Raw genomic sequence first — 55,631 nt, forward strand, 5'->3', positions numbered from 1 at the left:
GTGGTTCTGGCCAGTTTCGGCGCGCTCGGCGTCTTGTGGGCGGCCGATGAGATGGCGTCGGGGAGCGCGCCGGTCGAGATCGCCGTCCAGCCGGTGCCGCTCGACCCGCGCGCGCCCCAGGTCCACCGGGTCGGGCGGCTGGCCTATGCCGGGGGGCTGGCGCTGACCGCGCGGGCCGAGGGCTTCGGCGGCTTCTCCGCGCTGGCCCACGACCCCGCCACGGGCGACCTGATCGCGCTCAGCGATCGCGGGCGCTGGCTGGCCATGACGCCCCGGTGGCGCGACGGCCGGCTTGTGGGAGCGAAGGCGGCCGGGGCGTTGCGGCCGCTGATCGGCGCCGACGGCAAGGCGCTGTCCGGGCGCGCGGCGGACGCGGAATCGCTGGCGGTCACCGACACAGCGCTCGTGGTGGCGTTCGAACAGGATCACCGGTTGCTCGCCTATCCGCGCCGGCCGGGGGCGCCGCTGGCCGACGCCTTGGCGCACCGGCCCGAGCCCTGGCCGCTGCCCGACGCGGTCGGCGACCTTGCCGCCAATGCCGGGCTCGAAGCGGTCAGCGGGCTCGGTGACGGGCGCGTCGTGGCGCTCGCCGAGGGCCGGCGCGACGACACCGGCGCCTATGGCGGCTGGCTGGTGGATCGCGACGGGAGCGCTCGGGCGGTGGCGGTCGCGCGCCAGGGCCAGCACCGGCCCACCGGGCTCGACCGGCTGCCGGGCGGCGATCTGGTGATGAGCTTGCGCCATTTCTCGCCGCTCAGCGGGGTATCGATCCAGGTCGCCCGGCTGTCGGCCGGGGCGCTCGCGTCGGCGGCCATCGTCGCGCCCGAGCCCCTGGCAACGCTCGGGCCGCGCATGACCGTGGACAATATCGAAGGCATCGCCGTGGCGCCGCATGGGGATGGCGTGCGGCTCTATCTGATCGCCGACGACAATTTCAACGCCCTGCAACGCACGCTGTTGCTGGCCTTCACGCTGGATGATGCCGGTGCGGCGCCAGCCGACGGCGGCTGAGCATCAGGCCTTGCGGACACACAAAAACCGGCCGCGCGAGGACCGCGCGGCCGGTTCTTAAGGTCGGTCACCGACGGGTGGGCGGCGATCAGGCCGCCGCGGTGTCGGCGTGCTTGGCTTCGATCTGCTTCTTCAGCTTGGCCGCCTTGGGCGCCAGTTTGGTCGCCGGGGTGGTCAGCAGGAAGTTGTCGAGCCCGTCATTGTGGTCGACGGTGCGCAGCGCTGCGGTCGAGACCTTCAAGGTCACCGAGCGGCCGAGCACATCGCTCCAGAACGAGACATTTTGCAGGTTCGGCAGATAGCGCCGCTTGGTGCGGATGTGTGAGTGGCTCACATTCATCCCCACCAGGGGCTTCTTGCCGGTCAGTTCGCACATACGCGCCATGGTTCGCTTCCCGATTCTCTCAGTCTCAAAGGGTCGGACAGTCTCAACGGGCCGGACAGTCTCAAAGAAACAGTGCCCGGCGCAGGCCGCGCCCAAGGCGCCCAGAGACCGGATTGAAATCAAGGCGAGGTCCATACAGCGCCGCCGCCCCGGCGTCAAGCCTGCCCCGGCCATGGCGCGGGTCCTGCCGTGGTCCAAGGCTCCGGGTCTCTGGGGTCTCTGGGGTCTCGGGCGGGGAGCTCGGGGATGCGCGCCGCGATGGCCTGGCCCGGCGTGAGTTGACCCCGGCGCGTGCCCCGTCCGGCCGGCGCGGTCGCCCGGCCACCGGGTCCGCCGCTTTGCCCGGCTGCCTTCACCGGTCGCCTTGGGCGGCCACCTTGACCCGTCTGGGGGCGCGTTCCCATATGATCGGTGGTATGATATATCGTTCTGTCAGTTGAGTCTCGTCACACGGAAGTTCGCCATGAAAGTTGCCGTTACGTCGCAAAATTTCCGCACCGTCACCGGCCATGCCGGCAAGACCCGCCGGTTCTTGATGTTCGAGGTGGGCGAGGATGGCGCGCTCGCGCCGCTCGACCGCATCGACCTGCCCAAAGAGATGGCGCTCGGCGCGATCAAGGACCAGGAGGCAGCCCCCCATCCCATCGACGCCGCCGACGTGGTGCTGTCGGGCTCGTTCGGTGCCGGCTTCGCCCGGCGCATGGCGCGGCGCGGCATCACCGTGTCGTTGAGCAGTGAAACCGATCCTGAGGCGGCGGTGCGCGCCTATCTGGCCCATGGGCCGGTGTTGCCCGCCGACGCCCGCGACCCCGCCGCGCCGGGCCATGGTCATGACCATGATCACGACCATGGCGGCTGCAATTGCGGCTGCGGCGGCCACTGAGGGCCAAGCCGATGCGCCCAGCACGGGCTGGGCTGTGCGCGTCCAAAGCGGTCAGCGGTCGGTCGCCGCCAGCGCGGCGTCGAAGCCGGCCCTGACCGCCTTGTCGGCGCAGACGAACACCACCCGCTGCACCGACGCGGTCGCGCCCGGTCCGGCAAGCCAGGCGCGCACCGCGCCGACCGCCACGGCGGTGCCGCGCGTCACCGGATAGCCGAAGACCCCGCACGAGATCGCCGGGAAGGCGATGGTGGCCAGTCCGCGGTCGGCGGCGAGGCCCAGGCTGGCGGCATAGGCGCGCGCCAGCAGGCGGTCTTCGTCCGCCGTGCCGCCTTGCCAGACCGGCCCCACCGCATGGATTACGAACGCCGCCGGCAGGTCGAAGCCCGGCGTCAGCCGCGCTGCGCCGGTGTCGATGGCGCCGAGCGGTTCGGCGGCGCGCGCCAGTTCGGGCCCGGCGGCGCGGTGGATGGCGCCGCACACGCCGCCGCCGGGCGCCAGGTCGCGGTTGGCGGCGTTGACGATGGCGTCGGTGGCATAGTGCGTGATGTCGCCGCATTCGGCGCGCAGGTCGACCATGGGAGCGCCTCCTTGTCGTCGTAACGAGGCCGGGCCGCGTGCCCGGCGGGACGGTCGCTGCCCCACAGATCGACATTGCGGGGCGGTTTGCCAACCCGGGTCACCCCAAGGCGCGACCGGCCGGGCGGGAGCCATGGCCCTGGCCACGGTGCGCCTGCTTGGGGTAGGGATCGCGGACGGCCCCTTTCACGGCTGGGCATGACGATCATGATGGCAGAAACCGGGCGGCTCGCCGCCGTCCTCGGCCCTACCAACACCGGCAAGACCCACTATGCGGTGGAGCGCATGCTTGGCTACGAGTCGGGCATGATCGGCTTTCCGCTGCGGCTTTTGGCGCGCGAGATCTATGACAAGGTGGTGGCGTTGCGCGGCCCGACGCGGGTGGCGCTGATCACCGGCGAGGAGAAGATCGTCCCCGACCGGCCCGCCTATTGGATCTGCACGGTCGAATCCATGCCGGTGGAAAAGGACGTGGCGTTCCTGGCCGTCGATGAGGTGCAACTGGCCGCCGACGACCAGCGCGGCCACATCTTCACCGACCGTCTTTTGCGCGCGCGCGGCCGCGACGAGACGCTGTTCCTGGGCTCGGAGAGCATGCGCGGCGTGTTGAAGGCGCTGTTGCCGAGCATCGAATTCGTCTCGCGCCAGCGCCTGTCAAGCCTGATCTACGTCAAGCCGCGCAAGCTGCACCGGCTGCCCCGGCGCACCGCCGTGGTCGGCTTCTCGGCCGAGACGGTCTATGGGCTCGGCGAATTGGTCCGGCGCGGGCGCGGCGGCGCGGCGGTGGTCATGGGCGCCTTGAGCCCGCGCACCCGCAACGCCCAGGTGGAAATGTACCAGTCGGGCGAGGTGGACTATCTGGTCGCCACCGATGCCATCGGCATGGGCCTCAACATGGACATCGACCATGTGGCCTTCGCCCGTACCACCAAGTTCGACGGCCGCCAGATGCGCGACCTGACGGCGGCCGAGATCGGCCAGATCGCCGGGCGCGCCGGGCGCTATGTGCGCGACGGCAGCTTCACCACGGTGGCCGGCAGCGACGACGGCGAGATCGAGCCCACCGTGGTCGCCCAGGTGGAAGAGCACAGCTTCCCGCCGATCAAGCGGTTGAGCTGGCGCAACGCCCAATTGGACTTCAAGACCCCGCAGCGCCTGATCGCCACCCTGGAGGCCAAGTCCGACATCCAGATCCTGCGCCGCGCGCCCGAGGCCATGGACCTGACCGCGCTCAAGGCGTTGGCCGGCGACGACTCGGTGGCGGCGCGGGCGACCACGCCGGCGGCGGTGCGTCTGCTGTGGGAGGTCTGCCAACTGCCCGATTTCCGAAAGTGGTCGCCGGGCGAACACATCAACCTGGTCAAGCGGCTTTTTCTCGATTTGACGTCCGATCGGGGGGTGATTCCGCACGACTGGTTCGCGGCCCAGGTCGCCCGCCTTGACAATGTTCAAGGCGATCTCGATACGTTGGCCGCTCGAATTGCCTGCATACGCACATGGACCTATGTGGCGCACCGGCGCGGCTGGCTGAGCGAAGCGGGACATTGGGCGCATGTGACGCGCGGTATCGAGGACAAATTGTCCGATGCCCTGCATCACCGGCTGACCCAGCGTTTCGTCGACCGGCGCACCTCTGTCCTGATGCGGGAAATGCGCCAGAAAGGGGAGTTGTCGGTGTCGATCGACGATCATAACGACGTCGTCGTGGAGGGTCATAAGATCGGGCGTTTGGAGGGCTTTACCTTCCACCCCGACCCCAGCGCGGCGGGCGCCGACTTCAAGACCTTGCAGTCGGCGGCCGAAAAGACCGTTAAGGCGGAACTGACCCGCCGGGCCAAGCTGTTCACCAATATCGGCTACAAGACCGTCACGCTCGACGTGTCGGGCGGCTTCGACGCGCCGGTGATCCGCTGGCAGGGGGCGGCCATCGCCCGGGTCGAGAAGGGCGGTACGCGACTTGGGCCGCAGGTGGCGCTGGTCGACGACGCGCTGTTGTCGGGTGGCGAAGCGCAGATGGTCCTGGCCCGCCTGCAAGGCTGGCTCGACGACCGGATTCGCGAAAAGCTCGAACCGCTGGTCAAGGTGGACGAGGAACTGGCGCTGTCCGAGCCGAGCGAGGCCAATGGCGTCAAGCTTGAAGGGCTGGCGCGCGGCGTCGCCTTCAAGCTGCTGGAAAGCTTCGGCGTGCTGACCCGCGAGGATGTGGCCGGCGATCTGCGCCAGATCGACCAGGAACACCGGCGCGGCCTGCGCCGCTTCGCGATCCGCATCGGCGCCACCAGCCTCTACCAGACCGCGACGCTGAAACCCCATGCGGTCGAGTTGCGGCTGATGTTGTGGGCGCTGTGGGAAGGCAAGCAGAGCCTGCCCGCCCAGCCGACGCCGGGGCTGGTGACGATCCCGATCGACCCGCAGGCGCCGCGTGCCTTCTATCGCATCGCCGGCTTCCGGGTCGCCGGCGACCATGCGGTGCGCATCGACATGCTCGAACGCCTGGCCGACGCGGTCCGGCCGTTGGGGCAGAAAAGCCAGCAGTTCGAGGTCAGCCCCGAGATCATGGGCCTGGTCGGCTGCTCGGGCGACGACTTCGCCGAGGTGATGCGGGTTCTGGGCTACGGCCACGAGAAAAAGATCCTGACGCCTGAAGAAGTGGCCGCCGAACGCGAGGCCGCCGAGGCAGCGGAGGCTGCGGCCCAGGCTGCAGCCCGGGCGACGGCACCGACTGGGGCGCCCGAGGCCGCCACGGCCGCGCCGGACACCCCGGCGGATCAGGCCAACGCGGCACCGGCCGACGGGGCCGCACAGGCGATGCCGGAGGTGACCCCTGACGTGACCGCCGACGCGGTCTCCGACGCCAGGACGCACCCGGCGCCCGAAACGCGGGCGGCGCCCACCGAGACGGCGGAGGCCGCCGAAGCCCCCGAAGCCGCAGACGCCCCCGAAGCCCCAGAGGCTAACGACAATTCGCCCGCCGCGCCCGATGGCACGGCCGACGTGGTCGCCGATACGGCGACCGACGCCGCCGCCCAGGCGCCCGGTGCGACCGCTGAGCCCACGGCCCCCGATACGGTGGCCGATGCCCCGGCGACCGACGAACCGGCCTCGGCCGACGGCGCGACGCCCAGCGCGGCCAAGCCGGCGGCGCCGGTCGAGCGCTATCTGTTCAAGTGGGAACCCCGCCGCCGGCGCGCCGAGCGCGGTCGTGGCGCCGGCGATGACGGTCCCCGCCGGAGCGGCGGCGCGGCGCGGGGCGATGGCGCCGCTGCGGGCGCCGAGGCGCCGGCCGGTGGCCGGGGACGCGCGCAAGGCCCGGGCCGCGGCCGCGATGGCGATCGGGGCGACCGGGGCGGGCGTCCGCGCGGGGGCGACAAGGGCGGTCCGCCGCGCAAGGGCAAGGGCGGCAGGCCGCGCGACGGCGAGCGCAAGGGCGCCAACGCGCCGCGCGTGTTCAGCGCCGGCGGCCAGAAGAAAGCCGATACGGTGGATGCGGATTCGCCGTTCGCCAAGCTCCAGGAGTTGAAGGACCGCATGGAGGGCAAGTCCTGACCGACCCGGAGATCCAGCCGCCGAAGGGTGCCGGGCAGATCGCCGTCGACAGCGATCCCGGCGCCCTGCAGCGGCTCGACCTGTGGCTGGTCCATGCGCGCTTCTTCAAGACCCGGTCGCAGGCGGCCTCGTTGTGCCGGGGCGGCCGGGTACGCATCGACGGCCGGCGGGTGACCAAGTCGGCGGCGACCGTGCGCCCCGGCGCGGTGCTGACCTTTCCCTGGCACGACCGGGTGGTGGTCGCGCGGGTGCTGGCCCTGGCGGCGCGGCGGGGGCCGGCGGATCTGGCGCGCACGCTTTATGAGGATCTGTCGCCGCCGGCACCGCCGAAGGCCGCGTTTCAACCGGCCCCCGACGGTCTGCGGCCCAAGGGCACCGGCGCGCCGACCAAGAAGCAACGCCGCCAGATCGCCCGCCTGAAGGGGTTGTAACCCCGCCCCGCCGGTTCGGCCGTGCGGGATCGGCGGGCAGGCGGCTCGGACAAGGACGCACAACGCCATGCTCAGCAAGCTCAAGACATTGTTGGACCGGGTCGACAAGGCCGGCGACGCCCAGCCGGCGTTCGACGATCTGCAACTGGCCGCCGCGGCCCTGCTGGTGGAGGCGGCGGTCGCCGACGGCCAGTTCGACGCCGCCGAGCGCGCCGCGCTGACCCGGCGGCTGCGCAGCCGATTCTCGCTCGACGCCGCCGAGGCCGAAGCGCTGGTCGACGCGGCCCGCCAGCGTCAAGCCGACAGCAACCACCTGCTGCGCTTCACCAAGGCGATCAAGGACGGCTTCGACGAGGCCGGCCGGATTCAATTGATGGAAATGCTGTGGGAAGTGGTGTTGGCCGACGGCGTGGTCGACACCTTCGAAGACCATTTGTTGCGCCGGCTCGGTGGGCTCTTGTATGTCACCGATCAGGATCGCGGCTCGGCGCGCAAGCGGGTCGAGGCGCGGCTGGCCGCAGAGCGGCGCGACTGATCCGGGCCGGCGGGCCGGTTCGGTCCTTCTCGTTCGTCTCCTCCCATGCCGGGGCTTTCGTCCATGACCTCATCTTCCGTTGCCGCCGTGATCCTAGCCGCGGGCAAGGGCACGCGCATGAAATCCGACCGCCACAAGGTGCTGCACGCCGTCGGCGGCCGGGCCATGGTCGGCCATGTGGTCGCCGCCGTGGCGCCGCTGGCGCCGGCGCGGCGGGTGCTGGTGGTCGGCGACAAGCGCGAGCAGTTGGAGGGCCTGTTGCCCGATTGGCAGGTGGCCGTACAGGACCCGCCGCAGGGCACCGGCCACGCGGTGATGGCCGCGGCCCCCATGCTCGACGGGTTCGCCGGCGACGTGCTGGTGCTGTTCGGCGACACGCCGCTGATCCCCACCCAGACCCTTGAGGCGATGGTGGCGGCGCGGCGCACCGGCGACCATGCGGTGGTGGTGCTGGGCTTCCGGCCCGACGATCCCGGCGGCTATGGCCGGCTGGTGCTGGCCCCGGACGGCAGCCTCGACCGCATCGTCGAGATGAAGGACGCCACCGCCGACGAACGCGCCATCGGCCTGTGCAATTCGGGCGCCATGGTGTTCGACGGCGCCCGCCTCGGCGCCCTGCTCGACGCTCTCGACCGGAACAATGCGGCGGGTGAATACTATCTGACCGACACGGTGGCGGCGGCGCGGGCCAGGGGCTGGACCGCCGGGGTCGCCGAGGCGGCCAGCGACGATGTCCTGGGCGTCAACAGCCGCGCCGACCTGGCGCTGGTCGAGCGGGTGTTCCAGGCCCGTGCGCGCGCCCGCGCCATGGCCGAGGGTGCCACCCTGATCGCGCCCGAGACGGTCTATTTCGCCCATGACACCGAGCTTGGCCGCGACGTCACCGTGGGCCCCCAGGTGGTCTTCGGCCCCGGCGTGCGGATCGCCGACGGTGTCACGGTGGAGGCGTTCTGTCACCTGGAAGGCGTGACGGTCGAGCGCGGCGCCACGGTGGGGCCGTTCGCGCGGTTGCGCCCTGGCAGCCATCTGGGCGAAGGCGCGCGGGTCGGCAATTTCGTCGAACTCAAGAAAGCGATGCTCGGGCCCGGCGCCAAGGCCAACCATCTGAGCTATATCGGCGACGCCGAGGTGGGCGCGGGCGCCAATATCGGTGCGGGCACGATCACCTGCAATTATGACGGCATTGCCAAACACGCCACGGTGATCGGCGCCGATGCCTTCATCGGCTCGAACAGCGCGCTGGTCGCACCGGTGCAGGTGGGCGCCGGCGCCATCGTCGGCGCGGGCAGCGTCATCACTCGCGATGTGGGCGCGGGCGACCTGGCCGTGGCGCGCGGGCAACAGACCAACCACGAAGGGCGCGCGGCCCGCTTGCGGCGGCGCAAACAGGGCGATAAGAAACAGCGGGCATGATCGAACCCGGACCTGCCGGGCTGCCAAAACAGGATTGATTTTGTCCGGTTTATTCGGCATAACCGGGGTCGGACGGGCTGACCGCCGCGACTGCCGGACCAGCACAAAGCGCGGAGTAAAGCTGCAATGACCTACGTCGTTACCGAAGCCTGTATCAAGTGTAAGTACATGGATTGCGTTGAGGTGTGCCCCGTGGATTGTTTCTACGAGGGTGACAACATGCTCGTGATCAATCCTGACGAATGCATCGATTGTGGCGTCTGCGAGCCCGAATGCCCGGCCGAGGCGATTCTGCCCGATACCGAGGACGGTCTGGCCAAGTGGCTTGAGGTCAACGCGAAGTATGCCGAGGTCTGGCCCAACATCACCGAAAAGGGCGAGCCGCCGGCCGATGCCGACGACTTCAAGGACGTGGAAAACAAGTTCGAGAAGTTCTTCTCGCCCGAGCCGCCGAAGAGCGCCTGAGCCCCGGCGCTCCCGCCCTCTCTCGTCCCCGCTCTCCAAAGCCACCGGCCGGAAGCCCCACAAAGGGCGCTCGGTCGGTGGTTTTTTGCCGCCTTTTGCGGGCTCAGCCGTGGTCGGCCAGGAACGCGCGATAGGTGCGTGCCAGACCGTCGTCCAGGGTTACGCCCGGCCGCCAGCCCAAGGCGTTGAGCCGCCTTGTGTCCAACAGCTTGCGCGGCGTGCCGTCGGGCTTGGTGGTGTCATAGTCGAACCGGCCGGTGAAGCCGACGGCGGCGGCGATGCGCTCGGCCACCTCGGCGATGGTCACGTCCTCGCCCCAGCCCACATTGACGTGCTCGGGCGCCTCGTAATGGCGCATCAGAAACACCAGCGCGTCGGCCAGGTCGTCAACGTAAAGGAACTCGCGGCGCGGCCGGCCGCTGCCCCACAGCGTGACGGTTTGGGCGCCGGCGCTGCGCGCCTCGTGCATCTTGCGGATCAGCGCCGGGATCACGTGGCTGGTCTGCAGGTCGTAAGTGTCGCCCGGGCCATAGAGGTTGGTCGGCATGGCAGAGATGAACCGGCGCCCGTGCTGGCGGGCATAGGCCTGGCACAGCTTGATGCCGGCGATCTTGGCGATGGCGTACCATTCATTGGTGGGCTCCAGCGGCCCGGTCAGCAACTGCGCCTCGTCCATGGGCTGGGTCGCGTGCTTGGGGTAGATGCACGACGAGCCCAGGAACAAAAGCTTCGCCACCCCGGTCTGGTGGGCGGCGTGGATCAGGTTCGCCTCGATCATCAGATTGTCGTAGAGGAAATCGGCCGGGCTGCGGTCGTTGGCCAGGATGCCGCCCACCTTGGCGGCGGCCAGAAACACCGCATCGGGCCGCGCCTCGGCGAACCAGGCTGTGACGGCGGCCTGGTCGCGCAGGTCGACGGTGTCGCGCGCTGCCGTCAGCACGGTGACCGGCTCGCGGGCCAGGCGCCGGCACAGCGCGCTGCCGACCATGCCGCGATGGCCGGCGACGAACACCCGGGCGCCGGTCAGGTCGTAGGTGACCGGGGCGCTGGCGGCGGCTTTTGGGGCAGCGGCGTGCGCGGCGGCGTCAGTCATTGTGGTGGAACCCGTTGGCGGAGAGCACCCGGCGGTCGTGGGCGACCATGTCGCGGACCATGTCTTCAAAGCCGATCTCGGCGCGCCAGCCCAACCGCTCGCGCGCCTTGGACGGGTCGCCCAACAGCAGGTCCACCTCGGTGGGGCGGAAGTAGCGCGGGTCGATGCGCACCAGCACCTCGCCGGTGTCGGCGTCGCGGCCCACTTCGTCGACGCCCGCACCGTGCCAGACCAGGCGCCGGTCGGCGGCGGCGAAGGCCAGTTCGACCAGGTCCCGTACCGAGTGGCATTCGCCGGTGGCCAGGACGAAGTCTTCCGGGCGGTGGTGTTGCAGCATCAGCCACATGCCGCGCACATAGTCCTTGGCGTGGCCCCAGTCGCGCTTGGCGTCCAGATTGCCCAGATAGAGCGTCGATTGCAGGCCGAGGGTGATGGCGGCGACCGCGCGGGTGATCTTGCGGGTGACGAAGGTCTCGCCGCGGATCGGGCTTTCGTGGTTGAACAGGATGCCGTTGACCGCGAACAGGTCATAGGCTTCGCGGTAATTGACCGTGATCCAATAGGCGTAGAGCTTGGCGGCGGCGTAGGGGCTGCGCGGGTAGAAGGGCGTGGTCTCGCGCTGGGGGGTCTCCTGCACCTTGCCGTAAAGCTCCGAGGTGGACGCCTGATAGAAGCGCACCGTGTCGGCCAGCCCCAGGATCCGGATCGCTTCGAGCAGCCGCAGCGTGCCGAGCGCGTCGGCGTTGGCGGTGTATTCCGGGGTGTCGAAGCTCACCTGCACATGGCTTTGGGCGGCCAGATTGTAGATCTCGTCGGGCTGCACCTGTTGGACCAGGCGGATCAGGTTGGTGGCGTCGGTCAGGTCGCCATAGTGCAGGAAGAAGCGCGTGTCGGCCTCGTGCGGGTCGCGATAGAGATGGTCGACGCGTTCGGTGTTGAACGACGACGACCGGCGCTTGACGCCATGCACCTCATAGCCCTTGTCGAGCAGGAATTCGCACAAATAGGCGCCATCCTGTCCGGTGGCGCCGGTGACGAGCGCGCGTTTGGTCATGATCTTTCTCCCGGGCCTTGGCGCGTGCAAAACGGCTGGCGGCGTATGGCATCTGCCACCATCATGCGATAGGCCCTTGAGCCTTACTTCTTGGTTAGGAAATTATCGGGTCTCGGCCAAGGCCGTCCTTGGCCGGGGCGGCGCCGACGGGGCGGCGTGGACAAAGGAGCGACAGCTTGCGAGGCGTGGGGGCAGGACGAGGGCGTCCGACCGGAACGGCCCGGGGCGCGCGTCGTGGGTGCGGGCACGATCGCCAGCAGCCATGGTCGCGGCGGGCCGCGTCTGGCGGGTTTTCGCTGATCGAAGTGATCGTGACGCTGGCCATCGTGTCGTTGGTCAGCACCATTTTGTTTCAGTCGGTGACCACCCATTGGGGCAATATGCAGCGCATCGACGCCGCCTTCGACCGGGCGCGGGAAGGCGGCGTGCGGGCGCAGGTGTTTCGCCAGGTGGTCGTGCACCTGCTGCCGGCCTGGCCTGAACAGGAGGAAGCGCGGTTTCGCGGCGGCCCGAGCGGGTTTTCCGGTTTGACCGGGCAGGCGGCGTCGGCGTCCGAGGCGGCGTTGACGCCGTTTTCGATCGAGGCAGTGGCCGGGCGCGGCGTCGGGCCTTTGCGCCTGCGCTTGGTCGATCGCGACGTGGTGTTGGCCGACCCGGTGCGCGACGTGCGGGTCGAGTATCTGGCCCTGAACGGGCGCTGGCTCGACCGCTGGCCGCCGGAGGAAAACCCCGGCAATGGCTTCTTTTCCGACGGCCAGTATTTCGACACCCCGCCGCTGCCCGAGGCCATTCGCATTCGCTTCGTCGACGCGCGCGGACCACAGGCCTGGATCGCCACGGTCGGCACCAGCACCGGCCTGCCGTTCCGGATTCAAGATGTTCAGTAGGGCCCATAGATCGGCCGGGCGCCGGGCGGCGGGGTTTGCGCTGCCCTTGGTGCTGGTGTTCGTGCTGGTCTACGCCACCATCACCCTGATCGGGGTCGAGGCGGCGCAACGCGGTCAATCCCTGGCGCAAAGCTTGAGCGATCGGGTCGAGGCGGAGAAGCGGCTGGCCAGCACCGAGGCGCGGGCGCTTTATCAACTGCTGACCGCCCAGCCGGCGGCCGGCGGCGTCGACACCGATGCGCCAGAGACGACCGGGGCAGGCTTCGACCGGGCGCTGGCCACGGCCGCCAACGCGGGTAGTTACTGGGCCGGCAATGGCGGGATGCGGCGCGACGCCAACGGCGTGCTGGTCGCCTATCAGGACGCCGCCGGGCTGGTCTCGGTCAATACCGGGTCGGCGGCCGAGATCGTCGCCTTGCTAGGGCTCTTCGACATCCGGGGCGACGAGGCCCGGCGCCTGGCCGCCCGGCTTCTGGATTATCGCGACGAGGACAATCGCCGGCGCTTCCTGGGCGCCGAGCGGCCCGCCTACCGGCTGGTGCAGCGTTCCGTGCCGACCAATTCGCCGTTTCGCACCGTCGGCGAAGTGCGCCGGGTTCTCGGCTGGGACGAGCAGGACGCCTTGTGGGCCGGGGGGGCGCTGTCTCGCTTTACAACAACCGCACAACGGTCTATCCCGATCAGCACGGCATTTATGCCGAAAAGATTGGCAGAAGCATTCGATGACGACGTGATCGATGCGGCTCTTCGAGAATTGGGCAGCCCGGTCAATACCGTCTCGAAGGCGCCGTCCGACACGGTTCACTTGACTCTTTATGCCGATTATTTGAGCCCGGTCGGGCCCCGGACCCTGGCGCGGACGATCCTGGTCGAGCGCACGCCCAACGCCGCCGACCGGCCTTTCAAACGACGGCTGCTGCGCGACGACACAACCGATAAGGCCGCTGGCAATGACGCTGACCGCACATTTCCGCCGCTTCTTCCGCCCGAGCGTGAGCGCGCTGATCGGTGACGGGCGGCTGGATCTGGTCGAGGCCGGCGGCTGGTTCGGTCGCCGGCTGGTGGTGTTGCCCCGGGCGCGGTGTCAGTTTCAGTTCATCCCCGGCGATCATCGCAGCGCCCGGGCGCGCCAAGCCCTGCGCCTCAAGCTGCACTATCGCGCGCCGTTCGAGACCTTGGGGCTTCACATGGCCCCCGACGCCTCGGGCACGGCGGTGTGGACCTGGGACCAAGCCGCCGTTGACGCCGCCTTGGGCCGCGCGGGTGAGGGTGAGGGCGATGCAACCGGCGCCGACCTGATCCCCGAAAGCGCCTTGATGGCCTCGGGCCGGGATGCCACCGGCGCCCGGCTGGTCCGCTGTCTCGATGGCGTCGAGGGCCAGGTGTGGCGCGACGGCGCGCTGCGGGTGTCGCGCTGGTGGCGCGCCCTGCCCACGCCCGGCGACTGGCAGGCGTTTCTCAAGGCCGCCGGCGTCGGGTTCGAGGCCGGGCAGCCGGTGCCGCCGCCCGAGACGCCGGCGTGGCGCGCGCAGCCGATCGTCGACGGGCCGGTGCGCGACTGGGCCCCGGCGCTGGTGCGGGCGCGCGCGCTGAGCTTGGCCGCCATCGTCCTGGCGGCGCCGGTGACCTATCAGTCGGTCCAGTGGGGCCATGCCGCGTGGCGCGCCGCCGAGGCCGAGCGCGCGCTGGCCGCCCGGCGCGAGGCGGCGCGACCGCTGCTCGCCGCCCGGCGCGACAGCCTCGCCGCCCTGCGCGCCATCGAGACGCAAGCGGCGCTCGGCGACGAGGCGTTGCTGGTGCGCAGTCTGCTCGAAGCGGTCCAGGCGCTCGACGCGTTCCGCTTTCATATCCAGCGGGTCGCCTATGCCGATGGCCGGGTGACCCTGTGGATCGAGGATTTCGGCCGCCAGGACGGCGCCGCCCTGGTGCAGACGCTCGAAGAACTGGACGGCTGGTCGGGCGTCAGCCTGCTGCCCGGCGCGCGCTCGGTGATGAAGGTGGAGGCCGATCTCGGCCGCTTCGCCACCGAGTTCGCCACGCTCGCCGAGGCCGGGCGATGACCCTGCTGACCTCGGCCCGCGCCTGGCTCGCCGCCCAGACCACCGAGCGCACGGTGCTCGGGCTCAAGCTGCTGGCGGTTCTGCTCGCGGTCTGGCTGGTGATGCTGCTCGGCGACCGGGCGCACGCGGCCAGGCAGGCGGCGCGCGTTGCCGAGGCGCGGCTCGCCGCCATCGTCGACACCGCCGATATGGACACCTGGGCCGCCCGCGCGGCCGAGGCGCGCCGGGTCCGCGCCGCCTGGACTGAGGCCGGTTGGTCGGCCACCACGCCCGGCGTCGCCGCGGCGCGCATCCAAACCGAGTTGGAAGCCATGGCGCGCACCGCCGGCGTGGAAAGCTTGAACGCCACCGTGTCGCCCGACCCGCTGGCGGTCGACGGCCGCGAGGTGCTGGAATTCGACTTCTCGATTCGCGGCGACGAGGTGGCGGTGCTGCAACTCTTGTCGGCGCTCAGCCTGCACGAGCCGCGGCTGATCCCGGCCTCGGTCAACGCCCGGCTCGACGGCCGGCGCACCGCGCTGCGGGTCGCGGGCTTCGCCCCCTACCGCAAAGCCGCCGCCAAAACCGATACCGCCGATGCCACCGATTAGCCGTCTCCCGTCCACGCCGGTCCGGATTTCGCCGAGCCTGGCGCTGGTGGCCGCCCTCGGCGTCCTGGGCGCGGTCGCCGGGCTCGTCGCCGGATCGCTCGACCGCTCGGGCGAGGCGCGCGGCGACCGCCTGGGCCGCGACTGGGCCGATCTGCCGCGCCCGGCGGCGCGTGCCGCGGCTGCCGCCGGTCTCGACCCGGTGACGCTGACCGGGCGGCTGATCGCCAGCGACAAGTTCGGCGATGCCGAGGCGCTGGCCGCCACGCTCGCCGACCGCGCCGGCATCGAGGACGACGCCCGAGCGGCCGCAGCGGCGGCAGCGGGTGCGGCCGAGCGGCCGACCTTCCCGCCGGTGGTCGCCGCCGCCCTGGTGGACGACCGCCCGACGGTCTATCTGGCCCACCCGGACGGCCGCATCCTCGGCTGGTGGCAGGGCCAGGAGCCGGTGCCCGGCTGGCACATCCTCCACATCACCCTTGACGCCATCCGCGTGCGCTACCAACAAGGCGAGCCCGAGACCCGCCCGGTGTTCCGCCGGGCCGTGCCGCCCGGCGCGCGCGCCGCCGCCCCCACTGGCCAAAACGCCGGGAACGCCCCGGACAATGACGGATAGGTCCCTGCCTTGATCCCGCTTTTCGCTCGTCATGGCACCGCGCCATCGCTCCGCCCGCCCCGCTTGCCCCACCGGTTCCGCCGGTTCCGCCCGTGTCGGTCCGGGCGTGCCATCGGGCGCGCCGCCTGGGCGCTGCCGCTCCTGCTGCTCGGCGCCTGCGTCACCAGCGAGGCGCCGCGCATCGACCAGAACACCCTTGCCGGCAAGGTGGCGCGCGCCGACCGCGACGGCCCGCAAGCGGCCCGCATCGGTGACGGCGACGCGGGCGACGAGCCAGACGCCGCCCCCGACCGGCCGTTCAAGCGCCCGTTCGACGCCCGCCTGAGCCTCGACCGGGTGCCGTCCCTGCGCGACGGGACCGCCGCGGGCCAGGCCGCCGCCGCTAAGGCGCCCGAACCGGCGGTCGACACGGTCGACGCCGCGGTGCCGGCGCTCAAGCTGCCCGACTTTATCGACGTGGTGTTCGGCGAGATGCTGAAGCTGCCCTACGCCACCGGGCCGAAGGTGGCCAAGCGCGCCGACGTGATCCAACTGCGCTCGTCGGGCCGGCTGGCGGCGGCGGATTTCCTGTCCATGGTGTCCACCGCCCTCAAGGAATATGGCGTGCGCGTGGCACCGGCCGACGGGCTCTACCAGATCATCGAGGAGGAAAGCGCCCGCGCCCGCCGCCCGCGCTTCATCCGCAGCCGCGCCCACGCCTCGACGCCCGCCGACCTGCGCCCGGTGGTGCAGTTCGTGCAATTGGACGCGATTCGGGCTTTGGATATGCAGCAATTGCTTCAACAGGCATTTCCTGACCGCGATACGTTGGCAGTGCGAACAGATCCACGCTCCGGCTCAATTGTTCTCAATGGATTGCCTGAAGATGTAGCTGCTGCAGTCCAAATCATCAATAGTATGGATCGTCTTCAATTTTCAGAATCTATGCTTGTCGCATTCGCCCCTACGTTCTGGGAGGCCGAAGACCTGGGTCGACAGCTAAAAGATGTTCTTGAGTCGGAAGGGTGGCAAGTATCCTTTGGCCAAAATTCTTTCTACCCTATACATATCGTGCCGATTTCTTTTTCTAACGAAATTTTGGTTTTTGCGAAAAAAGAAAAAGCAATTGAACGAATATCGTACTGGTTATCGTATCTAGATAAGCCGAAACAAGAAGGCGATGTGCAACAAATCTTTGTCTATGACGTTGAGAACACCGACGCTGCAATCCTCGCTGACACCGCCAATGCTGTGCTGTCGGGTGGACGCAGCGCGGGCGGCGCGGCCGACCGCACCAGCCAGAGCGGCACCAACACCGCCTCACGCACCGACAATGGCGGCGCTATAGTGGTGGATAAACAGGGCAACCGGCTGATCTTTTCCGGCTCGCCGAGCGATTATCAGCGCGTCCTGCCACTGCTACGACGTTTGGATACCCCGATTCCCGAGGTGCTGATCGAGGTCACGGTGGCCGAGATCACGCTGACCGACCAGACCGAATTCGGCGTCGACTGGCTGGCCGAAAACATCGGCGGCAACGATGTGGACTTCAACATCGGCACGGCGGAGGGGCTGGAACTGCCGGGCGGTGGGCTGTCGGCGGCCCTGGTCACCGGCGACGTGCGCGCGGCCCTGGGCGCCTTCGCCAGCAACGAACAGATCAATGTGCTGTCGACGCCGCGGCTGGTGGCGCGCTCGGGCGGTTCGGCCAGCATCCAGGTGGGCTCCGACATCCCGGTCATCACCTCGCAGCAGGCGTCCGACGTGCAGGGCGAAGGCGGTCAGACCGACATCCTCCAGCAGGTCAATTTCCGCTCCACCGGCGTGCTGCTGGACATCGAACCCATCGTCTACGGCCGCAACCGGGTCGATCTGACAGTGACCCAGGAGGTGTCCAGTTCGCTCGGCGCCAGCGGCGCGATCGCCAGCCCGACCATCTCCAACCGCAACCTGACCACGCAACTGACCCTGGAAGACGGCGGCACCGCGGTGCTCGGCGGGCTGATCCAGGACGACATTACGGTCAACAACAGCGGCGTGCCGTTCCTCAAGGACATCCCCGGGCTCGGCAAACTGTTCAGCGTCGAAACGCTCGAATCCAACAAGACCGAACTGCTGGTCATCATCACCGCCTACATCATCCGCAACGCCGAGGACAAACAGCGTTTCGTCGACTATCTGACCGAGGACATCAACCGCGCGCTCGCCAACCCGTTCAAGCTCAAGACGCGGCTCTCCGATGACCCGCTGTGACGCCGCCGGCGGCTTCTCTCTGCTTGAAGCGTTGTTGGCGCTGACGATCCTGGCGGCCGCCCTGCTGCCCTTGTTCGCGGTCCAGCAGGGCGCGACCCGCGCCGCCGCGGCGGTCGAGCGTGCCCAGACCCGCGCCGAGCTGGACCGGGCGGTGCTGGCGCGTCTGCGCACGCTCAACCCGCTGCCCGCCGGGGCCGCCATGGCGCCGGACCTGGCCGCGGCGGTCGATGGCTCCCGCCGCGGCGCCTTCGACGCCGCCGGCGCCCGCGTGCGCTGGGTCGCCACGCCCACCGCCCCGGCGCGCCGGGCGGTCAATGCGGGCACCGGCACAGCGGCCCGGTTTCTCGTCCAGCCCTTCCACATCGCCGCGCGGATCGAGCGCCCGGGCCACCCGCCGCGCACCTGGACCGTCGCCCAATTGGGCTGGCGTCCGTTAACATCCGTTAACATGTCGTTTTGATTTCGGGCGCTCGCCACGCTCTCTATTGGCGACAATTGTTGCGATCCCGCAATCTTGTCACCCCGGCGCGAGGAAACCGCCGCGCCCCGTCTTGACAGCGCTTTCGGGCTTCTTCTAAATGCACAGGTCGCCATGGGGGAGTGGCTGGCCGGTCGATGTACGCCATGCGGCGCGACCATGGTCAATCCCTTGAGCCGTAGACTCATCTTGGAAAAGGACGATCCGACAATGAAAATTTGGCAAAAGCTTCTGCTTGGCAGCGCTGCGGCCATTGCCCTTACCGGGGCGGCAAATGCCCAAACGGCGCTCACTGTGGGTACCGATACTCAAGAAATTGACGCGGGGAATGATTTCGGGACTAATGATCTCGTCGGTGATGGCGGCACGACGCTCATCACGTCCGATGCAGAACCCGGTGCGACGCAAGCGGCGACGCTGATTCTGCGTGTCACAGATGCGACAAACGCCTTCGGCGTTGGGGCCAGCCCGGCCAATGTCCGTGTGGATCTGTCGGGCACGGGTTTCGTGCTGAACGGGACGCCCGTAATCGGTTCTAGCGTTGCGGATACTGGTGGGGGAGCCCCGGTTGATGAATGCGCTGAGGTGACCTTCGGTGGCGTGGACTCTGGGGGGTGCGCCCGGTCAGACGTTTTTTGTGTTCGAAGATGTTTCGGACCTGAATTTGTGTGATGGTACGACTGGTAGCCAAAATGGGATCCTCACGTTTGAGATCCCGGTTATCCTGACGACCGGCGGTACGGCCGTCGGCAATCAGGGGAATGCGTCGGTGCAATTCGCCCTGACCGCCAGCCCGACGACGGTTGCGTCCACCGATGCCCTTGACGACCCCATCTTCGAGGTTGTGGCCCCGTTCGCTACGGCCTTTGTCGCTGACAGTGATGCGCCGCTCCTTGACCTGTCGGCCGATCCGATCTTTTCGGGCTTTGCTGGTGGTAGCAACGGCGACCTGGGTGTTCTGTCGCTGGATTTCACCGGGACTACCACCCCTGTTACCACGCTTGGCGGTGGTACGACTGTGAGCGAACCGGATACGGTCGAACTCACGGTCACGCTTGAAGATGCGACGGGCGTTTCCGGTATTACGATCGGAAGCGGCGGTGATGCGACGGCTTTGACCCAGAACGGGAATGTGTTCAGTGTGACGCTGGATGCCGGGACCAATCTCACGGTTGCGGAATTGGTTGCCAACAGTGACGATCAAGCCGGTCCTTCTGTAACGGGTGAAACGATTACGCTGGCGTTGGCCGGTGACGCCTCGGCGCTGGAGCAATCGATCACGGCCAGCGTTACCTCGCAGAATGCTTCGGACGAGACGATTGCGAGCGCGACGCTCGCGGCGACCGCCTTGGCTGGCCTGGAGCGTGAGGGCGCAAGTAAAGGTCCGTTCGAGTGGGTTGATCTTGCCGGTGCTGGTGCGAACAGCGCCTTCCGTTTCACGGGCCTGGAAGCTGAAAATCCTGTGTTCGTGACCGTCACCAACACGCAGGATGGTCAAACGGGGCCGACGGATTTCGACATCACCTCGGCGCTGTCGAATTCTGGTGGGCAAGAATACATTCTGACCGGGGCCGCGCTTGGCGCTTTCCTCGCTGACGCGGGCGAGATCACCTTGCCGGAGTCGGGTGCCCTGCGGGCCGACGTTGAGTTCACTATTCAACAAGCGTCGGGTGCGGAAGTTCGCCGCCTGTTGTTCCAGCCGCAAGGTGGCTTCACCGACCTCGGTGACGAGAACAATTGAAAGAAAATGGTCAAATAGCCTCGACGCTATTTTGACTAATGGAGAGGGTGGCCGAACCGGCCGCCCTCTTTTTTGTGCGGTCAGCGGCGCTTGAGCGCGCGTTTGAGGCCGTCGGGCAGGCGCCGGGCGGCCCAGGGGCGCAGGCGCGCCAGCGCGCGCGCCAGCGGGCGGTGGCTGAGGCTGAGCGTCGGGTCGCCCAGCACCGCGCCGCTCAGATGGCGCCGATCGCGCCAGCTTAAGCGCCGCCCCTCGGGCCCGGTCAGCCGGTACCAGGTCTGGCGCGGGTGGAACCAGGCCAGGCGTTCGCAGCCCAGCCCCGCATCCGCCGCCAGCCGGCGCAGCGTCGCCGGGCGCACGGTCACGCAGCCGGGATAGACCCAATGGTCGCCGGGATGGTCGCGGCCGCCCTCGATGATCGTCACCAGCGCCTGGCCGCCCGGCGCCAGCGCGCCGGCGATGGCGGTCAGGCTTCGCGCCAGCAGCGCGGTGCCGGTGTGGCTGTAGATCGACTGCGCGACGATCATGTCGAAACGGCCGTCGAAGGGGATCGAGAAATCGTCCACATGGGCGAAGCGCGGCGCCTTGATCCGGCGGATGTCGTGGCCCAGCTCGTGGTCGAACGCGGCGTCGATCAGATGGGCGTTGGGCTCGATGCCGTGATAGCGTCCCGGGTCCAGATAGGGGATCAACAGCCGTCCGGCGCGCAGCGACCCGCAGCCGATGTCCAGCACCCGATGGCCCCGGCGCAGGCCCAGGCTGCACAACAGCCGGAATTGCGTGGCGCCCATGAAGTCGTACTGCTCGGGCGGGCCCACATAGGCGGTGTAATGCGCGTCGCCGGCCTTGAGCCCAGGCTCGGCAGCGGGGACGATGTCTTGCTCGGGTCGGCTGGCCATACTAAACACTCCGCAAGAGGGCTGGCGGTGACGGTCGGCGGCGGGGCGCACACCGGCGGGCGCGCGCAGCATAGCCGCGGCCGCGCCGGCTGTCAGCGCCGCCCGGTTGCCGCGCGGTGCCGCCGGTCGCCGCCCGGTGTCGGCGGACCGCCCGACCGCCACCGGTCACCGCCACCCGCCACCGGTCAAGAGGTCCGGCCATGGACGCACGACGCATCGGCGATATCCTGCTCGACGCCGGGGTGATCACCCCGCGCGACCAGATCGAGGCGGCCAATTTCCAGGCCGAGGTGGGCGGGCTGTTCGGCCAGGCGCTGCTGCGCCTCGGCGCGTTGAGCGAACCCGACCTGTTGGCCCATCTGGCCGCGCAACTGGGCTTGGGCGTGCTGACGCCCGAGACCGCCCCCGGCGCCGAGGCCGCGCACGCCGCGCGCACGGCGCTCGCCCTGCCGCCCGGCTGGTACCAGGGCGAGGAGGTGCCGGTGTGGCTCGACGACGCCGGCGCTCTGAACGCCGCGCCGCGCCGCACCCTCGACCCCGCCGTGCGCGAGACGCTGGAAAGCCGGGCGGCCGCCCGGGCCATCGGCGACGGGCGCGTGGTCTATCACCTGGCCCCCAACGCGCTGATCGACGCGTGTCTGGCGCTGATGAGCCCCGCCGGCGGCGACGATGCTATGGGCGACGACGACCTGACCGACGCCCAGCGGCTGCGCGAGATGGCCGAGGAAGCGCCGGTGATCGATTTCGTCAACGGCGTGTTCGCCCAGGCGCTGACCGACCGCGCGTCGGACATCCATATCGAGCCGTCGGAACACGCCTTCCAGGTGCGCAGCCGCATCGACGGCGTGCTGCACACCAAGACCACCCAGCCCAAGCGCCGCTTCGACGCCGTGGTGTCGCGGGTCAAGCTGTTGTCGGGCATGGACATCGCCGAACGCCGGCTGCCCCAGGACGGCCGCCAGACCATCCGCGTCGGCGGCGAGGAGATCGACCTGCGGGTGTCGAGCCTGCCCACATCGTGGGGCGAGAGCCTGGTGCTGCGTCTGCTGCGCAAGCAGCGCACGCTGCTCGACCTCGAAAGCCTCGGCCTCGAAGGGCGGGCGCGCCAGCAACTCGACCTGCTGCTGGGCGAAAACAACGGCATCATCCTGGTCACCGGGCCCACCGGCTCGGGCAAGTCGACGACGCTCTACCGGGCGCTGCAACAGGTCAATGACGGCATCCGAAAGATCATCACCATCGAAGACCCGGTCGAATACGACATGGACGGGGTCAGCCAGATTCCGGTCAAGGCCGACATCGGCTACACCTTCGCGCGCGGCCTGCGCGCCATCCTGCGCCAGGACCCCGACGTGATCATGGTCGGCGAGATCCGCGACGGCGAAACCGCCGCCATCGCCGCCCAGGCGGCGCTCACCGGCCATTTGGTGTTCTCGACCCTGCACACCAACTCGTCGCTGGCGGCGATCCCGCGGCTGACCGATTTGGGGCTGGAGCCGTTCCTGGTCGCCTCGGCGCTGCGCGGGACCGCGGCCCAGCGGCTGGTGCGCCGGCTGTGCCCCGAGTGCAGCGAGCCGGTCACCGACCCGGCCGCGATCCGGGCTGACGAGGCGTTCCTGGCGCGCCTGTCCGGCGACAATGCGGTGATGGCCGAGGCGCTGGCGGCGACGCCGGCGGCCTGGCGCCGGGCGGTCGGCTGCCGGGCGTGCAGCGGCACCGGCTATCAGGGTCGCCAGGCGCTGTTCGAGATCGCCGCCATCGACGACGCGTTGCAGGAGGCGATCATGGCCCGCGCGCCGCTGCGCGAGCTGGCGCGGCTGGCCCGCGGCCAGGGGTTCATGACCCTGCTCGAAGACGGCGCGGTCAAGGCGCGCGCCGGCAGCACCACGCTGGCAGAGGTGATGCGCGTGCTCGGCACCGGCGGCGCGGCGACCGTCGACGCGCCCGGCACCGGGGCCGGCGATGCCGGTGAGGGCGCGGCGCGCGCGGCCCTGGTCGGGTCCGGCTGACCATGGCCGAGTTTCGCCACAAGTCGTTGAAGGCCGACGGCGGCGTGATGGCCGGGCGGATCGAGGCCGCGTCCGACCGCGACGCCTTCGCCCGGTTGCAGGAAAAGGGCCTCGACCCGTTCGAGATCAAGCCGGTGGCCGGGGCGGGCCGCGGCGGCCTGGCGGCCAGGCTGCGGCGCGGGCCGAGCGCCAAGGAACGCGCGCGCTGGGTGCGCCAGTTGGCGACCCTGTTGGCGGCCGGGCTGCCGCTGATGGAGGCCATGGACAGCATGGGCCGCGGCGGCCACCCGCAGTTGCGCGACCAGAGCCGGGCGCTGCGCCAGTCGCTGCGCGCCGGCGAGCGGCTGTCCACCGCGCTTGCCCAGCATATGCCCGATCTGCCCGACTATGTGGCGCGGCTGGCCGAACTGGGCGAGGGCACCGGTGCGCTCGCCGGCGCGCTCGGCGACGCCGCCACGCGCATGGAGCAGCAGAACGCCCTGCGCGGCGAGATCCGCTCGGCGCTCACCTATCCCGCCTTCCTGGCCGGCACCGGGGTGCTGATCACCCTGTTCATGTTCACCGTGGTGGTGCCGCGCTTCGAGAAGCTGATCGGCGACAACACCGACAATCTGCCGTTTCTGTCCCGGCTGGTGCTGTCCAGTTCGGCGCTGTTTCGCGACCATGTCTGGGTGGTGGGCCTGGCGCTTGCGGCCGCGCTGGTCGGCGGCGTCGGTGCCGTGCGCTCGCCCCGGGTGCGCCGCCAGACCCGCGAGTTGCTCGACAAGACGCCGCTCATCGGGCCGTTTCTGGCCCGCGCCGACCTGGCCAATTGGGCGCGCACCATGGGCGTCGCCATGACCAACGGCGCCGACCTGTTGACCGCCTTCGACCTGGCGTCGCGCGCGGTCTCCAGCCCCGCCTTCGCCCAAGGGCTGCGCGAGGCGCGCCGGGCGGTGCGCGCCGGCCAGCCGCTCGACGAGGCGCTGGCCGAGGGCGTTGCGCTCGACGCCACCTTCACCGACCTGGTGCGCACCGGGCGCCAGGCCGCCGCCATGGATCGGATGTTGCTGTTCATCAGCGACATTCTGGACGACGAGGCCCGCGAACGCGCCAAGCGGCTGACCACGCTGGCCGAACCGGTGGCGATCCTGCTGATCGCCCTGGTGGTCGGCACGCTGGTGCTCGGCATCGTGCTGGCGATGACCAGCCTCTATGATTTCAATATGTAGACGAGGAGCGAGAGCGTTGATGCGCCGTCTGTTATCCTTCCTTCTTCCCGCGCCGCGCCCGACCGGCCCGCGCCGCCCGGCCGAGGCCGGCTACAGCCTGTTGGAGCTGTTGGTGGTCATGGCGATCCTGGCGGTGATCGCCACCCTGGTGGGCCCGCGCCTGTTCAGCCAGCTGGACCGGTCCAAGGTGACCACCGCCGAGACCCAGGTGCGCATGTTGCGCACCTCGCTCGACACCATGCGCCTCGACCTCGGCCGCTATCCAAGCGAGCAGGAGGGCCTTGAGCTGCTGGTCAACCCGCCCGAGGATCAGGCGCTGGCCAGCCAGTGGTACGGTCCCTATCTCGACGGCGGCGTGCCGGTCGACCCGTGGGGCAATCCCTATCGCTACAGCCCGCCCGATGGACCGCGTGACGTGGCCGAGGTTTACAGCTACGGCGCCGACAACCGCGAGGGCGGCGAAGGCCTGGATGCCGATATCTCGTCCGACCGCTAAGCCGGCCCAGGCGGGCTTCACCCTGTTCGAGGTGATGCTGGTGATCGCCATCGTGGGCGTCATGCTGACGCTCACGGTGCCGCGCCTGAACGCCCGGATCGAGGCGGCGCAGATGACCGAGGCGGCCGAGCGGGTCGCCGGGCGCATCCGCGCCGCGCCGCTGCGCGCCCAATTGCTGGGCCAGCCGCTGACCTTCGACCCCGGCCAGGCCGGGGCCGGGGCCGGGCTGGTGCTGGTGCCGCTCGACGACGGGTTGGCGGGCTGGACATGGGCGTATCAGGGCGCGCTCAGCGTCTCGGCCTTGGGTCTGTGCGAGCCCGGCGCGGTGACCTTGCGGGGCGCGGCCGGGCGCGCGCGCACCATCCGCGTCTCGCCGCCCTTCTGCGCGACCGAGATCGTGCCCGGCGGCGCGGCCGGCTGAGGCTCAGCGGGGGCGCGCCTCGCCGAGCGCCTCGTCGAGCGCCCGGGCGACGGCGGCGGCGACTTGGCCGATCGTCTCGGGCTCCAGGTCGATCGAGAACGGCAGGCCCAATGTGGTCGCCGCCAGCGCCTCGGTGTTCGGCAGGGGGCCACGCGGCTGCGCGGCATAGGCCGGCTGGCGGTGGCAGCCCTGGCGCCACCAGGGCCGGGTTTCGATGCCCTGGTCGGCCAGCCGCCGGGCCAGCGCCGCGGCGTCGTCCACCCGCACACAGCAATAGGACGAGACCCAGCCGTCGCCATAGCCCGGCGCCAGGGTCACGCCGTCGAGCGGTGCCAGCGCGTCGATGTACCAGGCGGTGCGCCGGGCCCAGGCGGCGCGGCGCGCCGGCCACGCGTCGAGGGTCGCCAGCAGCACAGCGCAGGCATATTCGCTGAGCTTGGCGTTCCAGCCCATGACCTCGGCCACGGGCTGGTCGCGAAAGCCGAAATTGGCCACCGCTCGGACCCGGTCCATCAAGGCGGTGTCGGTGGACAGCACCAGGCCGCCCTCGCCGATGCCGAACGCCTTGGTGGCGTGCAGGCTGATCACCTGCGGCGTCGGGCCGGGGCGGAAACCGTCCACCTCGGTCGTGGCGTCGAAGGCGGCGGCGGCGTCGATCACCACCGGCGTACCGGTGCGGGCGGTAAAGGCGTCCCACGCCGCCCGGTCGAGCGGCGCGCCGAACGGGGCCACCGGCATGACGGCGGCGGGCGGCTGTGCCAGCGTCGCCATGGCCTCGGCGGCGATGTCCGGGGTCAACGCCCACAGCGCCCGGTCCACGTCCCAAAAATGCGGCACCAGCCCGGCGGTGGCGGCGGCGGCGGGGGAGCCCGCGAAGGTCCAGGACGGCATCAGGCACGCGCCGCCCGACCGGGCGCCGAGCGCGCTCAACGCCACGGTCAGCCCCATGGTGCCATTGGCCACCAGCACGATATGCGCGGGGTCGAGCCCGAAATGGGCGGCCAGCCGGGCCTCGGCTTCGACCATCAGCGGGCCGCGGTTGGAATACCAGCGCGCGCTGTCGATGCGGTCGAGATAGGGGGCGAGCGCCGCCCGCTCGGGCAATTGGGGGCGCAATACCGGCACCCGTGGCGGGATGGTGGGCGGCGTGCCGGCGGTCATGCGCTGAAGCCCCCGTCGACGCGGATCACCTCGCCGGTCAGATAGGGGTTGGTGAGCGCGAACAGCACCGCCTCGACCACCGCATCGGGGCTGCCCAGGCGCTTGAGCGGCAGGGCGCGCTTGAGGTGGCGGATGGTCGCCTCCGACAGCGCAGCAGCGGTCGAGGCGGTGTCGATGAAGCCCGGCGCGATGGCCACACAGCGAATGCCGAGCGGCCCCAGTTCGCGCGCCCAGGTGCGGGTCAGCGCCTCGACCCCCGCCTTGGCGGCGGCATAGGCGCTTTGCCCGGCATTGCCCGCGGCGGCCACCGAGGACAGGCTGACGATGACCCCGCGGGTCCGGCTGGCGGTCATCAGGTCGGCGGCGTGGACGCTGGCGTTGAAGGTGCTGGTCAGGTTGGCGTCGAGCACCCGGCGCCAGTCGTCGGCGCCGTGGCGGCGCGCGTCGCCCTTGGCCAACACATTGATCAGCGGCTGGCTGTGGATCAGCCCGGCGGCGTTGACCAGCCCGTCGAGGCCGCCGAGCCGGTCGCACGCGGCGCCGAGCGCCCGGCCGGCGGCGTCATAATCGCTCAGGTCGGCGACGATGGTGCCGGCGGTTTCGGCCTCGCCCGTGCCCGCGCCTTCGCCTTCGGGCCCGTCGGCGGCCAGCCGGTCGATCCCGGCCACCGTCGCGCCGTGGGCGGTCAGCCCGGCCACGATGGCGCGGCCCAGGTGGCCGCCGGCTCCGGTGACCGCCAGGCGCCGCCCGGCCAGACCGCCGGCGCCGGTCATGATCCGGCCACGCCGTGCTGGGCGAGCACCGACCGGATCGCCGCCACCGAGGTCATCTCCACCATGTCGTCGGCCGAGAGGGTGATCTCATAGGTCTCTTCGAGCGCCCCCATCAGGTCCATATGGGCGAGCGAGTCCCAACTGTCGGTGTCGGCCATGGTCGTCGCGTCGGAGATCTGGCTCGCGGGCAGGCGCAGGATGTCGCCGAGCAGGTCGGTCAGGTCGGTCATCGGGTCTCGGTCTCCAGAAGGGCGCGGCGGTCGATCTTGCCGTTGGGGGATTTGGGCAGGCTCGCCAGCACGCGGATGCGGTTGGGGATCATGTAATCGGGCAGGGCGCGGCGCAGGTCGTCGCGCACCCGGGCCTCGTCGACGCTCGCCTCGGCGCTGGCGACGAAGCCCAGGATGCGGCCATAGTCGGCGCCCGGCCGGTCGCGGTGGTAGACCGCCGCCGCCTCGCCCACATAACCGAGCGCGTTCATCGCCGCCTCGATCTCGTCGAGTTCGATGCGATAGCCCATATGCTTGATCTGGTGGTCCTTGCGGCCGACGAAGTGCAGCCAGCCGCGGGCGTCGCGGCGCACCAGGTCGCCGGTGCGGTACATCCAGCGCCGGTAGTGGGGCGTCAGCGGGTCGGGCGTGAACGCAGCCGCCGTGCGCTCGGGCGCGTTGACATAGCCAAGCCCCACCTGCGGACCGAGCAGGCACAACTCGCCCGGCTCGTCGATGGCCACCGGCCGGTCGCCATCGAGCACCCGGCCGGCGAAATTGGCCGCCAGGGGGCCGAGCGGTGCCAGCCCTGCGTCGCCGTCCAGATGCTCGGGCGCCAATTCGAGGGCCGAGCAGATACAGGTGCACTCGGTCGGGCCATAGACATTGTGCAGCGCCAGGCGGTGGCCGTAGAGGGCGTGGAGCGCGCGCAGCTTGGGCTTGGGGAAGCCCTCGCCGCCGAACGCGATGACCCGCAGGCCGGCGAAACGCTCGGGCGTCAGCGCCTTCATGCGCAGGGCGTAGACCAGCAGCGACGGCACCGAGAACCACAGCGTCGCCCCGCACGCGTCCACATGGGCGACCATCGCCTGGGCGTTGCGCACCGTGTCGCCGTCGACCGGGATCATCGCCGCCCCGTTGAACAGCGAGGCGTAGACGTCGAACACCGAATTGTCGAAATAGATCGGGTTGACGTTGGTCAGCCGGTCGGCCGGCGTCAGGGCGAAGTGCTGGCGCGCCCAGGCGATCAGGTTGAGCACGTTCTGATGGCTGATCAACACGCCCTTGGGCGTACCGGTGGAGCCCGAGGTGAACATCACATAGGCCGGCGCGTCGCCCGGCGTCAGCGCCGCCTCTGGCCGGTTCTCGGCGTCTTGGGTTGCCAGCGCGTCGCCGGCCCCGGCGAGGTCGACGAGCGCCACACCGGCGTCGGCGAACACCTGGCTCGCGGCCTCGCCCGGCGTCTCGTCGGCCAGCGCCAGCACGGGGGCGGCCGAGGCGACCATATGGGCGAGCCGGGCGCGCGGGTTCTGGTCGTCGAGATTGGTATAGGCCGCGCCCACCTTGAGGCAGGCGAGCATGGCGGCGAAGCCGTCGACGCGCTTGTGGTTGAGCAGCGCGACCACCTGGCCCTGGCCGACGCCCCGGTCGCGCAGCAGGCCGGCGATCCGGTTGGCGCGGGCGTTGAGGGTGGCGAAGGTCACCGCGTCCGCGGCCCCAGGGCCGTAGACCAGCGCCCGGGCTTGGGGGCTGCGTGCTGCGACGCGTTCGAAGGCCAGGGCCAGATTGTGGCAATAGGCGCGGGTCACGGCGTGGCTCCAGGGCTCGGGACGGGCCGACGCTCCAGGCTAGGCCGGAGCGGTTCGCACACGGTTAAGCGGCGGTGCTTATGGCGGCCTGCGGCGGTCAATAGATGCCCACCTTGGCCTGGGCCAGGCGGTGGCGGACCGGCCGCCATTGGCTCATCAGCTGGACGATGTGCTGGACCGCGGCGTTGGCGACGCCGTTGAGCGGCGCCTGGTTGCCGGTCGCCTGGGCGAGGCGCTGGGCGTCTTCGATGGCGCCGTGCCAATTGGCCATTTTGTTGAGCAGGTTGCGTTCGCGCACCTGAAGCTTGTCAAGCTCGTTGTCGGCGTCGTCCTGCTGGAACACCAGGGTCATGTTGCCGCCGTGGCGCCGCCAGTCGAGCAGCGGTTCGTTGCAGAACGCCGCGCCGGTCAGCATCAGCCCGCGCAAGGGATAGAGAAAGTCCATGTTGCGCGAGCCGGGCGGCAGCCGGCCGAAGGTGTCGGTCAGGCGCCGGTGCCAGGCCATGCCGGCGCCGAAGCAGGTGGGGTTGTCGCCGGTCTTGAGGAAGCCTTCGAGGGTCAGGACCGGCGGCTTGTCGCACAGCCGGTGGTGGCCGGTGACGGCGCCCTGGGCGTCGATGGTGCGCGCCGCGCTGGCCAGGACGGTGGCGTTGGTCTGCCGCCACAGCGCCACCAGCCGGCTGACCCGCTGCGGGTACTGCACGTCGTCGCCGCACGCGATCACCACCAACTCGCCCGACAACCGCCCGGCGATGGCCGGCAGGTGGTCGAGAAACAGGTTCTGCTCATTGCGGTTGAGGCTGATCGTGTGCGGGCCGCGATAGTCCGCGACCGCCGCCTCGACCCGCGCCCAGGTGTCATCGGTCGACGCGTCGTCGGAGATGAACACTTCCATGTTGGGATAGTCCTGCGCCAGACAACTGGCGACCGCCTCGGCCACGAACGGGCCGTGATTATAGGTGGTCAACAACAGGGTGACCCGGGGGGCGCGCGTTGGCGTGCTGGGCGGCAGGGTCATCGGCTCATCCAATCAGCGGTCGGCGAGGCGGACGAACAGCGCGCCGCCGGCATAGAAGCTGCGGGCCAGGCGAGCGCCGAGGGCTGCGCAGAATTCGTCGGCCGCGCGGCCGGGGCCGCCGCCGTGCGACCAGGCATAATCGTCGAACACCACCCAGGCGCCGGGCACCAGCCGGCTGGTCCACAGGTCCCGGTCCTGGGCCACGGCGTCATAGTCATGGTTGGCGTCGATGTGCAGGAAGGCGATGCGGCCGCTATAGGCGGTGGTGCCGAACAGGTCGGAGGTCACCCTGCGGTCGCGGGCATAGCGCGCGAACGCCTCGGCCGAGGGCAGGCGCAGGCGGTTGAACCGACCCGGCCTGGCCAGCGGCACCATGTTGACGTCGAAGGAGTCGGCGACCAGCGACCAGTCCATGTCGATCGCCGCGGCCGCCAGGGCCGGCGGCAGCGATGTCTGCACCGCGGTTTGGCCGTGCCAGGCGTCGACCACCAGCACCGGGTTGGCCCGGTCGGTCAGATTGAGCGCCTGGAGCAGCACCGCGGTCGAACGGCCGAACAGGGCGCCGATCTCCACCGCGTCGCCCGCCGGCACGCTTTGCAGCACGCCGATCAAGGCGGTCAGCTTGTCGGTGTAGGACTCGCCGAAGACGCCGAAGGCGTGGCGCAGGATGCCGGCGATATGGGCCGGTTGCAGATGGTCGGCGGTGCCCGGTTCGGCAACGCGGCGCGCAAAGGCGGTCAGCGCCGGGGCGTCGCGGGCCTCGACCGCCTGGGCCTCGATCGCCTCGTAGAACGGCGCGCGGCGCACGAACGCCAGATCCCGCCGGCCGGTGCGCGCCAGATAGTCGCGCAGATAGGCATAGACCAGGGTCACCGGCGCATAAAGCCGGGTGACCCCGTGCGCGGCGATCAGCGCGTCGAGCGCGGCGTCGAAGCCGTCGTCGTGGATGCTCGGCAGGCGGTGCCAGTCGGCCTCGGCCGCGATGGCGTCGTGGGCGAGCGACGAGGCGGCGAGCACCGGTTCGCCCCGACGCAGGGCGTCGCGGATATAGTCCCGGCCGGCGGGCGTGGACGAGGGGAACACAAGCGTGGTCATGAGGTCACATAGCGCTCGCGATAGGGGGTGAAGGCGGGGTGGTCGGCCAGGCGGGTCATGCGCGCCTTCATGGCGTCGACCAGGTCGGCGGGCATGGTGTAGGCGGCCGTGTCGCCGCTCAGCCGGGCGTTGGCGCGCGCGACCCGGTCGGGCACGTTCAACACCGACTGGTGCAGGAACCGCCAGGTGCTGCGTTTGTACTGCACCGCCGGGTCGGACCAGTCGGGCGCTGGCGGCACCAGCTCGTCCAGGACCGACCAGGCGGCCCGGACCCGTTCGGTGGCGGCATCGTCGAGCCCCACATTGCGCGCCGGCCGGTCCTCGACCACCGTGGCGCCGACGAGTTCGTTGATCCGACCGGCGAAGTCCGCCGGGCGGTCGCGCAGCATCTCGAACGGCAGCACGGTGACCGCTGCGGGCGAAAACAGCACCTCATAGAGGCCGATCAGCCGGTCGATATCGAGCCATTCGGTGAACACGTCGGCGAAGTGGCCGAGGAAGGCGTCCGGCGTGTCGGGCACACCCATGAGCACCATGTTCTTGTAGACGCTGCGCAACCAGTCCTCGGGCGCGCGCGTGATCAGCAGCACCCGCACGTCATAGGCGGCAAGGTGGCGCTCGGCCACCGCCTTGAGTTGCCGGGCCACCTGGTCTTGCAGGCGGGCCATGTGGGTGCCGGTGAAATGGCGGCTGCCGGTCAGGCGCAGCGGTTCTGGAAAGGTGCCGGTGAGGCATTCGTTGGTCGCCATCAGCGGCAGATGGGCCGGCCACGCTTGCTGTGGATTCCGGGCGGCGGGAAACGCGGTCACCGGGATGCCGACCGCCTCGGCGGCCTGGTTGATCAGCGTGTCCCAGGGATACCAGACGCTGGCGGCGATCCGGCCGGCGGTGGCGGCCTCCTGCGCCTGGTGTTGCAGATAGGTGGACGCGCACTTGGCCATGCCCACGTGCAGGACCGCGCGCGGGCGGTGGTCGTTGGGGCTTGGCGCTGGTGCCATGGCGGTCAGCCCCGCTTCTGCGCAACGCCGAAGTGGAAGGCGACGCGGATACCGTAGAAGTCGTCGTCCTGGAAACCGAGCCGCACATTGGCGAAGTGGTGGTAGAGCGCCAGTTCCAGGTCGCCCCGGTCGGCGAAGCCGGCGAGCCGGGTGCCATCGCGTTTGGCACAAGGATCGGCGGTGATTTCGAAGATGTGCCGGTCGATGGCCTTGGCGTCGCGGAAGATGAAATTGTCCGTGTGCGGCACCGAAAAGATCAGGTGCCCGCCGGGGCGCAGCACCCGGGCGATCTCGGCCAGATTGTCGTCGAAGCGGTCGTCGCCTTCCAGATAATAGCAGCTATGGCAGGCCAGCACGGCGTCGAACGTGTGGTCCTCGAACGGGATGTGAGCATTGGTACCGACCCGCAGGTCGACCGGCGCGTCGGCGAAGCGCTCGCGGGCCAGGGCGACGATGTCCTCGGTCACTTCGACGCCCGCGACCCGGGCGCCGGCGTTGACCAATAGCGGGAAGTTACGGCCGTCCCCGAAGCCCAGGTCGAGCACCGCCTGGCCCTCCCAACTGTTGATGAAGGCATGGCGTGGATAGGTGCCGAGCATCGTGCGCACGACGAATTCGCTGGGGTAGAGATGGTTGCCGCGCGCCGCCCAGTGCCGATAAAGGCCGGAAAATGTCTCGCCGGTCATCGCGCTATCCCTCGCTAAGCGCCAGGCCGAAGCCGGCGGCGCCGAAATCATCGCCGCAATAGAACAGCCAGGTGCGGTCGCCGTCCTGCAACACGGCGGGATAGGCGACCATGCCGCTGTCCCAGCCCGTGGGCGACGGCGCCAGCCCGGCCAGATCGTCGCGGCGGGTCCAATGGCACAGGTCGTCGGAGACCGCGCAGCCGATCCGATAGCCGCGGTCGGCGGAGCGGAAGTCGGTGCCGTAGCGGTAGGAAAACAGCATCATCCAGCGCCCGTCGCGGCGGAACACGCTGGGCGTGGTCTGGCATTCGTCGTCGACCGCCAGGGGCAGGAACGGCCGGCCCTCGCGCCGCCAGGCGATGCCGTCGGTCGAGGTGGCGTGGAACAGCCGATAGATCGGTTCGATATCCTCGCTCTGCCATTCGATGCCGGCGCCGTACCACATGTGCCACAGGCCGCCCTCGCGCCGGACATGGGGGCAGGCGTGCAGGAACGGCTCGTCGGGCGTGGCGCCGATCACCGGGCCGGTGCCGTGGCGCTCGAAGGATTTGCCGCCGTCGCGGCTGATCGCCAGGCCGATCGCCCAGTCGAACGGCACCGACACCTTGCGCGTCCAGCCCACATAGTACATCCACAGCTCGCCGGTGTCCGGGTGGCGGGTGAGCCCCTGGACCATGGTACCGAATTCGTCGAACTCGCCGCGTCGTCCAAGCGCCAGTACCGGCCCCTCCGAGACGCCGAGCAGGCGGGTCGGGTCGGCGCGGTCCAGGTCCACATAGGCGACCCGGGCGCGGTACTGGCCGTCGGCGTCGCGCGGCGGGCGCACGTTGCAGAACACCCGGATGCGGTCGTCGAGAACCAGGGGCGTCGGGTTCTGGGCGTGGCTGCCGATCCACGGCACCGCCGGCGCGTCGAACACCAGGCCCTGTTTGTGCCAGACCAGGGGCGTCATCGACCGCCGCCCTTGCCGTTCTTGTCCTCGGTCTCGGTGTCGGTATCGGGCGTGCCGTCGGCGGTGCGGATCAGCCGGTCGAGCCAGGCGTGCAGGCTCATGCCCGCCCGGGCCGCCTGGTCCTGGGCGTGGCGCTTGGCCTCGGGCGTCACGCCCTCAAGTTGGCCGTAATAGCGCGTGCGGTGGGTGCCGCCGCGCCGGCCGGGGATCTGGAAATCCAGGTCGGCATAGGGCGCGCCCTCGCCGACGGTGAACGAGATCACATAGAACACGCCGCCGATGATCCATTCGCAGGCCACGTCGCGGGCCTCGACCGGGATATGCTCGAACGGCACCGGACAGCGATAGTGATGGTTCGAGTTCATCAGCACCCGGCCCATCTCGGTGTCGCGCAGCCAGACCGGCATGTTCTCGTCGCCGATCACCACGCGCCCGCCGGGTTTGGTGACCCGCGCCGCCTCGGCGAAGCAGCGGCCGATATCGGAGAACATGTTGATGCCGCCGAAATGGAACACCGCGTCGACGCTGTTGTCGGCGAGCGGCAGATAACTGCCATTGGCCAGGGCCACATGGCTGGGCGTGGCGAGCTTCGCTGCCTTGGCGCGCGCCTGGACCAATACCGGCCGGGCCAGTTCCTGCAACAACAGCGTGCCATGGGCGCCCAACCGCTCGGCGATCAGCGCGCTGGTGCGCCCGGTGCCGCAGCCGAACTCCAGCACCGTCTGGCCGGGGCTCAGGGCCAGCCGGTCGACCATGCGGCGGCGTTCGGTGGTCTCGTCGGTGTTGAAGGTGTCGAAGGTCAGATGGATGTATTTGTCATAGACGTCGGCGACCTCTTCATAGGTGGCCTGTGCGGTACGCTCGGCCTCGCCCAGCGTGCGCGGCCAGATCAGGTCGGGGATGCCGTCGTCGACCGCGAACCGGCTGCCGTCCGCGCCCAGAAGGGCGGCGATCGTGCCGTCATCGCCGGTCGCCGCGGTCAGCGGGCTGGCGTCCAGCGGGTGGCGAAACAATTGCCCGCTGTCGGGCGGAAGCGTTTGGGTCATGGTCGTATCCGTGCGCGCATGGCGGAGCCGATGGCCTATCGCTAGGGGTTAATCGTTAAGATCGCTTTGCTTTAGGGTGCTGCCGCGCCCGATAGCGCCAAGATCTCCGCTCACCCGGTCCAGCAGGACGAGGCCGTCCGGTTTGGTGAGTACCAGGAAATCCGGCCCGCTGGTCACCACCTGGTTGGTGTCGAGACCCGCTGCCATCTGGTCGAGGGCGGCGCCGTCGACGATCGCAGCCGCCTGGGCGCGCAGGTCGGTGTCGGCGATGCGGAACACAGGCGCTTGGTTAGGGGTTGCGAAAGCGCGGACCTTACGCACGGTCAAGGCTGCATTGTCGGTCGGTTGAAGCCGTCTGTCGGCGGTGCGGATTGTGTAATAGACGCTGTCGGCGCCCACGGGCTCGGCCAGTGCGGGGTCGGGCTCGAAGCTGCGGGCGAGAGCTTGACGAAACACTTGGCGTTCGGCCTCGAACACCATCTGGTACAGCAGCCTGACGTCGGCGCCCTGTGGTACCGAGAATCGGCGGCGGGCGATCAGCGGGCCGGTGTCGATGCCATCGTCCATCACATGAACCGCCGCACCCGCGGCCCGGTCGAGCAGGATGGCGCCATTGACCGGGTCGGCTCCGCGCAGATCTGGCAGCGGGCCGGGGTGGACGTTGACGAAGCGTTGGCCCGGCCGGGCGATGCGGCTGATCGGCAGGATATGGGGCACGCCATTGCACAGCAGAAGGTCGAAATCCAGGGCGGCCAGGGTGTCCAACAACATACGTTTGCAGCCGATGCGTCGCACCGGGACGCCGAGTTGGGCTGCTTGCCGGTCGAAATAGGAGCCGGTGATCGCCAGGCTCTCGACCAGGCGGAGACCGGCGCGCCGTGCCTCGTGCCAGACAAAGGCGCGGTTGCCGACGAAGACGGTGCGTTGGGCGCCCGGTTCGATCATCGGTCCTAGCGCAGCTTCGAGATGCGTAGAAAGCGGTCGCTGTCCAGCCGGTATTTTTCCGTCTCGGGCTGGATGAACACGCTTTTTTCGGCGCAGCAGCGGGTGATCCGGACGCCGGCGCCGAGGAGGCTTTCGGCCCCCACCGTCACCTCGTTGCCGACCACGGTGCCCAGTGCTGCGAACGTATAGGCGCCGAGATGCGCGCCGCCGCCGATCACGCTGTTGCCGGCGACCCACACATGGTCGTCGAGCCGGGCGTGGTGGCCGATGGTGGCGTTGCTCCAGACCACCACGTCACGGCCCAGCCGGGCGCCCGGTTCGACCACCGCGTGGGGCATGATCAGGCAGTTGCGGCCGGTGAGCGCGCCTTCGGCCACCCAGGCGCGCGGGCTGATGCAGTCGACCAATTCATAGCCCTGGGCTTCGAGCGCGGCGACCCGCTCGGCCCGGGCGGTATTGAGCGCGTGATAGCCGATGGCCACGAACGCCTTGACCTCGGCGGGCGGGTAGCGCTCGGCCAATTCCTCGAAGGCGACCACCGGCCGGCCCAGAAAGGTCGGCCCATCCAGGTGCGCGCGGTCGACGGCGAAGGCCACCACGCGATGGCTGCCGGCTTCCCGGAACAGCGCCTCGGCGACCTCGGCGACCTTGCCGGCGCCGAACAGAACGATATCGGCCATGGGGTCAATCCACCAATTGGGTTGCGGCGAGGATGTCGGCACGCACATCGGCCGGCGGCTCGCGTAGCAAGCGATCAAGGATCGAAGACATATCGTTTTGATAGGGGACCAGGAACGCCAAGTCGAGCCCGGCGTCGGCAAAGTGGTCGGGCGTATAGAGCGCGCGGCCGCCGGGGCTGTTGACATAGCGGCGCCCACCCAATTGGCGGACGATGTGGATGATCCGCTCCGCGCCGCGCAGGTCGGGCGGCGTGTCGAGGGTCGAGGACCGGACCATGCGGGGGCAGAGGCCGAGGCGGTCGGCCACCGTTGCGATCTGGGCGGCCAGATAGTCGTTCGGCCGGCCGGCACAGGCGGCGGCGCCGGCGACCAGGGGGTCGTGCCGGTCGAGCGCGTCGGCGAGGGCGGGGAAGCGCGCCATGCGCGCGTGCATCTCGGCCTCGGCGTCGGGGGCAAAGGCCAGGTCGGCGATCCGTGCGTCGCGCGGCGCCTTGGCCAGCGGCAGGGTCAGCCAGTCGAGCGTGGCGTCGGCGCGACGGAACCGGTTGCGGTGTACCCAGCCGCGGCGGGGGAACTGCACGCAGTCGAACAGCACAAAGACATCGGCGGCGGCCAGGAGCCGGAAATAGCCCGCATAGGGGAAGAAATAGGGCTGCATCACGGCGATGGTGGACATGCTTGGCGCCATTGGCGGGCTGGAAACTGCGTTGCAGTGATTGATTTCGGTCGAAAAGCCGGTCTATCGACGGGGGCTTGGCGGCGCGAGCGGCCAATAGGGTATCGCAGTGCCGCCGTTCGAGGAAAGGCTTGGTCATGTCGATGACCGTGACGTTGAGTATTCTGGCGGTTGCCGTGGCGCTCGGTCTGTTCGCCAACTGGAAAAGCCGCCGGCCTTACGAGCCGGGGAAATTGCCACTCCTGCCCTATACCGGCATCATGTTCGTGTGCGTGCTGGTCACGATCTTGATGCTGGGCCATCTCATCACCTTGCTCACCGGCCAGCCGTTCAAGGGCCGGCAGATGCCGTGATCGCCAGCGTAGGGGCGAACTTGAAGAGTTTAGAGGCGCAGCATGTCGAAGCCGACGATCCGGACCGTCCATCACTTCGCCGCCACCGGCGGCACGATGATCTGCAAGTCGCTGGCGGTGCTGCCCGACGTCTATCTGTTGAGCGAGGTGTCGCCGTTCACCTTCGGGCAGCTCCGTTTCAACCCCGTCGACCCGTTGCAGCAGGCGGTGTGCCAGTATCAGGGGCGGCTCGGCTTTTCGGCCAATGAACTGGCGCAGGCGTTCTACAACCGGCTGCGGCCGGTCTATGACAAGGTGGCGCAACAAGGCGGCCATCTGGTGCTGCGCGACCATAGCCACAGCGATTGGTTCAGCCCCCAGCCGCGCACCGTCTCGACCCTGACCGAGGTGCTCAAGGGGGCGTTCGACCTCAAGTCCATCGTCACCCTGCGCAACCCGGTGGAAACCTATGTGTCCGCCCACAAACGCGGCTGGACCGCGACGGTCGCCTCGTTCGACGACTATTGCGCGCGCATCCTGTCGCTGGTGGACTATTTCGACGGCCGGCCGCTGGTCCACTATGAGGATTTTGTCGCCGACCCCGACGCCAGCCTGCGCGCCATGGCCGACGCCTTGGCGCTGCCTTACGATCCCGGCTGGCGGGCGCGGTACAACAGCGTGCGCCTGACCGGCGACAGCGGGCGCGGCAGCGGCGACGCGGATATCCGACCGCTGCCGCTCAAGCCGGTGTCGGCCGAACTGCGCCGGGCGGTTCTGACCTCCGACAACTATCGCCAGCTGTGCGAGCGGTTCGGCTATCTGCGCGACCCCGAGGACATGGCCGCCGCCCGGCGCGAGGCGATCGCCGCGCGCGGTTAGGCCGAGCGGCGGGCGAGGTCGGCGACCACGCGGGACGCGGTGTGGCCGTCCCACAGGTCGGGGCGGCGGCCGGTGGGCCAGTCGCCGGCCAGCGCCCGGGCGACCTGGGCTGGAATGTCCGCCGGCTCGACCAGCTTGTTGGTGCCCTCGCTCAAGGTGATCGGGCGTTCGGTGTTGGGCCGCACGGTCAGGCACGGCAGGCCGAGATAGGTGGTCTCTTCCTGCAGGCCGCCCGAGTCGGTGATCACCAGCGCGGCGCCGGTGACCAGGTTCATGAACGGGATGTAGCTCAACGGCTCGATCAGCGTGATCGCGTCATGGTCCGCAAGCCGCGCCATCAGGCCGAAGGCGTCGAGCCGCGCGCGGGTGCGCGGGTGGACCGGGAACACCAGCGGCACCTGGTCGGCCGCCGCGCGTAGCTTTTCCACCAGCGGCGCGAGGCTGTCGGCGCTGTCCACATTGGACGGCCGGTGCAGGGTGACCACGCCATAGCCGCCGTCGTCGAGCCCCATGTCGGTGCGCACGCCGGCGGCGTCGATTGTCGGGCGCATCAACTCGAAGCTGTCGAGCATGATGTTGCCGACCCGGGTGATGCGCGCGTCGGCCACGCCCTCGGCGCGCAGATTGGCGTCGCCGTCGGGCGACGGCGTCCACAGCACGTCGGCGATGGTGTCGGTGACCAGCCGGTTGATCTCTTCGGGCATTGTGCGGTCGCCGCTGCGCAGGCCCGCTTCCAGATGCGCCACCGGGATGTGCAGCTTGGCGCCGACCATGGAGCAGGCGGCAGTGGGATTGACGTCGCCGACCACGACGATCCAGTCGGGCCGATGGGCCAGCACGATCGCCTCATATTCGATCATCACCCGGCCGGTGGTCTCGCCATGGCCGCCACTGCCGATGCCCAGATGGTGGTCGGGCTTGGGCAGGCCCAGATCGTCGAAGATCCGGTCGGACATGTTGGGGTCGTAATGCTGCCCGGTGTGGATCAACACCGGCCGCGCCCAATCGGTCGCCCGGAGCGCGTGGTAGAGCGGCGCGATCTTCATGAAGTTGGGCCGGGCGGCGCAGATCAGGTGGACGGTTTGCGGGCTGGGCTGCGGCTGGTTGGAGGTCATGGGCGTCACCTGTGGGGCGTCAAAGGGGCTTGTCGGCGGCGACCGGCGTGGGTCGGGCCTCGTTTGGGGCGGCTGCGGCGGTGTCGGCATCGCGTGGCGGCTCGGGCAGCGGCCGGCGCGCGGCCACGGCGGCGAGCACGTCGGCCATGTGGGCGGCCAGACGCGGACGGCTGTAGGCGTCGGCCAGGCACTCGGCGCCGGCGGCGTGGTGCGCCCGCCGGTCGGGGTCGTCGGCCAATGTGGTCACCGCAGCGGTGAAGCTGAGCGTGTTCTCGGGCTCAAAGCAAACGCCGGCGTCGTAGGCTTCGACGATCTCGCGCGCCTGGCCTTCGACGCCGAGCAGGATCGGTTTGCCCATGGAGCCCAATTCGAACATCTTCGACGGGATCACGGTCTTGAAGGTGTCGGATTTCTTGAGCGGCACCAGGGCGGCGTCGCAGGCGGCGATCATCTCGGCGACCCGGTCCTTGGGTACCGGCGGGTGGACCACGATGCGTTCGGGGGCCAACTCGGCGGCAAGCCGGGCCACCGCGTCGCGCGCGGCGCCGTCGCCGACCAGCAAGAGGCGCAGGTCCGGTCGGTCGATCCGGGCAAAGGCGCGGACCACGAATTCCAGGCCGTGGGCCATCCCCATGGTGCCGATGTAACCGATCACGAAGCCGTCGCCGAGGCCGAGGTCGCGGCGCACGGCGTCGTTGCGCGGCCGGGGCGGGAAGGCCTGGCGGTCGACGCCGTTGGTGACCACGGCGATCTTGGCGGGGTCGATGCCGCGCGCCACCAGGTTGCGCTTGAAGGCCGGGGTCAGCGCCACCACGGCGGCCGCATGGCGGTACATGAACAACTCGATCCGTTCGAGCAGACGCACCGCCCGGCCGGCCTTCATGGCGCCCACGGCGGCGATGGACTCGGGCCACAGGTCGCGCAATTCGAACACCCAGGGCCGGCGCTTGAGCACCGACAGCGCGCAGCCCGTAAAGGTGGTGAAGAACTGCGGCGAGGTCGCCACGATCACGTCGGCGCGGCGGAACAGCCCGGCGAAAAAGGCGCTGAACGCGAAGCTCAGATAGTCCAGCACGCGCTTGGCGAAGCCCGCATTGGCGGTCATGTAGGACCACACGCGGACCACCTGGATGCCGTCGATTTCCTCGGTTTGATAAAGCCGGTTGCGGTAGCCCGGGAACACTCGGCCGTGGGGGAAATTGGGCGCGCAGGTGATCACCGTGACCCGGTGGCCGGCGGCGACCCAGGCGCGGGCGTGTTCCAGCGTGCGGGTCGCCGGCGCGTTGACCTCGGGCGGGAAATTGTCGGTAATGAACAGGATCTTCATCGGGCGATCCGGGTTTCGAGCCGGCTGGTGAAGGCGATTTCGGCGACCCGCGCGGGCACGAGCGTGTTGAAGTCGGGGGCGTGGTGATAGTCGGCCAGGGTGATGCTGTCGGCGCCGTGGATCTGGATGGTCACCGCGTCGGCGGTGATCGTGGCGCCGTCCTGGACCACCCTGACCCCCGGGGCGAAGTGCAGGCGCGCCACCGCGGGCGCGTCCGAGGCCCGGCCGGTGCGCGTGTCGGTCAGCGTGTCGGTCAGCGTCAGCGCGTCGGGCGCAAAGGTGAAATAGCGCGCATGGCGCACGCCCAGCCGGTCATAGCCGTCATGGGCGGCGCGCAGCCGGTCGTTGCCCCAGTGGCGTTCGCGCAGGCGGGCACGCCGGGCAACCCGGAACGCCCCCCACATTTCCGACTGGTCGGTGCCGGCCACCTCGACGGTGTTGTGGGCGGCGGTGCCGCGCTCGACCGCCCGGCGCGCCCCGGCCTCATAGGTGGAGGTGCCGGTGTCGACGATCAGCGGCCGGCCGTCGACCGACAATTCGAAGCTCAGCATGTCGGCGTGGGCGTGGCCGGGGATATGGTCGGGGCCGATGGCGCCGGCGTCGGCGACCAGCCACCAGCCGGGGGCGGCGTAGCGGAAATAGCCGCTGCGGGCCAGGGCCACCAGCCCGTCGCCCGGCGCGTCGGGGACTGCCAGGCCCAGCCGCTCGGCATAGGCCCGCAGCGCTTGCGGGCTCGGCCCGGCGCCGTGGGCGGCGTCGTTGAACAGCGGCAGGCGGCCGTCGGGTCGGGTCATGGCGACCAGCCAGGCGAGCATCGCCCGCGCGGTCTCGACCCAGCGCGCGGGCACCGGTTCGCCATAGGCGCGCGACAGGTTGATCAGGTCGGCCAGGTCTTCGAGCAACAGCGCATGATAGGTGGGGCTGCGCTCGTAATGGCCGCCATCGTCGAGCACCTGTTCGTCCAGTTGCTGGTCGAGCAGGGCGCGACCGGTGTCGAGCCAGCCCCGGGCCTCGTCGCCGGCCAGCGCCAGCCCCGCCGCGATCAGCCCCTTGGCGTTGGCCCACAGATGGTTGCCCATCAGATGGTATTCGAGGCTTTGAGCCAGCACCCGCGCCTGGAGCCCCAGGCTCGACCATTGCGCGGGCTCCAACCCCCGGTCGCCCTGGGCGCGGCGCAGGGTCAGCCATTTGACCCAGGCGGCGAGGCGCAGCGAGATCGGGTAGGGCTCCCAGCCGTCGCCGCTGAGCGGCGGGTTGTCGTCGATCCAGCGGGTGATCATGGCGCGCGCCGCGCCGGCGTCGGGGGCCGGGTCCTGGCTGAGCCAGTCGAAATAGTGCAGGTGATACCGCCACAGCTTGGACCGCTCGGGCGACGTCCAGCCCGCCGGCAGGTCGAGGGTGTGGCGCTGGTTGAGGAAGGTGAACTCGGTGCCGCCGTGATAGGCCAGGGGGGCGGCGATGAACGCCACCGGTTCCGCGACCAGTTTCGCCGGGTCGCCCACCGGTGCGGTGTCGACGCGCGGCTTGACCAGCTTGCGCCGCAGGCGGTTGGTGATCTGCCGGCGCTTCAGGTGCGGCAGGGTGCGCAGGGTCAGAAGGGCGGTGCGGAACATGGCCTCACCCCGCCGCCGCGCCGTTGTCGTCGCCGCCCCCGGCGCTGCCGCCGAGGCGCGGGTCGAACCGGGTCGCCAGGTCGATCACGGTGCGCGAGACCTCGAACAATTCGGCGGCCGGGATCGGCGCCGGCGCGGCCCTGGTCAGGCTGTCGATGGTGGCGGCCACGCAGGCGGCGTTGCCCTTGTCCTGGCCGCGGCTGCGCACGGTCTTGAAGCCCTTGTCGCCGACCGCGCGGGTGCGGCGGAAATTGTCCAGCGCATAGACCGCGCCGGCCTGGAACACCTCGATCCGTTCCTTGGCCACGCCCTTATGACCGTTGGCGAAATAGTGGATGGTGGCGACCGCGCCATTGGCGAAGCCCAGGGTGATGGTGGCGGTGTCGTGGCCGTGCGCGCCGGCGGTCGGGCGCAGGCCGTCGATCTGGGCGCGGACGATCGGCGCATCGGCCAGATAGCGCGCCAGGTCGACGAAATGGCACGCCTCGCCGATCAATCGGCCGCCGCCCTGGGCCGGGTCCTGGGTCCAGTGGTCGAGCGGGATGGCGCCGGCATTGACCGTCATCACCATGGCCGGTGGCGCGGCGCGGGCGTTGAGCCGCGCGCGCAACGCCTGCACATGGGGCGAAAAGCGCCGGTTGAAGCCGACCATCAGAAAGGGCGAGCGGCCGGCCTGGGCGGCCGTGTCATAGGCGCGCTCCAAGGCGTCGAGGTCGGCCAGCGTCAGCGCCAGCGGCTTCTCCACGAACGCCGCCTTGCCGGCTTCGAGCGCCCGGGCGGCGAGGGCTGCGTGGCTGTTGTGCGGCGTCGACACCACCACCAGGTCGGTGGCCGGGTCGGCGAACACCGTGTCGGTGTCGGTGGTGCTGGTGCGGAAGCCGCGCGCGCGGCCCATCAGCGTGCCCGAAACGCCGCCGCCCGATGCCACGATCTCGAACCGGGCGACGGTTTTCGCCACCGCCGGCGCCAGCACCCGGCCGGCATAATTGCCCGCGCCGATGAACGACACGCCGACCCGGCCGTCGGCCGCGGGGCGTGGGCTGTTCTGGTCGAGCGACACGCTTTCCGCCGGGGCGGTGTCGGGCAGCCCTTCGACGCCGGTTTCGAGCAGCACGCCGAGGGCCGGGCCGCCGCTCAACGCGCCATAGGCGTCGGCGGCGCGGTCCAGCGGGAAGCGGTGCGAAACCAGCGCGTCGGTGCGCACCGCACCGCTCGCCATCATCGCCAACACGGCTTGGAAATTGCGCTGTTCGGTCCAGCGCACGAAGCCGATGGGATAGTCTTGGCCGTGTTGCTCATAGGCCGGGTCATAGCGCCCGGGGCCATAGGAACAGGACACCTGGAAGGTCAGTTCCTTTTCGTAGAAGTCGGCGCGGTTGAGCGACAGGCCGGTGACGCCCACCAGGACGATGCGGCCGCGCTTGCGGCACATGCGCGCCGCCTGGGCCACCGGCGTGCTGCTCTTGGTGGCGGCGGTCAGCAACACCGCGTCGACGCCGTGGCCGTCGGTGAGGGCTGCGGCCTTGGCCACCGGGTCCTCGGCTTTCGCAAGGTCGACGGTTTCAGCACCGAAACGGCGCGCCAGGTCGAGTTTGGCGGGGTCCATGTCGATGCCGAGCACGCGCACGCCCTGGGCGCGCAGAAGCTGCACCGCCATCAGCCCGATCAGCCCCAGCCCGGTCACCGCCACGGTCTCGCCGAGGCTCGGCCCGGCCAGGCGGATACCCTGGAGCGCGATGGCGCCGACCACGGTGAACACGGCGGTGTCGTCGCCGACGCCCGCCGGTACCTTGGCGCACAGATTGGGCGGCACGCGTACCATCTCGGCATGGTGGCCGTTGGATACCACCCGGTCGCCCACCGCCAGCCCAGTGACGCCGGCGCCCACCGCCGTCACCGTGCCCACATTGGAATAGCCCATGGGGATCGGCTGGCCGAGCTTCGACTGCACCGCTTCGAGCGTGGTCGCCAGCCCGTCGGTGCGGATCTTGGCGATCACCTCGGCGACCTTCTCGGGTTGCTGGCGCGCCTTGTCCAACAGATTGGCCTTGCCGAAGTCGACCAGCATGCGCTCGGTGCCGGCGGAGATCAGCGTCTTGTGGGTGCGCACCACCACCTGGCCGCGGCCGGGGCGCGGGGCCGGCACGGTCTCCACCAGCGTCGAGCCGTCTTTCAAGCTTTGCAGCACTTGTTTCATGGGCTTGGTCTCTCGCTCGCCGTTGCCGCCCGGGCGGGGGGGGGCGCCGGTCTTGTCGGCGATTTGGGCCGCTTGGGCCGCCTGCGCGGCCAGCACCCGGTCGTCCAGGTCGGCCAGCGCGTGGGTGAAGGTGAAGGCGCGCCGGCGTTCACCCGTGCGTACCATATGGGTGATGGTCAACATCCACAGGCTGGAGCGCAGCACCTCGCGCCAGCGGGCCTGCCAGTCGCCCTGGCGGTCGAAGGGTTGCAGTATGGCGGTCTCATGGCCGACATCTTTCGGCAGGAAGCGGTGGGTGCGGCGCTTCGGCCCGTCCCAGACGCGCAGGGCGCGGAAGTCGGCGATCTCGGCCTGCAGGGTGCCGCGCTGCAACAGGATCGACTCGCGGATGCCCTCGAACGGCTCGGCGCGCGCGGTCAGTACGATGCTGATCAGGTCGCCGCGTGCCGAGGTCAGGACGATCGAGACGTTTTCGTCCGCCTCGTCGGCGTTGGCGGGAGCGAGCGTGATCTCCCAGGCGTCGGGCAGCGCGCCGTCGAGGCTCAACAGGTGCACCGCCAAGTCGAGCCAATGGCCCACATTGCCGCAGATGCGCGTGCCCTCGGCCGGGTCGCGGTACCAGTGATCCGGGCCCAGCACGTGGCCCGCGACCGTGCAACTCAGGGTCAGCGGCCGGCCGCGTTCGGCGGCCAGGCGCGGCGCCAGACGCCGTATGGCGGCCGAGAACGGCCGGTTGTAACCGGCGTGGAGCGCCCGGCGGCTGGCGCGGCGGGCGGCTTCGAGCCGGGCCAGTTGGTCGAGCGACACCGCCACCGGCTTTTCCACATAGACCCGCTTGCCGGCGGCCAGCGCCGCGACCGCATAGTCGGCGTGGCTGGCATGGTTGGAGGCGATATAGACCGTATCGCAGGGCTCGGTCTCCAGCGCCGTCCACGGGTCGGCGACCGCCGAGCGGAAGCCGAAACGCCGCGCCATGGCGGCGCGCCGCGCGGGGTCGGGGTCGTAGCACCAGCCGAAGCGGTTGCCGCGCCCGCGGGCGACGAAGTGAGCGATGGTCGACCAGCCGAACTGGCCGCAGCCGATGATCGCCACGTCCTGCGGCCCGCGCCGGCGATAGCGCTTGGGCCAGGCGGCGGTCTGGCGCGAGGCGGCCTTTTCGACCGTGCGACCCGGACCGTAAATCTGGACGAAGCGCCAGACCTTGCCTAAGCGTACGGCGACTGACATGGGTGCGAGGCCTTCCGATGGTTTGGGCGGCAAGGACAGCCCGCCCGCTGTGCGTGTAGCTTACGCCCCGTGCGGACGCAACAAACCGCTGGTGGCCCGGCGGCGTTTTCGGGAGCGACGCGATGGTGCAAGTGCCCGCGGCAGAGCGGCGGCTGGTGGTCGCCAATGTCTTGGAAGAGGCGCGCTTCGGCGGCCCGCAACGCCGGGTGGGTCTGGTCGGCGAGCGCCTGGCCGCCGACCATGGCGTCGACACCGTGGCGGTGGTGGCGACACGCGACGGCGCGCGCACCCGTGCCTGGCTGGCCGATCATGGCGTGGCGGTGCGCAGCCTGGGGCTCAACCGCCTGTCCAAGGCGCCGGGCGACGCGCTGCGCTTCGCCGCCGGTTTTCCGGGCGAGATGGTCGCGCTGTCCCGGCTGTTGCGCGAACTGCGCCCCGACCTGGTGCACGTCAACGGCAGTTGGCAGTGGAAGGGGCTGTTGGCGGCCCACAGGCTCGGCCTGCCGTGCGTCTGGCATCTCAACGACACCGCCATGCCGGGACCGGTCAATTGGGTGTTCCGGCAGTTGGCCGGTCGCCGGGGGGATGGCTTCATCGTCGCGGCCGAGCGCGTCGCCGACTATTATCTGTCGGGCCTTGAAGGCGCTCGGCCGGTGGTGCGGATCGACGCGCCGGTGGACACCCGGCGCTTCGACCCCGACCGGGTCGCGCCCGACCCCGTGATCGCCCAACTGCCGGGGCTCAAGCTGGTGATGGTCGGCAACATGAACCCGGTGAAAGGCCATGACGTGTTGCTCGACGCCATGGCGCATCTGCGCGCGCGCGCCCCTGAACAGCCGGTCAGCCTGGTGCTGGTGGGGCCGTTCCTGGACAGCCACCGCGCCTATGGCGAGGGACTGCGCGACCGGTGTCGGCGCGACGGTCTCGACAATGTGCATTTCTGGGGCGGCAGCGACGCCATCGAGCGCTGCCTGGCGGCGGCCGACGCCTATGTGTGTGCGTCGCGGTTCGAGGCGTCGCCCATGGCGGTGTGGGAGGCCATGGCCATGGGCCTGCCGGTGGTCAGCACGGATGTGGGCGATGTGGCGCAGGTGATGGGCGCGGCGGGGCTTGGGGCTGCGGTGCCGCCCGGCGACGCGGCCGCCCTGGCCGAGGCGCTCGTCGCCATGGTCGCACGTCCGGCCGAGACCCGCCGCGCCATGGGGGCGGCCGCCCGGCGCATGGCCGAGCGGCGCTTTACCGTCGACGCGGTCGCCGCGCGGCACGCTGCCTTCTACCGCGGCGTGCTCGACCGCCCGGCGGCCTGAGCCACCGGGCGGCTCGCAGATCGGGCCCTTAGTTGGTCACCGTGGCGACCGACGCGACCGATAGCGCCAGATTGCCGAAGATATCGGCGATGGTGCCGGCGATCTCCAGATACTGGACCGGGGTCACGTCCATGGGCACGACGATGGTGGTGCCGGGCGGGATGGTCTGCTCGCGGAAGCTCCAGATTGACATGGAGACAGGCGTTGCCTCGCCATTGGCCTTGACCACGAAGATGCGGCCCTTCTCGGCGGTCGTTTGCAGACCGCCGGCCTCCTTGAGATAGTCGCGCACCGACTTGCCCTCGCGGTGGCGGAAGCTGCCCGGGTTGAGCACGTCGCCGGCGACCTGAACGGTGGTCGGGCGGCGCGGCATGTGCAGCGTGTCGCCGGGTTCGAGCGAGATATTGGCGATCGGGTCGCGCGCCAGCACCTCGGGCTCGGCGTCGACCACCATGCGTCCGGTGATGTCGGCCGATGACAGGGTGTTGGACAGCCGCCGCGCCGCGGTCAGCGCTTCGCCGTCCACATTGCCCTTGATCGCCGCCAGGGTGAGCGCAGTGTCCATCTCGCGCGCCGTGCGTTTCAAGCTCTCGCGGCGCTGATCGCGCACGCTCTCGCGGGTGAACACCGCGCCATAGGGATAGGCGCGGCTGGTCAGTCCGCCGGCACGGCCGATCAGTTCCAACAATGTTTCACCGCGTTTGATGGTGTAGACGCCGGGGCGCTCGAACTCGCCGGTCAACAGCACGGTGCCGGGTTCCTGGTCGCTGCGCAGGGCGGTGACCCGGACGCTCGACCCCGGCGAGACCGCGACGCTTTTGGGATCGGTCTCGGTCAGGTCCACCTTGCGGCGGTCCACGTCGATGCCCTGGCCCGCCTTGCGCTCATAGAGCGACAGTTCGACCAGCTTGCGGTTGGCATTGAGCGACAGCCCACCGGCCACCGCGATGGTGCCCGCCAAGCTGGTCTCATAGGCGAACGGGTAGATGCCCGGCTGGCGCACGGCGCCGGAAATCGCGGTGGCGTATTCGAGCGCAAAGGCCAGCAGGTCAGGCCGGTCCTCGAACAGGTCGGGGCAGGCGATCTCACCCGTCTGACGGTCGCTGATGATCGAACGGTCCATCTGACCCGACAGGGCCGCAGCGCCGCTGTCCTGTTCGGCCATTCCCTGGCTGGTGAAGAAGGCCGAGCGGAAGGTGGTGGCGAAGCGCTCGGTCTCGGCCTCGCGCACGCGCTTGGCCAGTACCTCAAGGGATTCGCAATTGCCGGGATCGTTGGGCTGGTCGATGGTCAGCTTGACCGGTTCGCTGCCCATGAAATCGACGGCGGTCTCGTTGAGCACCACCAGTTCGTCCCACGAGCGCAGGCGGACATCGGTCTCGCCCTTGAGCACGGCAGCCAGATTGACCGCGCGCATGACCGTCGCCAGCGTTTCGGGGTCCTTGCGCTTGAGCAGGGCGAACGGCAGATAGGCGTCGGGCTTGAGCGCCTGACCGCCTTCGAGTGCCTTGGACAGAAAACCGTATTCGTCGATCGAGCGGATGCCCGGCGAATAGACCGCGCCGGCCAGTTCGAACTGGCCCATGGTCGCCTGGCTGCGTAGTTGCAGCAGCAGGATGTCGCTGGGCTGAAGCCGCGCCTCGGCGCCGCTCAGATAGCGCATGGTCTCGCCGCCCTCGGGCGACACGCGCTTGACCAGCATGCGGCTGCCGCGCGCCAGCACGCTGCCGCCGGCCATGGCGAGCATTTCGTCGGCTGCCGACGTTGCCGCGCCGGGGGCGAGTTCGTAGATCGCCGGGCGCACCACGGCGCCGGCCACCGCCACGGTGGGGCCGATCGGCGGCACGATGATGCGCATGCCGTCGGTCAGGCGCAGGCTGTCGGTCTGGCGGCCGGCCAGAATATCGTAGAGGTCGAAGCTACGGCGACGGGTGCCGTCGTCGACGATGATGCGGCGCAGGCTGCCGGTCTTCTTGACCCCGCCGGCGACCGACAGGGCGTCGAGAATGTCGGCGAAGCTGGACAGTTCGTACTGGCCGGGGCGGGTCACGTCGCCGAGCACATACGCGCTGACCAGACGCGGCGCGCCCACCGACAACAACACCTCGGTGCCGACCAATTTGTTGCCGACCAGTTGCTCCACCTCGTCGCGCACCGTGCCCAATTCGCGCCCCGCAGCGGTCACAGGGCCCAAGTCCGGCAGCACCAGCCGGCCTTCGCGGTCCACCTGAAGGGTTTGGGTATCGTTTTCGTTGCCGTAGAGCGTCACCACCAGCTCGTCGCCGATGCCGAGCCGATAGTCGTCGGGCAGCCGGCCCGACAGCCCGCCCGGGAACTGCTTGGGATAGTCCAGCATGTCATAGCCATACTGGCGCAGCGGCTCAGGGGTGGCGAATTCAGCCCGCACCTGTTCGACTTCAAGCCGTTGTTCGCGCTCGCGGTTGCCGCCCTTCGCGCGAGCGACTTGGGCGGCCCCGGATTGCATGGGGAAATTGCCAGGAACGGCCCCGGACTGAGCTTGTTGACGCTCGCGAACTTGCTGGTTGAGCATGCGTTCGCGCCGCTCCAGGTCGTCGAACTGGTAGGCGCGCTCACGCCAGCGCCGGCGGGCTTCCTCTTCGAAGAACCCCAGTCGCGAATTATAGATGACCTCCAGCGTCGACAGTGCTTTCGGCTCTTTTCCGGCGGTTTGCCCCAATAGGTTGGTCTGGTTGGTGAGCTGTCCTTCGCGCTTGAGCCGCGATTCTTCAAGTGCCTGGGCCGGGTCCTGGCTGTCCAGGCCGCTTTGGCCCCGTTCGCGCAGCTTTTCCATCAGCTCGGGCGGGATCTGTTGGGCTACCGCCGGCGCCGCGATCGCGGCCGCCAGAAGAACAAACGCCATCCCCCACACCCAAGCGCTCAGACGCATGCGTGCGCCGATCCTCGTCCCCACCATAGTCCGAATGCCCCCTGTCAAACTGCACGACCGCTTGGTCTCAGCGGTCGCCGACGCTCGTCATAGCGTCTTGAAGACACCGACGAAAGCCCGCAATCGGGCCTGGTAAGGGCTGTGGCGCCGGCTAGCGGCGGTCGAGGATATGGCCGCGCTCGGTGCGATCGGCCCGGCGGCTGACAGTGATCGGCGCCACCGGGTCCCACGACCAGCGCGCCGCCGGGAACAACGTGCCCATAAGGTTCAGGTCGCAGTGCCAGGGCGGGCCGCCGTCCTGGCCGGTTTGCATGAACAGCGCGAACAGACGCCCGCCCGGGCGCAGCCACTGGTGCAGCCGGTCGGCATAGACCGCCCAGGTGGCCGGCGGCAGCGCGCACAAACAGGTCTGTTCGTAGATCGCGTCGACGGGGTCGGCCGGGTGCCAGGCCAGCAGGTCGGCCTCGACCAGATGGGTGGCGGCCAGCGGCGCCTCAGCCCGGGCGCGGTCGAGCGTGTCTTGCAGCCCGGCGAGCGCGGTGTCGGAGCGGTCGACGGCGGTGACGCGCACGCCGGCGCGCGCCAGTGCCAGCACCTCGGGCGAACGCCCGGCGCCTGGGATCAGCACATGGTCGAGATCGGAGAACAGGCCGCCCGCACGCCAGGTCTCGAACGCCGGGTTGACGGTGTCGGATTCCCACGGCGCGTCTCCCGCCCGGTAGCGGGCGTCCCAGTCGCAGGCGAGCGATGGCGAGCCCCCGGCGGCGTGGCCGGTGGGGGCGGTCGGGTCGTTGTCATGCGAGGTCAAGGGGCCACTTCTCCTGACGATAGGCGGCATCCCAGAACATCCACTCATAGCGCGTGGACATCTGGAAGGCGTCGAGCATGCGGGTGCGGACCGCCGGCGTCGCGTCGGCCGCGGCGCGGTCGGCGATCGCCTTGACCGCGTCGGTGGCGGCGCCGAAGTCCGGGTCGGCATAGGTGTCGATCCAGGCCTGATAAGGGTTGCCCGGTACCGACCGGCCGGCAACCCGATTGCCGACGTCCCAGTAGATCCAGAAGCACGGCAGGACGGCGGCCACCAACTCTTCCCAACTGTCGTGGGCGGTGGCCATCAGGAAGCTGGTATAGGCGTGGCAGGTGGGGTTCGGCCGGGCGTCGGCGACGGCCTTTTTGGACACGCTGAAGCGCTTGAAATAGTCTTCATGCAAGCTGCGTTCGGCGATCAGCGCGGCTTGCGACGACTGCGCGAAGATGGCCACCGCTTCCGGGTCGGGCGCCCGCGCCGCCGCCAACGCCAGGGCACGGCTGAACGCCACCAAATAGATCGAATCCTGGATCATGTAGGTCAGGAACCGCTCGCGCGACAGCGTGCCCGCCGCCAGTTCCCGGTTGAGCGGCAGGTCGAGGATGGCGCTGCGCAGATCGGCTATATGCGCCCAGGCGGTGTCACAGAAGCGAGTGCTCATGGCACCGCTCTCCTTGGTTGGTGATTGGCGGGCCTCTGGTCGGGCCGAGGTCATTCGGGCGTTTCCGCGCCGCGTTCGGGCGCCTTCGGTGTGGACGGGCGAGCGGTCGGGCTTTCCGGCAGGACGCCGATTGCCGGATCGAGTCGGTCGAGATTGTTGCGCGCGGCCTGCGCCGCCGCGGTGTCCTGTTCGACCCGCAGAACCTGGTGCCAGGCCGACCGGGCACCGTCCAGATCGCCCATGCGCGCCCGGATATTGCCCTTTTCGAGCCACGCCGGCCCCCATTCGGGGCGGCCGTCGATGACCTCGGCCACATCGTCCTCGGCGCGGTCGAGCGCCCCCAGATGGCGGCGAGCGGTGGCCCGGTAAAGCCGCACGTCGAGGCGGTCGGCGTCGAGCGCCAGGGCGTCATCAAGCGCGCGCGCCGCCAGGTCGAAGGCGCCGGCGGCAGCCGCGGCACGGGCGCGGTCGACCAGCAGTTCGAGCCGCGCCAGGCGCTCGCGGTCCGGCAGCAAGGCCAGCGCCGCGTCGAACCGCTCGGCGGCAGTGTCGGCGTCGCCGGCCATCAGCCAGGCATTGCCCGCCTGCGACAACACGCCGCTGAGCAGCAGCTTGAGGTCGCCCGAGTCGGGATCGAGCCGACTCAATAGGCCGTTCGAGGCGCGGATCTGCCCGGTCGCGGCGTCGAACCGCGCGGCGGCGGTGGCGAAGTCTTCAAGCCCGACCAGTGCCACGGCGGCGCAATGGTCGGGGGCACCGGCGGGGGCGTCGGCCTCGGCCGCCCAGCTTTCGGCCAGGCTCAGCCCTTCGCCGGGGCGCTTGCGCGCCGCTTTGATGCACGCCTGATAGCGCCGTGCGCCGGCCTGATCCTCGACCACATGGGGGCCGCCCGGACGTGTTTCGGGCGGCCGTTTGACGGTGATGTCGGGCGGCGGGCTGGCGAAAGCTGCGGGTCCCCACAGCCAGATTGCCATGGCCAATGCTGCGGCGCGCCCAAGCCGGGTTTTGAACCTGTCAACCATAGGCGCTATGAACCATGTCGAGGATCGTTTTTCAAGGCGGGAGGCGAGCGGATGACCACACACCGGGGCGGCGGCGCCGGACACCTGTTCTGTTTCGGGTTGGGCTATTCGGCTTTGGCGTTGGCGCGGGCGATGGTGCGTGCGGGGTGGCGCGTTTCGGGCACGGTGCGCACCGAGGAAAAGGCCCGTGCCCTGGCGCGCGAGGGTTTTTCGGTCTGGCTGTTCGACGCCACCGCGCCGCTCGCCGAGCCCGAGGCCGCGTTCGAGGGCGTGACCCATGTGCTGACGTCGATACCGCCGGGCGACGGGCCGGAACCGGTCTTGGCCCACCATCGCGCCGATATCGTCCGTTTGGCGCCCCACTGGATCGGCTATCTGTCCACCACCGGCGTCTATGGTGATCATGGCGGCGACTGGGTCGACGAGGACACGCCGCTGACGCCGTCGGGCGTGCGCGGCAGCCGCCGGGTCGAGGCCGAACAAGCCTGGGCTGCGCTGTACGAAACCCACAGCCTGCCGGTGCACCGGTTCCGTCTGGCCGGGATCTACGGACCGGGGCGCAATGCGCTGGTCTCGTTGCAGGAAGGCCGCGCCCGGCGCATCGTCAAGCCGGGCCAGGTGTTCAGCCGTATCCATGTGGACGATATCGCCGCCGTGTTGCGCGCGTCCATGGACCGGCCGGACCCCGGGGCGGTCTACAATGTGTGCGACGACGAACCCGCCCCGCCCCAGGACCTGATCACCTATGCCGCCGAGTTGCTGGGCGTCGCGACGCCGCCCGACATTCCGTTCGAGAGCGCCGAGCTGTCGCCCATGGCGCGCAGCTTCTATGCCGACAACAAGCGCGTGCGCAACGACCGGATCAAGCGCGACCTGGGCGTCACGCTGGCCTATCCCGACTATCGCAGCGGTTTGCGCGCCCTGGCTGCGGCGCAAGCGGCCTGAGCGGCGGGCGCGGGCCTCATCAGGCGGCGAGCGCCAGCAACTCGTCGACGGCGGCACTCAGCCGGGCCAGGTCGGCCGGCGTGCTCAGCCGGTGGTCGCCGTTCTTGATCAGGGTCACCGTCACGTCGTCGCCGGCCAGCGCCTCGGCGGTCTTCAGCGACCATTGCCAGGGCACGTCCGGGTCCTGTTGGCCGTGCAGCAGGCGCACCGGGCAGGCGAGCGGGATCGGTCCGTCGAGCACCAGATGATCCCGACCGTCTTCGATCAGCGTGCGGGTGATCACCACCGGATCGGGGCCGTAGGGTGAGGGCTCCTCATAGCGCCCGTCTTCGATGATCGCGCGCCGGACGCTCTCGTCGAAGCCGTCCCACATCAGCCGTTCGGTGAAGTCGGCCGCTGCTGCCACGCCGACCAGACCGGCGACCCGCTCGGGCCGGGCGAGGGCGGCGAGGAGCGCGATCCAGCCGCCCATGGACGAACCGACCAGGATCAGCGGCCCGTCGGTCAGTTGGTCGATGGCGGCGAGCGCGTCGTCGCGCCAGGCGGAGATGGTGCCGTCTTCGAACCCGCCGTCGCTGGCGCCGTGGCCGCGATAGTCGAAGCGCAGGAAGCCATGGCCGCGGGCGGCGGCGTGGGCGTCCAGATGCTCGGCCTTGGTGCCGGTCATGTCGGACATGAAACCGCCCAGGAACACCACCGTGGCGCGCGCGCCCGGCCGGTGCGAATACGCCATGCGTTCACCGGTGATAAGCGATAGGGTCTCGACCGATGCCATCCGGGAAAGCTCCTTCGACGACCGCCCGAAGGCGGCATGGGCTCAAGGGACAAGGGAGACGACAATGACCACAGAGACGGCGACCGGGAAAGAGCTAATCGTGCGCGGTCCCCAGGCCGACCTGAGCGGTGTGGCGATTCTGCAGGTGCTCGACGCGCTCGACCATTCGGGTCCGGCGCGCAGTGCGGTGGACCTGGCGCGGGCGATCCGCCACGCCGGCGGACGGCCGCTGATCGCCTCGGCGGGCGGGCCGTTGCTGGCCGACGCGTTGGTCGCCGGGGCCGAACATCTGCAAATGTCGTCGGCATCATCCAATCCGTTCACGCTGATGGGGACGGCCAGCCAGTTGAGCCGCTATCTGGCCCAAGAAAAGGTCCGGGTCGTCCATCTGCGCTCGCGGCCCGGCGCCTGGCCCGCCCGGCGCGCCGCGAGGCGTCGGGGCACCGCCACGGTGGCCACCGTCTCGGCGCTGTCGAGTGCCGGCGGCAAGCTCGCGCAATGGCTGGAAAAGGCGGTCGAGCGCGCCGACCGGGTGATCGCGCCGTCGGCTTATGTGCAACAGGCGTTGGGCGAGGCGGGCATGAGCGACCGGCGCATCCGGCATATTCCACCGGGGGTCGATCTGGCGCGCTTCAATCCGGCCGGTATCCAGGCCGCGCGGATCATCAATCTGGCGCGCGACTGGCAGGTGCCCGACGGCGCGGCGGTGGTGCTGTGTCCGGTCGCCGCCGCCGGCGATCCGGGTGTCCGCCGGCTGGTCGAGGCGATGGCGCTGGTGCGGGCCAAACCGGTGGTCGCCTATCTGTTGGGCGAGGCCGACGGCGCACTCGACGGCCTGCAGCGGCTGGTCGACGATCGGGGGCTCAACGACCGGGTGCGCCTTTACGGGCCGTGCCGCGACCTGCCGGCGGCCTATATGCTCAGCGATGTGGTGGTGGTGCCCAACATGGTGCCGCCGGTGTTCGGCCAGGAGATCGCCGAGGCGGCCGCCATGGGCCGGCCGGTGGTGGCGACCGAGCTGGGCGCCAGCCGCGAAATGCTGGTGCCGGGCGAGACCGGCTGGCTGGTGGTGCCCGACAATGACGCCGCCCTGGCCGAGGCCATCGACCGCGCGGTGTCGATGGATCTGGGCCACCGCCGGGCGGTGGCGCTGGCGGCGCGGCGGCTGGCCCAGGACAGCTTCAGCCTGGCCGGCATGTGCGCGCGCACGCTGGACGTCTATGCCGAGGTGATGGCCGACCCGACCTGAGAGACGCCGGGCCGGTGGTCCGGCGCTCAGTCGGCCAGGGGTTTTCAGTCGGCCAGGGATTTAAGGAAGCTGTCGAGGCCCGGGCCCAGGTCCGGGCGTTCGAGCGCGAAGGCGATGGTCGCCTTCAAGAAGCCCAGCTTGTCGCCGCAATCGTAGCGCTGGCCCTCGAACGCGAAACCGTGGAAGGGCGCGCGGCCGATCTGTTCGGCGATCGCGTCGGTCAGTTGGATCTCGCCGCCGGCGCCGGTGGTGCGCTTCGACAGGGCGTCGAACACGTCGGGGCACAGGATGTAGCGGCCGATCACGCATTGGGTCGACGGCGCGTCTTCGGGCGCCGGCTTTTCCACCAGGCCGCGCACCTCGGTCAGCCGGCCGCGCCGGGCGCCGGGGTCGATGACGCCATAGCGGCTGG

General features: G+C 70.0%; 53 protein-coding genes and 1 pseudogene (2 of these 54 cut by a window edge). 25 read left to right on the forward strand and 29 right to left on the reverse strand.

Features of this window, described 5'->3' with window-relative positions:
- A protein-coding gene (locus EV659_RS10695) for an esterase-like activity of phytase family protein (RefSeq protein ID WP_165878846.1) crosses the window boundary here: on the forward strand, positions 1–1,011 show its 3' portion. The gene continues 45 nt to the left of window position 1, outside the view; only the last 1,011 of its 1,056 coding nucleotides appear in the window; its start codon lies beyond the left edge, outside the window; the stop codon is at positions 1,009–1,011.
- 88 nt (positions 1,012–1,099) lie between these two features.
- Here EV659_RS10695 and rpmB read toward each other — a convergent pair whose 3' ends face one another.
- Complete coding sequence (gene rpmB, locus EV659_RS10700; RefSeq protein WP_132708881.1) at positions 1,100–1,396, reverse strand: 50S ribosomal protein L28; 297 nt, start codon at positions 1,394–1,396, stop codon at positions 1,100–1,102.
- Positions 1,397–1,859: 463 nt separating this feature from the next.
- Between rpmB and EV659_RS10705 the strand changes: the two genes are divergently transcribed.
- Positions 1,860–2,279 carry a NifB/NifX family molybdenum-iron cluster-binding protein gene (locus tag EV659_RS10705; protein ID WP_132708882.1) on the forward strand — a complete coding sequence of 140 codons (420 nt, stop codon included), beginning with the start codon at positions 1,860–1,862 and terminating at the stop codon, positions 2,277–2,279.
- 51 nt (positions 2,280–2,330) lie between these two features.
- Here the strand turns inward: EV659_RS10705 and EV659_RS10710 are convergent, their stop codons facing one another.
- Entirely contained in the window at positions 2,331–2,855 is a 525-nt protein-coding gene (locus tag EV659_RS10710; RefSeq protein WP_132708883.1) for a macro domain-containing protein, read from the reverse strand.
- Positions 2,856–3,062: 207 nt separating this feature from the next.
- Between EV659_RS10710 and EV659_RS10720 the strand changes: the two genes are divergently transcribed.
- The 5 genes from EV659_RS10720 (at position 3,063) to fdxA (ending at position 9,245) form a co-directional block, all read left to right on the forward strand.
- Positions 3,063–6,401 carry a helicase-related protein gene (locus EV659_RS10720; RefSeq protein ID WP_165878847.1) on the forward strand — a complete coding sequence of 1,113 codons (3,339 nt, stop codon included), beginning with the start codon at positions 3,063–3,065 and terminating at the stop codon, positions 6,399–6,401.
- Between the two features lie 80 nt (positions 6,402–6,481).
- On the forward strand, positions 6,482–6,832 hold the full coding sequence (locus EV659_RS10725) for an RNA-binding S4 domain-containing protein (RefSeq protein WP_274600032.1): 351 nt from the start codon (positions 6,482–6,484) through the stop codon (positions 6,830–6,832).
- A 67-nt stretch (positions 6,833–6,899) separates the two neighbouring features.
- Positions 6,900–7,367: a tellurite resistance TerB family protein gene (locus EV659_RS10730; RefSeq protein ID WP_132708886.1), complete on the forward strand. Its 468-nt coding sequence runs from the start codon at positions 6,900–6,902 to the stop codon at positions 7,365–7,367.
- Positions 7,368–7,430: 63 nt separating this feature from the next.
- The gene (gene glmU / locus EV659_RS10735) at positions 7,431–8,780 is read left to right on the forward strand and encodes a bifunctional UDP-N-acetylglucosamine diphosphorylase/glucosamine-1-phosphate N-acetyltransferase GlmU (protein WP_132708887.1); all 1,350 of its coding nucleotides are present in this window, start codon (positions 7,431–7,433) and stop codon (positions 8,778–8,780) included.
- A gap of 126 nt (positions 8,781–8,906) precedes the next feature.
- The gene (gene fdxA / locus EV659_RS10740) at positions 8,907–9,245 is read left to right on the forward strand and encodes a ferredoxin FdxA (RefSeq protein ID WP_132708888.1); all 339 of its coding nucleotides are present in this window, start codon (positions 8,907–8,909) and stop codon (positions 9,243–9,245) included.
- Between the two features lie 103 nt (positions 9,246–9,348).
- On the opposite strand, the gene fcl is transcribed toward fdxA, so the two are convergent.
- Both fcl and gmd read right to left on the reverse strand, forming a co-directional pair.
- Positions 9,349–10,338, reverse strand: coding sequence for a GDP-L-fucose synthase (gene fcl, locus EV659_RS10745; protein ID WP_274600031.1), 990 nt, complete (start codon positions 10,336–10,338; stop codon positions 9,349–9,351).
- Positions 10,331–11,392, reverse strand: coding sequence for a GDP-mannose 4,6-dehydratase (gene gmd, locus EV659_RS10750; protein WP_132708889.1), 1,062 nt, complete (start codon positions 11,390–11,392; stop codon positions 10,331–10,333). Before gmd ends, fcl begins: the two co-directional genes overlap by 8 nt.
- Positions 11,393–11,577: 185 nt before the next feature.
- Here gmd and EV659_RS10755 point away from each other — a divergent pair, with 185 nt between their 5' ends.
- The 9 genes from EV659_RS10755 to EV659_RS10795 all read left to right on the forward strand — a co-directional run bounded on the left by EV659_RS10755 (position 11,578) and on the right by EV659_RS10795 (position 19,993).
- Positions 11,578–12,279: a PulJ/GspJ family protein gene (locus EV659_RS10755; RefSeq protein ID WP_279388348.1), complete on the forward strand. Its 702-nt coding sequence runs from the start codon at positions 11,578–11,580 to the stop codon at positions 12,277–12,279.
- Positions 12,269–13,291, forward strand: coding sequence for a type II secretion system protein GspK (locus EV659_RS10760; RefSeq protein ID WP_165878849.1), 1,023 nt, complete (start codon positions 12,269–12,271; stop codon positions 13,289–13,291). Before EV659_RS10755 ends, EV659_RS10760 begins: the two co-directional genes overlap by 11 nt.
- A complete protein-coding gene (locus EV659_RS10765; protein ID WP_132708892.1) occupies positions 13,230–14,339 on the forward strand; it encodes a hypothetical protein in 1,110 nt (369 codons plus the stop codon). Before EV659_RS10760 ends, EV659_RS10765 begins: the two co-directional genes overlap by 62 nt.
- The gene (locus tag EV659_RS10770; RefSeq protein ID WP_132708893.1) at positions 14,336–14,929 is read left to right on the forward strand and encodes a hypothetical protein; all 594 of its coding nucleotides are present in this window, start codon (positions 14,336–14,338) and stop codon (positions 14,927–14,929) included. The genes EV659_RS10765 and EV659_RS10770 overlap by 4 nt, the downstream gene beginning before the upstream one ends.
- Positions 14,916–15,542, forward strand: a complete 627-nt coding sequence (locus EV659_RS10775; RefSeq protein ID WP_132708894.1) for a hypothetical protein — start codon at positions 14,916–14,918, stop codon at positions 15,540–15,542. Before EV659_RS10770 ends, EV659_RS10775 begins: the two co-directional genes overlap by 14 nt.
- A 207-nt stretch (positions 15,543–15,749) precedes the next feature.
- On the forward strand, positions 15,750–17,774 hold the full coding sequence (locus EV659_RS10780; RefSeq protein WP_132708895.1) for a secretin N-terminal domain-containing protein: 2,025 nt from the start codon (positions 15,750–15,752) through the stop codon (positions 17,772–17,774).
- Complete coding sequence (locus tag EV659_RS10785) at positions 17,761–18,234, forward strand: hypothetical protein (RefSeq protein WP_132708896.1); 474 nt, start codon at positions 17,761–17,763, stop codon at positions 18,232–18,234. Before EV659_RS10780 ends, EV659_RS10785 begins: the two co-directional genes overlap by 14 nt.
- A 207-nt stretch (positions 18,235–18,441) precedes the next feature.
- A complete protein-coding gene (locus EV659_RS10790) occupies positions 18,442–18,924 on the forward strand; it encodes a hypothetical protein (RefSeq protein ID WP_132708897.1) in 483 nt (160 codons plus the stop codon).
- A complete protein-coding gene (locus EV659_RS10795; protein WP_132708898.1) occupies positions 18,890–19,993 on the forward strand; it encodes a hypothetical protein in 1,104 nt (367 codons plus the stop codon). The genes EV659_RS10790 and EV659_RS10795 overlap by 35 nt, the downstream gene beginning before the upstream one ends.
- Before the next feature lie 80 nt (positions 19,994–20,073).
- Here EV659_RS10795 and EV659_RS10800 read toward each other — a convergent pair whose 3' ends face one another.
- Positions 20,074–20,889 (reverse strand): SAM-dependent methyltransferase, encoded by an 816-nt coding sequence (locus EV659_RS10800; RefSeq protein WP_165878850.1) that lies wholly within the window; start codon positions 20,887–20,889, stop codon positions 20,074–20,076.
- A 200-nt stretch (positions 20,890–21,089) separates the two neighbouring features.
- On the opposite strand from EV659_RS10800, the gene EV659_RS10805 reads away from it, so the two are divergent.
- Genes EV659_RS10805 through EV659_RS10820 form a run of 4 tightly spaced genes read left to right on the forward strand, consistent with a single transcriptional unit; the run spans position 21,090 to position 25,026 of the window.
- Positions 21,090–22,898, forward strand: a complete 1,809-nt coding sequence (locus tag EV659_RS10805; protein ID WP_132708900.1) for a GspE/PulE family protein — start codon at positions 21,090–21,092, stop codon at positions 22,896–22,898.
- A gap of 2 nt (positions 22,899–22,900) precedes the next feature.
- Entirely contained in the window at positions 22,901–24,109 is a 1,209-nt protein-coding gene (locus EV659_RS10810; RefSeq protein ID WP_132708901.1) for a type II secretion system F family protein, read from the forward strand.
- A gap of 19 nt (positions 24,110–24,128) precedes the next feature.
- Entirely contained in the window at positions 24,129–24,605 is a 477-nt protein-coding gene (gspG, locus tag EV659_RS10815) for a type II secretion system major pseudopilin GspG (RefSeq protein WP_132708902.1), read from the forward strand.
- Positions 24,580–25,026 (forward strand): prepilin-type N-terminal cleavage/methylation domain-containing protein, encoded by a 447-nt coding sequence (locus EV659_RS10820; RefSeq protein ID WP_165878851.1) that lies wholly within the window; start codon positions 24,580–24,582, stop codon positions 25,024–25,026. Before gspG ends, EV659_RS10820 begins: the two co-directional genes overlap by 26 nt.
- Positions 25,027–25,029: 3 nt before the next feature.
- On the opposite strand, the gene EV659_RS10825 is transcribed toward EV659_RS10820, so the two are convergent.
- The 13 genes from EV659_RS10825 to EV659_RS10885 all read right to left on the reverse strand — a co-directional run bounded on the left by EV659_RS10825 (position 25,030) and on the right by EV659_RS10885 (position 36,854).
- Complete coding sequence (locus EV659_RS10825; RefSeq protein WP_132708904.1) at positions 25,030–26,187, reverse strand: DegT/DnrJ/EryC1/StrS family aminotransferase; 1,158 nt, start codon at positions 26,185–26,187, stop codon at positions 25,030–25,032.
- Complete coding sequence (locus EV659_RS10830; RefSeq protein WP_132708905.1) at positions 26,184–26,960, reverse strand: SDR family NAD(P)-dependent oxidoreductase; 777 nt, start codon at positions 26,958–26,960, stop codon at positions 26,184–26,186. Before EV659_RS10830 ends, EV659_RS10825 begins: the two co-directional genes overlap by 4 nt.
- Complete coding sequence (locus EV659_RS10835) at positions 26,957–27,190, reverse strand: acyl carrier protein (protein WP_132708906.1); 234 nt, start codon at positions 27,188–27,190, stop codon at positions 26,957–26,959. The genes EV659_RS10830 and EV659_RS10835 overlap by 4 nt, the downstream gene beginning before the upstream one ends.
- A complete protein-coding gene (locus EV659_RS10840) occupies positions 27,187–28,758 on the reverse strand; it encodes an amino acid adenylation domain-containing protein (protein WP_132708907.1) in 1,572 nt (523 codons plus the stop codon). The genes EV659_RS10835 and EV659_RS10840 overlap by 4 nt, the downstream gene beginning before the upstream one ends.
- A gap of 97 nt (positions 28,759–28,855) precedes the next feature.
- Positions 28,856–29,776, reverse strand: coding sequence for a glycosyltransferase (locus EV659_RS10845; RefSeq protein WP_132708908.1), 921 nt, complete (start codon positions 29,774–29,776; stop codon positions 28,856–28,858).
- 12 nt (positions 29,777–29,788) lie between these two features.
- Entirely contained in the window at positions 29,789–30,871 is a 1,083-nt protein-coding gene (locus EV659_RS10850) for a class I SAM-dependent methyltransferase (protein WP_132708909.1), read from the reverse strand.
- Complete coding sequence (locus tag EV659_RS10855) at positions 30,868–31,869, reverse strand: hypothetical protein (RefSeq protein ID WP_132708910.1); 1,002 nt, start codon at positions 31,867–31,869, stop codon at positions 30,868–30,870. Before EV659_RS10855 ends, EV659_RS10850 begins: the two co-directional genes overlap by 4 nt.
- Positions 31,870–31,874: 5 nt before the next feature.
- Complete coding sequence (locus EV659_RS10860; protein WP_165878852.1) at positions 31,875–32,555, reverse strand: class I SAM-dependent methyltransferase; 681 nt, start codon at positions 32,553–32,555, stop codon at positions 31,875–31,877.
- Positions 32,556–32,559: 4 nt separating this feature from the next.
- A complete protein-coding gene (locus EV659_RS10865; protein ID WP_132708912.1) occupies positions 32,560–33,507 on the reverse strand; it encodes a glycoside hydrolase family protein in 948 nt (315 codons plus the stop codon).
- A complete protein-coding gene (locus EV659_RS10870) occupies positions 33,504–34,553 on the reverse strand; it encodes a class I SAM-dependent methyltransferase (RefSeq protein WP_132708913.1) in 1,050 nt (349 codons plus the stop codon). The genes EV659_RS10865 and EV659_RS10870 overlap by 4 nt, the downstream gene beginning before the upstream one ends.
- A gap of 48 nt (positions 34,554–34,601) precedes the next feature.
- Positions 34,602–35,498, reverse strand: coding sequence for a formyltransferase family protein (locus tag EV659_RS10875; RefSeq protein WP_132708914.1), 897 nt, complete (start codon positions 35,496–35,498; stop codon positions 34,602–34,604).
- 5 nt (positions 35,499–35,503) lie between these two features.
- Complete coding sequence (locus EV659_RS10880) at positions 35,504–36,178, reverse strand: acetyltransferase (protein WP_165878853.1); 675 nt, start codon at positions 36,176–36,178, stop codon at positions 35,504–35,506.
- A gap of 4 nt (positions 36,179–36,182) precedes the next feature.
- Positions 36,183–36,854 (reverse strand): WbqC family protein, encoded by a 672-nt coding sequence (locus EV659_RS10885; RefSeq protein WP_165878854.1) that lies wholly within the window; start codon positions 36,852–36,854, stop codon positions 36,183–36,185.
- A gap of 137 nt (positions 36,855–36,991) precedes the next feature.
- Here EV659_RS10885 and EV659_RS10890 point away from each other — a divergent pair, with 137 nt between their 5' ends.
- The gene (locus tag EV659_RS10890) at positions 36,992–37,207 is read left to right on the forward strand and encodes a hypothetical protein (RefSeq protein WP_132708917.1); all 216 of its coding nucleotides are present in this window, start codon (positions 36,992–36,994) and stop codon (positions 37,205–37,207) included.
- 42 nt (positions 37,208–37,249) lie between these two features.
- Positions 37,250–38,065, forward strand: coding sequence for a sulfotransferase family protein (locus tag EV659_RS10895; protein WP_132708918.1), 816 nt, complete (start codon positions 37,250–37,252; stop codon positions 38,063–38,065).
- On the opposite strand, the gene wecB is transcribed toward EV659_RS10895, so the two are convergent.
- The 5 genes and pseudogenes from wecB to EV659_RS15235 all read right to left on the reverse strand — a co-directional run.
- Positions 38,062–39,180 (reverse strand): non-hydrolyzing UDP-N-acetylglucosamine 2-epimerase, encoded by a 1,119-nt coding sequence (gene wecB, locus EV659_RS10900; RefSeq protein ID WP_132708919.1) that lies wholly within the window; start codon positions 39,178–39,180, stop codon positions 38,062–38,064. The genes EV659_RS10895 and wecB overlap by 4 nt on opposite strands.
- A gap of 19 nt (positions 39,181–39,199) precedes the next feature.
- A complete protein-coding gene (locus EV659_RS10905) occupies positions 39,200–40,507 on the reverse strand; it encodes a glycosyltransferase family 4 protein (RefSeq protein ID WP_132708920.1) in 1,308 nt (435 codons plus the stop codon).
- Positions 40,504–42,120: a heparinase II/III family protein gene (locus tag EV659_RS10910; protein WP_132708921.1), complete on the reverse strand. Its 1,617-nt coding sequence runs from the start codon at positions 42,118–42,120 to the stop codon at positions 40,504–40,506. The genes EV659_RS10905 and EV659_RS10910 overlap by 4 nt, the downstream gene beginning before the upstream one ends.
- 4 nt (positions 42,121–42,124) lie before the next feature.
- Positions 42,125–44,317: a bi-domain-containing oxidoreductase gene (locus EV659_RS15230; protein ID WP_420877586.1), complete on the reverse strand. Its 2,193-nt coding sequence runs from the start codon at positions 44,315–44,317 to the stop codon at positions 42,125–42,127.
- Between the two features lie 750 nt (positions 44,318–45,067).
- Positions 45,068–45,544, reverse strand: a pseudogene (locus EV659_RS15235) (Gfo/Idh/MocA family oxidoreductase); the annotation flags it as partial.
- 122 nt (positions 45,545–45,666) lie between these two features.
- On the opposite strand from EV659_RS15235, the gene EV659_RS10920 reads away from it, so the two are divergent.
- Positions 45,667–46,851: a glycosyltransferase family 4 protein gene (locus EV659_RS10920; RefSeq protein ID WP_132708923.1), complete on the forward strand. Its 1,185-nt coding sequence runs from the start codon at positions 45,667–45,669 to the stop codon at positions 46,849–46,851.
- A gap of 28 nt (positions 46,852–46,879) precedes the next feature.
- Here the strand turns inward: EV659_RS10920 and EV659_RS10925 are convergent, their stop codons facing one another.
- The 4 genes from EV659_RS10925 to EV659_RS10940 form a co-directional block, all read right to left on the reverse strand.
- On the reverse strand, positions 46,880–49,732 hold the full coding sequence (locus EV659_RS10925; protein WP_165878855.1) for an SLBB domain-containing protein: 2,853 nt from the start codon (positions 49,730–49,732) through the stop codon (positions 46,880–46,882).
- Positions 49,733–49,910: 178 nt separating this feature from the next.
- Positions 49,911–50,567 carry a methyltransferase domain-containing protein gene (locus tag EV659_RS10930; RefSeq protein WP_200287503.1) on the reverse strand — a complete coding sequence of 219 codons (657 nt, stop codon included), beginning with the start codon at positions 50,565–50,567 and terminating at the stop codon, positions 49,911–49,913.
- A complete protein-coding gene (locus tag EV659_RS10935) occupies positions 50,554–51,228 on the reverse strand; it encodes a TenA family protein (protein WP_132708926.1) in 675 nt (224 codons plus the stop codon). Before EV659_RS10935 ends, EV659_RS10930 begins: the two co-directional genes overlap by 14 nt.
- A 50-nt stretch (positions 51,229–51,278) precedes the next feature.
- On the reverse strand, positions 51,279–52,202 hold the full coding sequence (locus tag EV659_RS10940) for a tetratricopeptide repeat protein (RefSeq protein WP_132708927.1): 924 nt from the start codon (positions 52,200–52,202) through the stop codon (positions 51,279–51,281).
- Between the two features lie 99 nt (positions 52,203–52,301).
- Here EV659_RS10940 and EV659_RS10945 point away from each other — a divergent pair, with 99 nt between their 5' ends.
- Positions 52,302–53,195, forward strand: a complete 894-nt coding sequence (locus tag EV659_RS10945) for an SDR family oxidoreductase (RefSeq protein ID WP_132708928.1) — start codon at positions 52,302–52,304, stop codon at positions 53,193–53,195.
- 19 nt (positions 53,196–53,214) lie between these two features.
- Here the strand turns inward: EV659_RS10945 and EV659_RS10950 are convergent, their stop codons facing one another.
- Entirely contained in the window at positions 53,215–53,970 is a 756-nt protein-coding gene (locus tag EV659_RS10950; RefSeq protein WP_132708929.1) for an alpha/beta hydrolase, read from the reverse strand.
- Positions 53,971–54,034: 64 nt separating this feature from the next.
- Here EV659_RS10950 and EV659_RS10955 point away from each other — a divergent pair, with 64 nt between their 5' ends.
- Complete coding sequence (locus EV659_RS10955; protein ID WP_165878856.1) at positions 54,035–55,219, forward strand: glycosyltransferase; 1,185 nt, start codon at positions 54,035–54,037, stop codon at positions 55,217–55,219.
- A gap of 44 nt (positions 55,220–55,263) precedes the next feature.
- Here the strand turns inward: EV659_RS10955 and galU are convergent, their stop codons facing one another.
- Positions 55,264–55,631: the end of a UTP--glucose-1-phosphate uridylyltransferase GalU gene (gene galU, locus EV659_RS10960; RefSeq protein WP_132708931.1), read on the reverse strand. The gene runs 517 nt beyond the window's last position; only the last 368 of its 885 coding nucleotides appear in the window; its start codon lies beyond the right edge, outside the window; it ends in the stop codon at positions 55,264–55,266.

The sequence above is a fragment of the Rhodothalassium salexigens DSM 2132 genome, from assembly GCF_004341375.1.
In the GTDB taxonomy this organism is placed as follows: domain Bacteria; phylum Pseudomonadota; class Alphaproteobacteria; order Sphingomonadales; family Rhodothalassiaceae; genus Rhodothalassium; species Rhodothalassium salexigens.

Excerpts from the sequence above, each read along its gene's own strand:
- EV659_RS10935 (WP_132708926.1), bottom strand. The coding sequence starts at position 51,228 with ATGAGCACTCGCTTCTGTGACACCGCCTGGGCGCATATAGCCGATCTG.
- rpmB (WP_132708881.1), bottom strand. The coding sequence starts at position 1,396 with ATGGCGCGTATGTGCGAACTGACCGGCAAGAAGCCCCTGGTGGGGATG.
- EV659_RS10875 (WP_132708914.1), bottom strand. The coding sequence starts at position 35,498 with ATGATCGAACCGGGCGCCCAACGCACCGTCTTCGTCGGCAACCGCGCC.
- gspG (WP_132708902.1), top strand. The coding sequence starts at position 24,129 with ATGCGCCGTCTGTTATCCTTCCTTCTTCCCGCGCCGCGCCCGACCGGC.
- fcl (WP_274600031.1), bottom strand. The coding sequence starts at position 10,338 with ATGACTGACGCCGCCGCGCACGCCGCTGCCCCAAAAGCCGCCGCCAGC.
- EV659_RS10775 (WP_132708894.1), top strand. The coding sequence starts at position 14,916 with ATGCCACCGATTAGCCGTCTCCCGTCCACGCCGGTCCGGATTTCGCCG.
- EV659_RS10955 (WP_165878856.1), top strand. The coding sequence starts at position 54,035 with ATGACCACAGAGACGGCGACCGGGAAAGAGCTAATCGTGCGCGGTCCC.
- EV659_RS10895 (WP_132708918.1), top strand. The coding sequence starts at position 37,250 with ATGTCGAAGCCGACGATCCGGACCGTCCATCACTTCGCCGCCACCGGC.
- EV659_RS10845 (WP_132708908.1), bottom strand. The coding sequence starts at position 29,776 with ATGACCCTGCCGCCCAGCACGCCAACGCGCGCCCCCCGGGTCACCCTG.
- EV659_RS10730 (WP_132708886.1), top strand. The coding sequence starts at position 6,900 with ATGCTCAGCAAGCTCAAGACATTGTTGGACCGGGTCGACAAGGCCGGC.
- EV659_RS10945 (WP_132708928.1), top strand. The coding sequence starts at position 52,302 with ATGACCACACACCGGGGCGGCGGCGCCGGACACCTGTTCTGTTTCGGG.
- gmd (WP_132708889.1), bottom strand. The coding sequence starts at position 11,392 with ATGACCAAACGCGCGCTCGTCACCGGCGCCACCGGACAGGATGGCGCC.
- EV659_RS10860 (WP_165878852.1), bottom strand. The coding sequence starts at position 32,555 with ATGACCGGCGAGACATTTTCCGGCCTTTATCGGCACTGGGCGGCGCGC.
- EV659_RS10710 (WP_132708883.1), bottom strand. The coding sequence starts at position 2,855 with ATGGTCGACCTGCGCGCCGAATGCGGCGACATCACGCACTATGCCACC.
- EV659_RS10785 (WP_132708896.1), top strand. The coding sequence starts at position 17,761 with ATGACCCGCTGTGACGCCGCCGGCGGCTTCTCTCTGCTTGAAGCGTTG.
- EV659_RS10925 (WP_165878855.1), bottom strand. The coding sequence starts at position 49,732 with ATGGCGTTTGTTCTTCTGGCGGCCGCGATCGCGGCGCCGGCGGTAGCC.
- EV659_RS10940 (WP_132708927.1), bottom strand. The coding sequence starts at position 52,202 with ATGGCAATCTGGCTGTGGGGACCCGCAGCTTTCGCCAGCCCGCCGCCC.
- EV659_RS10870 (WP_132708913.1), bottom strand. The coding sequence starts at position 34,553 with ATGACCCAAACGCTTCCGCCCGACAGCGGGCAATTGTTTCGCCACCCG.
- EV659_RS10810 (WP_132708901.1), top strand. The coding sequence starts at position 22,901 with ATGGCCGAGTTTCGCCACAAGTCGTTGAAGGCCGACGGCGGCGTGATG.
- glmU (WP_132708887.1), top strand. The coding sequence starts at position 7,431 with ATGACCTCATCTTCCGTTGCCGCCGTGATCCTAGCCGCGGGCAAGGGC.
- EV659_RS10760 (WP_165878849.1), top strand. The coding sequence starts at position 12,269 with ATGTTCAGTAGGGCCCATAGATCGGCCGGGCGCCGGGCGGCGGGGTTT.
- EV659_RS10820 (WP_165878851.1), top strand. The coding sequence starts at position 24,580 with ATGCCGATATCTCGTCCGACCGCTAAGCCGGCCCAGGCGGGCTTCACC.
- EV659_RS10855 (WP_132708910.1), bottom strand. The coding sequence starts at position 31,869 with ATGGCACCAGCGCCAAGCCCCAACGACCACCGCCCGCGCGCGGTCCTG.
- EV659_RS10880 (WP_165878853.1), bottom strand. The coding sequence starts at position 36,178 with ATGGCCGATATCGTTCTGTTCGGCGCCGGCAAGGTCGCCGAGGTCGCC.
- EV659_RS10890 (WP_132708917.1), top strand. The coding sequence starts at position 36,992 with ATGTCGATGACCGTGACGTTGAGTATTCTGGCGGTTGCCGTGGCGCTC.
- EV659_RS10885 (WP_165878854.1), bottom strand. The coding sequence starts at position 36,854 with ATGTCCACCATCGCCGTGATGCAGCCCTATTTCTTCCCCTATGCGGGC.
- EV659_RS10850 (WP_132708909.1), bottom strand. The coding sequence starts at position 30,871 with ATGACCACGCTTGTGTTCCCCTCGTCCACGCCCGCCGGCCGGGACTAT.
- EV659_RS10910 (WP_132708921.1), bottom strand. The coding sequence starts at position 42,120 with ATGTTCCGCACCGCCCTTCTGACCCTGCGCACCCTGCCGCACCTGAAG.
- EV659_RS10950 (WP_132708929.1), bottom strand. The coding sequence starts at position 53,970 with ATGGCATCGGTCGAGACCCTATCGCTTATCACCGGTGAACGCATGGCG.
- EV659_RS10770 (WP_132708893.1), top strand. The coding sequence starts at position 14,336 with ATGACCCTGCTGACCTCGGCCCGCGCCTGGCTCGCCGCCCAGACCACC.
- EV659_RS10720 (WP_165878847.1), top strand. The coding sequence starts at position 3,063 with ATGATGGCAGAAACCGGGCGGCTCGCCGCCGTCCTCGGCCCTACCAAC.
- EV659_RS10905 (WP_132708920.1), bottom strand. The coding sequence starts at position 40,507 with ATGAAGATCCTGTTCATTACCGACAATTTCCCGCCCGAGGTCAACGCG.
- EV659_RS10830 (WP_132708905.1), bottom strand. The coding sequence starts at position 26,960 with ATGACCGGCGCCGGCGGTCTGGCCGGGCGGCGCCTGGCGGTCACCGGA.
- EV659_RS10800 (WP_165878850.1), bottom strand. The coding sequence starts at position 20,889 with ATGGCCAGCCGACCCGAGCAAGACATCGTCCCCGCTGCCGAGCCTGGG.
- EV659_RS10825 (WP_132708904.1), bottom strand. The coding sequence starts at position 26,187 with ATGACCGCCGGCACGCCGCCCACCATCCCGCCACGGGTGCCGGTATTG.
- EV659_RS10865 (WP_132708912.1), bottom strand. The coding sequence starts at position 33,507 with ATGACGCCCCTGGTCTGGCACAAACAGGGCCTGGTGTTCGACGCGCCG.
- EV659_RS10765 (WP_132708892.1), top strand. The coding sequence starts at position 13,230 with ATGACGCTGACCGCACATTTCCGCCGCTTCTTCCGCCCGAGCGTGAGC.
- EV659_RS10920 (WP_132708923.1), top strand. The coding sequence starts at position 45,667 with ATGGTGCAAGTGCCCGCGGCAGAGCGGCGGCTGGTGGTCGCCAATGTC.
- EV659_RS15230 (WP_420877586.1), bottom strand. The coding sequence starts at position 44,317 with ATGAAACAAGTGCTGCAAAGCTTGAAAGACGGCTCGACGCTGGTGGAG.
- EV659_RS10705 (WP_132708882.1), top strand. The coding sequence starts at position 1,860 with ATGAAAGTTGCCGTTACGTCGCAAAATTTCCGCACCGTCACCGGCCAT.
- wecB (WP_132708919.1), bottom strand. The coding sequence starts at position 39,180 with ATGACCTCCAACCAGCCGCAGCCCAGCCCGCAAACCGTCCACCTGATC.
- EV659_RS10805 (WP_132708900.1), top strand. The coding sequence starts at position 21,090 with ATGGACGCACGACGCATCGGCGATATCCTGCTCGACGCCGGGGTGATC.
- fdxA (WP_132708888.1), top strand. The coding sequence starts at position 8,907 with ATGACCTACGTCGTTACCGAAGCCTGTATCAAGTGTAAGTACATGGAT.
- EV659_RS10835 (WP_132708906.1), bottom strand. The coding sequence starts at position 27,190 with ATGACCGACCTGACCGACCTGCTCGGCGACATCCTGCGCCTGCCCGCG.